The organism is Pseudalkalibacillus sp. NRS-1564 (assembly GCF_050467905.1).
GTDB classification, from domain to species: Bacteria; Bacillota; Bacilli; order Bacillales; family Guptibacillaceae; genus Guptibacillus; species Guptibacillus hwajinpoensis_B.
In genome coordinates, this window is record NZ_JBITPM010000049.1 from 1 (window position 1) to 54,672 (window position 54,672).

Genomic DNA, 54,672 nt, shown 5'->3' on the forward strand with positions numbered 1-54,672 from the left:
GGTCAGGCACGTGCCTGACCCCTTTCGATTTCCACTACATGAAAAAGCTCACCCGCTCGTTCACGTAACTGCTCCTCTACCTCTTTATAATAAGCGACAATAAAACAAGTAGACGGTCCTGAGGATTTATGAACGTCCAGATCTACCATCACCTGTTCATCCACCACTTCATCATCTGATAGAAGCTCATTTAACTCATACAGTATCCCTTTTGATCCGACAGGTAACACAGCTCGAACGCCTTCCTGTTCACTCACCCACTGAAACAGATCAAGTGGTGCTATCGCATTCGGCTCGTTCATCACTTCATCGCCAACGAGCGGTTTCCCGATTACGGCGAATCGGATACCGTCACTTAGCGATACTTCAGGAAGTTCGTTACGTTGCTTCCGTCCAATTACCACCACGCCAAGCGCTGATTGGAGGAGAGGCATATTCGTTTCGGAGCTTCCTGTGATTGTCAGCTCGTTCATGCCTAATTCTCTTTTTCCTCGCTCGATGCCGCTTACAAGCTCCTCCCACTTTGCGCCGCCGCAGAAGTTATGTAAAACGACAGAAAGTGGCGTTGCTCCGTGCGCGATATTTTCCATTACCGCTACGCGAAAAGCGAAGTAAGAAAGCACATCATATGGCACGTTCACGATATCATGCTCTTTCTCTCCAATGCCTCCGCTGTTATCACTTGTGATCACGAGGTATTCGTCATCGAGCGGAATCATCGTACCGTCTCTCATAAGCTCGCAAGTCCTTTTTTCTCAAAAATCGTTGCTAAGCGTGGGATGAGAGCCATCGCAAGTACGAGATTGATCGCTGACGCAACAACTAGCCCTGGCATAATCGCCATGTAAAAGCCCGTGCCGAGCATAAAAAGAAACGGTAGTGGAGCAACAACTCCATTTCCTATTAAAAAGAATCCAACAGCCGTTTTTCGTTTGCTTTTCTCATAAAGCGCACCGAAAAGCCAAACGAGCACCACCATTTCTACCGCGATCAGTAGATGCATGGGACCGAGCGGAAAGCCGACAATGAGCGCAGATAGTAGATGACCAAAACCTGCGATCAGCGAACCGCTCCTGCTTCCGAGGAGAACGGCAGCTACGAGCGCTGGAAACGCATCGAGCGCAACGCTTCCGATGACGGATGGAATTTTAATAAGCGCCCCAACAACGGATAGTGCAACGAACATAGCGAGAAGGCTGGCGCGTTTTCCCGACATGCCTACTCTCCTTTACGCTTGCCGCCACGGAATACTTTTGCGCTTCTTACGTACTCCACGTCTTTAACGTTCAAACGGAAATTGATCACGCGAGCAAGGGCGAAAAAGTAATCTGATAGGCGGTTTAAGTATTTCATAGGGACGGGTGGGATGTTTTCTTCTACTTTATTTAACGTAACGACGTGGCGCTCGGCGCGACGTGTGATTGTGCGAGCGATATGAATCGTTGCGGACGGCTTGCTTCCACCAGGTAAGATAAATTTCTCAAGCGCTGGCGCTTCTTCAATAAATTCATCGATGCGTCCTTCAAGGTACGTAATCGACTCTTCCATTAGCTTTATTTCTCGTTTTGGTGAGACGTTCGCAAGGTCGCCGCCACAGTCAAAGAGCTCATGCTGAATTTTCTCCAAATCCTCTAGAAGATCCGTAAATTGATCTGAGCCAAGCTCGCTTAATTCAACGATCGCCTGTCCAACGAAGCCATTCGCTTCATCCACTGTGCCGTAAGCTTCTACTCGTACATCGTCTTTATCGACTCTTCCCCCGATAATGCTCGTTTTTCCCTCGTCACCTGTTCGTGTATAAATTCTCATCCCTATTCCCCCTCGATTATTTTAGCTGCTGATTGAGTCCGTACCAGATCACATCAACACGGTCGGCTATGGCCGCTAAATCCTGGTACGCCCATCCTGTTAAATCACGCCATTCGCGCTCTTCTTTTTCCATTGGTACGATTCCTTTAGTAATATCCGCGCCTATGATCACGACCGTCCGCTCATGTTGCTCGCTTTCCCACGAGCGCCAGATGCCTAACAGCGACTGCCATATTGCCCGGCATTCTTCATGTCCCGAGTCAGCCGTAAGTCCTTTGATCCACTGTTCTACACCTTCAAGAACAACGACATCTCCGTAGAAGCGGCTTACATTAAGCGGGATTTTCATTTGGTCATAAGCGGATCTCCAGCAGTGATCCTCCGTTAATCCGTAGAACGTTTTCACCCATTTCGATTTGCCGTTATAGGCACCTCCTGTAACGAAGTGCATCGCCTATCCCTCCTTAAATCATCTCGTTTCCATTCAAGCTCGATTCCTGAACCATGGGGAACTTTCCATTCCCAAAACGAACGCTTTTCTGGGGCATACTTGGTTAGCAAATAGCGGATAACGCCTCCGTGTGTAATCACAATACCTCTCTGATTTGGTGATTCAATGACCTGTTCGATGACCGATTTGAACCCTTCTTCAATCCGCTGACCAAATTGAACGTAGTTCTCACCTCCGGGTGGAGAGATGGTAAATGGATCATCAATCCAGCTTCTGTATTGGGTATCATGTTCAAGGTCGGCATATGTTTTTCCTTCCCATTCCCCAAACAGGATTTCCCGCAACAGAGGCATGGGAATTCTTTTCCGATTTGGAAAGAGACGTTTCGCTGTTTGCATGCATCGCTGCAAGTCGCTCGTGAAAATAAGATCGTACTGATCAGCGTCGACTGTAGCAAGTTCTGCGGCTTCATTAAGCGGTGTATCTGTCCAGCCAATATAAGCCCCGCGCTTGTTATCATCCGTTATCCCATGACGAAATAATGTAATAGCCACACGCTCATCCATAAGATCACCTCCATCCCTTCAACGCTCGCGCCGAGCACATCTCCGGTTACGCCGTTAAACCAGCTAAGTATCTTTCTTCTCATCACGATCGTAAAAAGAACTGTCAATGCACTTAACAACAGCATGCCTAGAAAAACCTCCGGTGAGAGTAGCACCATCATTCCGATGAGCGCGATCCAATAAATCGGATAAATCCATAGGCTTGATCGCTGAATCGATTTCTGAAAAAAGTAAGCAAGCCCCTCTTGTTTCGAAGGCTTAATGCTTAGCAAGAAGTACCCCATCACACTTTTGCTTAAAAAGGGTATGGCCGCAATGAGGACATACGAGCTGAACGTCGCCATTTGAATGATTTCATAAAGAAAAAGAAACCTTGCCGAGAGAAGCACAATCACCGAAAGCACGCCGAAAGCCCCTGTCCGTGGATCCTTCATAATCTCAAGACGTTTCCCTAGATCGCGATACGAGAAAAACGCATCGCTCGCATCCATCCAGCCGTCAAGATGAAGACCGCCCGTTAGCGCCATCAGAAACACCCATGTAATGAACGCGATCGCTAGCGACGAAAAAGGCGTCCATTCGATGAGCCCGTAGAGAAGCGCTGCCGATAGTAAACCTTGAAGCAGTCCAAGAATCGGAAACGTTTGAACCGAGCGCGTTAACGGCTCCCGCTCCATTGAAAGTTCACGTCGCACAGGGATAACGGTGAAAAATTGCACATTAATAAGAAATCCTTGCCACAAACTCATTGGCGCTCACGCTGAAACATGATGCTTTTCATAAGCTCCCAGTTCAAGTGTGGCTTCAGCTGGTTAGCGAGATGATCGTACGTTTTCTCTTTCATACTAGTACGGTTGAGTTGCTTTTGTTGCGGTAATCCTTTCCGCGTTCGCAGACGATTCAGCCACTCGGTTCGCCATTCATCGTTATGAAAAAGATGATGCAAATACGTACCAATCACGCGACCTCCTTCACCATAGTAGCCTTCAGGCCGACCCTCGATCTGGAGAAAAGGTTTGGCTGTATGAGCAAAACGTGTTTCCCCTAGATGAATTTCATAGCCTTCAATTGGCATTGCTAGATTAGTAGCTGAATGCAGTGAACCGCTCACTCGTACAGTAGTTTTTTCTTTATGAAACGACGTTTGCGCGGGAATGAGCCCCATTCCTTCAACCGTTTTCCCAGGCTCCCCTGTATCTGCGCCATAAGGATCCATCAGCGTCTCCGTTAGCATTTGATAGCCGCCGCATATGCCAACAAGGCTTCCGCCACGTGCTATGTAGCTTTGTAACACGTCGTTAAAACCTCGATCCTTCAACCAATCCAAATCACGGATTGTACTTTTCGTTCCAGGAATAATGACTGCATCTGGCTCGCCAACTTCATCCGAGTGCTGCACCCAGCGAACCGTGACGTCCTCATCGTTAAACGGCTCTATATCGCTATAGTTCGAAACAAACGGTAGCTGAAGCACGACGATTTCAAGCGCGCCCTTTTTCTGTGTAAACCGATCGGTAAGCGAGAGAGAATCCTCCCCTTCCACATGATGCTCCACGTAAGGAAGGACGCCGATCATTGGTAGACCGGTTCGCTCTTCAAGCCATGTGATGCCATCTTCGAAGAGCGCTGGATCGCCACGAAATTTGTTAATAATGATACCTTTCACCCGCTTGCGCTCGTGAGCATCCAGGAGTTCAAGCGTGCCGACGATGCTTGCAAACACGCCGCCGCGATCGATGTCCGCCACAAGAATGACAGGAACATCGGCCATTTCAGCCACCTTCATGTTTACGAGCTCGCGATCTTTTAAATTGACTTCAACCGGGCTGCCCGCACCTTCCATCACAACCACACCATAGTTCTGCTGTAGGTGATCGAGCGCACGCGCAATGCTTTCTATGCCCATCTCGTAGTACGATTCTCGGTAATCTTTGCCCGAAAGCGTGCGGTAAGAGGTTCCGAACTGAATCACTTCCGCATGCTGATCGGATCTTGGTTTTAATAAGATTGGATTCATCCAGACGCTCGCTTCGGTTCTAGCGGCTTCTGCCTGCGCGCCCTGTGCCCGTCCGATCTCTTTTCCTTCCATTGTTACGTAAGAATTGTTCGACATGTTTTGTGATTTAAACGGAGCGACGGCATAGCCTTCGTTTGCGAGAAGACGGCAGAGGGCCGTCACGATCAAGCTTTTGCCAACGTCTGATGCCGTTCCTTGAATCATGACACCCTTCATGTGATTCCGTCTCCCTTCATAACCTGCGGCAGGCCCATTTCAATCAGATAAGCTTCGTCCGCTTGGCTAACAATCCACTGATGAATCTCACCAAGCAAACGTGCATAAACGGAGACAAGCTCCCCATCTAACGGTTCATGCCCAAGTTCATTACTAACAATGACGAGGGCTTCTGAGCTTTCGTTAAGTTTTTCGATATCACGCTGAATTTTCTGTTTCGTCTGTTCCTGAAAAATGGCGTTTGACCAGTCTCCGTTTTGAAACAATTCATTGGATAGAAGCGTTGTCACGCAATCAAGCAAAACAACCGCGTTCGCTTCCAGCTGTGAGGTGGCGCTTCCTACATCCTTTGGACATTCAACTGTTTGCCATGGAACAATGGCCTTTTCCCTGTCCTGCTGGTGACGGCTAATTCGCGCTTCCATCTCTACGTCACTTGCCTGACCGCAGGCGATATAGTGAAGCGTACTGTTTTCTGTCCGGACCGAAGCTGCTCGCTTTTCCGCAAAACGACTTTTCCCGCTCCTCACGCCACCGGTTATAAAGATTAGCTTCGCCATGATGCTAGCACCTCCATGAGTCGGTCGTTTTCATCGGAAGTTCGAATCGCAAATCTGAGCCAGCGCCCGTTTAGACCTGGAAAGTTCTCCGTATGCCTTGGGACGATGCCGTTTTTCATCAAGTAGTGCATGAGCGGCGCTTGATCGGTTCGTTCAGGATCTTTCAGCAAATAAAAATTCACGCTTGATCGTGAGTAAATATAGCGATGCTTTTCGAAAAAAGTCTGGAGCTTTTCACGTTCCTCCTCAATGAACTTTCGCGTTGCCGTCATATACGCCTGTTCTTCGATACAAATTTCACCAGACATAAGTGCCAAGGCGTTGACGCTCCAGTGTGGCTTGAGCTTTTTTATCGCGCTAATCGCTTCAGGATGCGCCATCATATAACCTAAACGCAAGCCTGGAATGGCGAACATTTTCGTTAACGAGCGCAGAATGATAAGGTTCTTATTTGTCATGAGCTCGACGGTATAGCTGGGCTCTTCATGTAAAAAGTCCGCGAAGGCCTCATCGATGATCAGGTAGCAATCTCGTATTTCTGCTTCAGCGATCAGTGTTCTGACTGCTTCAGGATCGTACGAAACACCGGTTGGGTTATTTGGCGTACAGAGAAAAATGGCGTCAAGGTGATTCATTTTTTCAATAAGTGGGTTTGGGTCGAGACGCCACCCCTCTTCAAGCGTATGGTAAGTAATTTCGCAGCCTGCACTACGGCACGCTTCTTCATACTCTGAAAAAGCAGGCTGCACAATACAAACTCGTTTATGAAAAAGAAAACGGCCGACGAGCGTGATTAGCTCAGCACCACCGTTACCTACGAGAACGCGACTTTCTTCTGTATTGTGCATTGCTGCAAGCTTTTTCGTTAGCGAGGACGCGTGGGGGTCAGGGTATGTTGTGATGAGGTTGAAAGCGTCAGGCCACTTTTCGATCAGCGCCTTTGGAGGACCGAATGGATTTAGGTTTGCGCTGAAATCGAGCGTCTCCTCAGGCTGTGCGATACTCAGCGATTCATATAAATAGTGCGGATTAGAGCCGTGTGATGGTAGCAAGGAAAAGCCCTCCGATCCATAAGATAAGTAGAAAAAGAATGCTCGTGCGATTCATGATCGCAATCGCTTTTGGAATATGTATGGCGCTTAGCTTGATGATGCTATCACCGATAAGCGCACGGTTTGAGACGATGCCTTTATATGTGTTCACCCCGCCAAGCTGCACGCCGAGAAGCGCTGCCGTTGCCGCTTCTCCCCAGCCGCTGTTTGGACTCGGGTGCTGTTTTGCATCGCGAAATAGAACGTGCCAGGCGCGGCTTCTTGCGGTATGCTCCGGCTTTATGGAAAGCATCATACAGCAGCCTGTGATGCGACTTGGAATCCAGTTCACAGCGTCATCAAGCTTCGCAGAGGCGTAGCCAAATGCTTCGTATTTTTCGTTTCGATAGCCAACCATTGAATCACACGTGTTAATCGCTCGGTAGGCCACCGCCCCAACGCTACCGCCGATAAGCGCCCAGAATAGCGGTGCCGTAATGCCGTCGCTAGTGTTCTCAGCGACGGTTTCAACAGTGCCTCGCACAATTTCACTTTCATGGAGTTGATCTGTGTCACGACCAACGATCCAGGAAAGCTTGCGTCGTGCTTCTGTCATATCGCCTTGCTGAAGCGGCTTATACACGTCCAGCGCCGCCTGCCGCAAACTTTTCTGCGAAATCGTAGTTGCGATGAGAATGCCTTCAAAGAAAATCCCCACAAGCGGGTGAAGGGTGTAAGCAAGAAAAACGGTAAACCCGGTTAGCGTGATCACAACGACAAGAACGGTTAGCGTCATGAGGGCACCTTTTTGTTTGCGGTTCGCACCATGGTTCCAGCATTTGTCGAGAAAGCTGATAAGTGAGCCGAACCACTTCACCGGATGCGGCCATTTTGGTGGATCGCCAATCAGCAAATCCAGAAAAAAAGCGAGGCTAATCGCAAGAAGGTGATGCATGATCATAGCGAGAGCCTCGTGCGGTACTTTTCAAGCGCCTCTGTTGTACAGGTGTAAACGCCGAGGCTAATCAATTTTCCGAGCGTTGTGATCGTGCCCGCGTATGCCTGATGCTGTCCACGCTGTGTCGCGGCGACCAGAATGCTGTCTGTAGAAGTACCTGTTGCTATGGTGCCTGTCACCGAGTCTTTTACTTGCTGGTCGTGCATGACCTTAACTTTTGCTTCCGTTGCGGTCATGATGCTTTGGATGAACGCTTCATCTGTGAGCGTTCCGTTCACGAAAATCCACGTGTTGATCGTTCCAGGGAGCGGCTCGTATACGTGCTCTGCGCTTTTCGAGGCATCAACGGCGTTTCCAACGCCTGCCGTTACAACGACAAATACCGAAACCCCTTCATCTTCTACTAAGCGGTAAGAGACATCCTCTAATCGAACGGCAGTCATCATGCCAACTGTTTCTGTCGGATCGATGCCGTGCTCCTCTAAAAACGTCGCCATTTCTTCTTTATGATCTGAACAGCTGTAGCTTTTAGGGACGTGGCGGTTGACGAACGTGCGATACCAGCCAGTTCTAGATCCTACGACCCCCGAAGACATCGTCCGAAGCGGAAATGGTGTCGTGAGAGTGATCATGTTTTCTGACCGCTCAAGGTAGCGCTCATCAATGGTAAGATCGCTTTGATCCTCTGCCTGTTTTTCTGGTAATAAGAGCATTTGTGGCTTAGGCACGGTCGGATGCGGATGCTTTTCAATTTTTGTGCGATAAACCGATTGAATGCGCTGTTCGTTTAGGACGTCATTTGGCTTGTTGTGCATGTTGATTTTCCCATTTTCAAGAAGAAGCAGGCGGTCACAGTACAGACCTGCCAGATTCAAGTCGTGAAAAATCGAAATCACCGTTAGCCCCTGTTCGCGCGTCCATTTTTTTAAGAGATCGAGCAGTTCTTTTTGATAAGAAAGGTCGAGGTGGTTCGTCGGCTCATCTAATAAGAGAATCTCGGGTTCCTGCGCAAGCGCCTGTGCGAGAAAGACGCGCTGACGCTCACCGCCTGAGAGTTCGTTCACGTAGTTATCCGCGAAGGCGGCGATTCCCGTTTGCTCCATTGTACGCTGCACGACTATCTCGTCATGCTCGCTCCACATTTGAAACCATCCCGTCTGATGGGCGTAGCGTCCGAGCGAAACGGTTTCTTTAACGGTATAAGGAAAAGCCTGATCCGCATGCTGTGGAAGAACCGCAAGCACGCGCGCCAGCTGTTTCGCTGAGTAGCTTGAGAGCGGCTTATCTTTGAGCATGATTGAGCCGGACTTTGCTTTTAGAATGCCGCTAACCATTTTAAAAATAGTCGTTTTGCCGCTTCCGTTTGGTCCAACGATCCCGAGAAGCTCACCTTGATTCACATCAAACGTGATGTCATCAAGCACGTCGTGACCGGGGTATCCTCCTGTAACAGAATGTACGCTTAGCATGCTTATCCTCTTCTTTCCTTACGTCTTCGTATTAAAATGATGGCAAATACCGGGGCACCGATAAGCGATGTGATGACGCCAATCGGCAGCTCAGTTGGTGAAATGATCGTTCTTGAAATTAAATCAGCGATGATTAGAAAAGCAGCTCCAAGTAAAATGGATAGTGGCAGTAAATGCCTGTGATCCGGGCCCCATAGAAGGCGCGTTAAATGCGGAATCACAAGGCCAACGAAACCAATCGTTCCTGAAACCGCAACAGCTGCCCCTGTTAAAATCGAGCCGCCGATTAGAATCCAAAGCTTTCGTTTCGCGACGTTTACGCCGATATGCTGAGCGCGTTCTTCACCAAACGACATCGCGTTCAGCTCCTTGCTGCTAAACAGCAGGATCCCTGAGCCGATGATGAAAAATGGAAGAATGATTCCGATGTATTCCCATCCGCGCATCGACACGCTTCCAAGAAGCCAGCCGATAATTTGACGAAGCTCCTCTCCTGTTAAGGCGATCATAAGTGACAGGAGTGAGCCAAGGAATGAGCTAAACACAATTCCTGTTAGGATGATCGTCTCCACGCGCATCGATCGCTCGATTTGTCGTGCGAAGAAAAGCACGAGGAAAATCGTGAGAATCGATGCAGCGATGCTCATAACTGGTAGGGTGAACATGCCGACAAACGGAATGGACAGGTTGAAAAACAGCACGAGTACCGCTCCAACTGATGCTCCGGATGAAACGCCGAGCACGTACGGATCCGCTAGTGGATTACGCAAAAGACCTTGAAAGGCGGCCCCTGCTATCGCAAGAGACGCCCCCACTAGACCTGCCAAAATGACGCGTGGCAAGCGAATATCCATCACAATCGTTGTAAACATTGGATCGGTTTTGCCTATGAATGGAAGGTGTAAAACTTCGCTTCCGATTAATTTTAGAATGGTAAGCACTGGAACTGAAACAGTACCGATTGAAATGCCAAGGAGCATGGCACCAATTAAGAGTGCTATCGCAATCGGATAGGCAATGAACCGTTTATTCAGCAAAAACATCCGGATAAACCGCTTTTGCAAGTTCCTCTACTCCTTCAGTAAGACGAGGGCCAGAGCGCGTAACGAGGTCAGAGTGTACGTCAACAACCTGCTCTTCTTTGACAGCCGTTACGTCCTGCCAGCCGTCGCGGCTTAACACTTGTTCAACTGGCTTCTCTGTATAGTAGCCGTACGTTGTGATGATCACGTCTGGATTCGCTTCGATAATCGCTTCCTGATCCACCTGGTTCCAGCCTTCCTGATCGTGCGTCACGTTCTTCGCGTGAATCATCGTTAGCATGTCATCCATAAACGTATTCTTCCCTGGAGAGTAGATTTCAGGCGCAGGGGCAACTTCGACGAAGACATTTTTCTGATCTTCTTCACTAATGCTTTCTGCTTTTGCTTGAATGTCTTCAAGATCTTGCTTCATTTCATCGATCGCTGTTTCCGCTTCTTCCGTTTCACCAGTTGCTTGTCCGATCATTTCGATGGAAGCGTACACTTCATCGAAGCTTTTCGCATCGTTCACAACGAGTACGGTGATTCCAGCATCACGAAGCTGCTGTAGACCTGCTTCTGAGTTATGTGCGCTTGAGCCGTGTGCAAGTACGAGATCAGGCTTTAGAGAAATGATTTTCTCCACGTTAAATTCCATGCCGCCGATTTTTTCGATATCAGCCGTTTCTTCCGGATAGTTGGCGAAGTCAGATACGCCAACGACTTCTTCCCCTGCTCCCAGGTCGAAAAGGATCTCAGTGTTACTCGGGATTAAGGAGACAATTTTTTCAGGATCTTTTTCGATCGTAACATCCTGGTCCAACGCATCCGTTATCGTTACTGGGAAAGCGCTATCTTCTGACTGTTCAGCTTGCTCTGTATTCGCATTTTCTTCATTTGTCGCGCTGTTCTCTTCACTCGCTCCGCAACCTGCGATGATTCCTGTAACGAGAAAAAGTAAAACGAGTAGTGAATAAAGCTTTTTCATGTGTGTTTCTCCTCCTGTTTTCTGATGTCTCTAAACTAAAAAATCCCCACGCACGAGGGCATGGAGATGGTCGAATGGAAGTAACGGTGTGCCAAAGGCAGCACCTGAATCCGTTCGCACATCCCTATCCTCGTAGGCTGTTCGCGCTAGACTCAGGCAGGTCTCCTGGCTCATGGTTATCGCATGCTGCTCCTTCCCATTCGCTGTTACGAACAGTGGATTCTGCAGCAGGCGACCATTTACAGTGGCGGGACCGCGCTGGAATTGCACCAGCTTCCCTATTAAGTCTTCATTGAAAAGACACCTGAATCGATCACTATGTAATTGGTAACAGGTTTATTATACATGATTGCGGGGGTGGGGGGAACAGTTGTGTTTTGAGGGGGTCAGACCCCTCTCTGACCCCTTCGCTTTCATTCACAACGATCCCCCTTATTCGTTAAGGCTCCGAAGAAATTCTCAGACTTACAAAAGCAAAAAAAGTGTCCCTCATTGAAGGACACTTTTGCTGCTTTTGTCTTTTGGTGGGGTCAGGCACGAGCCTGACCCCGCCCTCCGCTTCCACCGCTTACACATTCTCTTGCTTCAACGTATCAACGATATTATTCTTGTCTAATTTCTTAATAGAGTAGAACATTGCGGAACCTACGATGATGAAGATGGCAATGATCACAAAGAGAAGACTCATCCACGGCAATGTGAACCCATAGACAAACGTACTTCTAAATGACAAATACATCAAGAACATGATTGCGATGCTGATTGGAATCCCATAGAGGATTGCCTTCATGCCATAGAAGATACTTTCGTAGTTCATCATTTTACTAAATCCTTTCGGTGTCATCCCAACGGACTTAAGCATAGCGAATTCTCGCTTGCGAAGAGAAATGCTTGTCGAGATTGTATTGAAGATATTTGCGATTGAGATTAGGGAAATTAACGAAATAAATCCGTACGTGAAGACCGACATGAACAGAATCATCTGCTTGTCGCGCTGTCTATTTTGAAAAACATTATAAACATACAGATCGGATCGTTTCATCTCTTCAATCGCTTCTTGCGTAGCCATTGGATCTGAACTGTTCATATAGAGAGAGGTTCGCACGTCTTTTTGAACGTCTTTATCAATCATCCCCTTCATGGTTTCCTCAGAAACAATGACGTCGAGTCCACCGGCACCAGACCTACTCACTCCCATTGGCAGTTCATCCGTTAAAGCACCGATTTTAACTTTGTTTATTAATTTTACTTCCTCTGTTTCATAATTCATTGAAGATAGCTCGATGCTTTCCCCTATTTTGGCGTTGAGAGACTTTGTTTCCTTAATCTTGCTTGTCTCAGGATCCATATAAGAGACGTTTTCAATCAAGATACCGGCCGGTTTCTCCGGATCCTGAAGTTTCTCTGCATCCACGCCTACTTTTTTTGCATATTCGTTAAAGCTTTGTTCATCTAAGCCATGTAAAACCGCATTATACTGGTATTTCCCATCCCTTAGTAAGCTCTCATCCTGATATAAGTTTTCCTCTAATCCATCTGGGATAGCATCATCATCCACATAGGTGTTTAACACCAGTTCCTTGGTCATACTTGCTTTCGTAACATTCTTGAGCTTCGTAAACGGCTCCAGATCCCCTTTCTCAACGCTGTTTCCACTTATTTGAATATCAAAATTGAGGTTTTGCTGCGAGAGCTCAACCGATTTTTCTAAATTCGATGTAAAGTAGGAAACAGATAGAAACAGGATAATGCTAATCACAAGGGAAAAAACGGTCACCTGATACCTTCTTTTATTCCGCTTTAAATTCTTCAAGCCGATCTCAGCTTCGATCCCAAATAATTTTCGAATCAGTTTGGAAGTCTTCACTGTTTTGCCCGATAGCTTGATATCCTGCGTTTGTCGGATAGCATCAATGGCTGAGATCTTCGATGCTTTACGTGCTGGCATATAGGATGAAATAAAAATTGTGATGATTGAAATCCCACAGGCAACGAGAATACTTAGAGGCGTTACGACGACTTGGAGCTTTTCTGTACCCCCAAGCGCCCCTTCAATAAAGGAATTAATGAACATGAAAGTAGTCGCTATTCCAGCAAATCCAGCAAGAATTCCGATCGGGATACTGATCAGGCCAATAATCGCTCCTTCAAAAAAGACCGATGTTTGCTTCTGTCGTTTCGTCGCTCCAACGCTCGCCAGCATACCTAAATGTCTCGAACGTTCGGAAACACTAATCGCAAATGCATTGTAAATCAATGCAACGGAACCGATAATGATAACGCTCATAATAATTCCGGTTAACAGTAGCATTGTTGTTAACAGATTATCGTTATCGGTCACGCCATAGTAGCGAAGCAGTTCATCGTTAAACGAGACGTTTTCAATATTGTTTTGTTTCGCCAGCGCTTCTGCATGCTCATAAAGAGATCGTTTCACTTTGTCCAACACGACGACAGCATCAACGGTGTCCTTGCTATTCATAAGGCTTTGATCGACATAGCTAATCGCCGTATAACCGGGCGCCCACGCGGGTTCCCATGTGGGACGTTTGATTGTTCCTACAATCGTATACGTTCTCGTGTTCTCATTTTCTAATGATTCACTTGCACCTTCTACATCCGTTTGGAGGGGATCGTTTTGAGAAAAAGGACGTTCAACACCTTCCATCTGGCGTTCGCCAACGTTCAGTGTGAGTTGATCGCCAATTCCGTGTTTCACCTTTGCATTCCCCGCAACTTCTTCAGACAACACAATCTCATTGTCTTCCTGCGGCAAGCGTCCCTCGCTTATTTCGATTGGGAAGTTTTTGAATCCCTGCTCATTGTATTCTTTAATAAACAAATAAGGTTTGCTTTCATTTTTCGCTTCATCTAATTTGGCATAACCTACATCGTTTGCGAGAACCAGAGTCTTGGTTGATTCGTCGCTTTCGATCGCTTCAATTTGATCGGAATCGACGTTCTCATATTGAACGTGCCACTCTCCATCCGTCGCGATCGATTGTCGTTGCAAGAGATCCATGAACGAGACACCAAGCGTCGCGACAGCCATGACCATCGCTACGGAAATAATGACACCAATGATGGTAACCAGCGTCCGTCTTTTATTTTCCTTCAAATGCCTCACGGTCAGTTTATTTACGATGTTCATGGACGGATCACCTCGTCTTTGGCAATCCTCCCGTCTTCAATCGAAATGACACGATCCGCTTGTAAAGCAATCCGTTCATCATGCGTGATGACAATCAGCGTTTGGTTGTAATTTTTATTAAACATTTTCAGCAGCTCCATAATTTCACTGCTGTTTTGACTATCTAGATTTCCGGTCGGTTCATCGGCGAGCATAATGGAAGGATTACTAATGAGTGCCCTCCCAATTGACACACGCTGTTGCTGTCCTCCTGATAACTGGTTCGGCGAATGCCCAAGCCGATTTTGTAAGCCCAATGTGCCGACGATATTCTCAAGCTGCTTTTGGTCAACTTTATGTTCATCCAGTAGCATCGGAAGGGTAATGTTCTCTTCAACGGTTAAGATTGGAATCAAATTATAGAATTGATAAATCAACCCGATTTGCCTTCTTCTAAAAATGGCAAGCTGCGTTTCATCGAGTTGATAGATGTTGGTATTATCGACGAGAACGTTGCCGCTCGTCGGTCGATCCACGCCACCGAGTAGGTGAAGCAAGGTTGACTTCCCTGAACCAGATGGGCCGATAATGACGACAAATTCTCCTTTTTTAACTGAAAATGAGACGTCATCGAGTGCCTTCACGGCCGTTTCCCCTTTGCCATACACTTTAGACAGATTTTCTATTTGTAAAATATCCATTGCAGATTCCCCCATAAATTTAATGTACCTTCAGTTTATCTGCCTAAAATGACGTTAAAGTGACTCTTAGGTGACAGTTTAGTCACCTGGCCTTTCTAAACAACTTGCTTATAAAATTTTATGGTAAATTCTGTCCCCGTACCCTGTTTACTCGTTACTTCAATATCCCCATTCTGGCTGGTGATAATGCTGTACGCCATCGCAAGACCGATACCAACGCTATCGTCTCCCGCATTTTTTCCCCTATAAAATCGTTTAAAAATATAAGGCAGATCTTCTTTTGGAATGCCATTTCCATTGTCTGAAATGATGATTTCGGTATACAACGGATTCTCGGAATACGAGAGTGAAATCGTTCCACCCTCACCGGTATGCTCCACGCAGTTTTTTAATATGTTTAAAAGCGCCTCCGAAGTCCAATTAACATCTCCGACAAAAGTGGCAGCATCGTCACCCGTTATGCTTATGTTTTGTTGTTTAATATCGACTGGTATGAGAATGGATTCTACTGCTTTTTGGATTATCTGCCGAGGTGAAACGCTCTCTTTTTTAAAGGCAATCGTTCCAGCATCTATTTTCGATAATTTCAACAAAGAAGAGACTAGCCATTCGATCCTTTCTAATTGAATGCGAATGTTTGTCGTGAATTCAACGCGTTTCTCTTCATCTAAATTCGGATCACTCACTAAATCCACCATCACCAGCATCGAAGTTAACGGGGTTTTGAGCTGGTGGGAAATATCTGAAATCGCATTGGTTAATTTCACTTTGTCTTCTTGTAAAAGGGAACGATGCTCTGTAAGCATCATCGTAACTTTATAAATATCATTCTTTAAAATACTGAGCTCACCCTCATAGTTATTTCTTACATCCAACGTATAATCCCCACTACTAATCTGTCTCAAATAACCCGAAAGCCGCTCGATTTCGCGGTACCGCCATCTTGTAAAAAACACAAAACAACTAACGAGCGCGATCGAGGTGAGCAGTGTTATGAGTGCTGCTTGGTAAGAAAGCACGAACACAGCGAGCCCTGTTGAAACAAGAATGATTCCCCCAATAACGAGAAAAAGAAGGTGTATTTCACGATTACGCAACAACCTATTCACCCACCTTATAACCGAACCCGCGCACGGTTTTAATGATTTTGGGGCTTTGTGCGTTGTCCTCAAGCTTTTCTCGTAGACGTTTGATGTACACCGTTAACGTATTATCGTTGACGAAATCACCAGCCACATCCCAGATCCGTTCTAATAGCTGATTTCGCGTTAAAACTTGACCAACATGATTGGCGAAAATCAGAAAGAGTCTATACTCGAGTGCCGTTAGAAGAACTTCCTCCCCTTTTTTATAAACCTTGCCTTCTAGCGTATTGATTCGGATATCTTCAATCGTGATGATGCTAGTGGATTGTGGCTGTGGTTGCTTATTGTAACGACGCAAAACCGATTTAATTCTTGAAAGTAATTCACGAATGCGAAACGGCTTTGTGATGTAATCATCCGCGCCCATATCAAGCCCCATAACCACATTTACTTCATCATCAAATGCCGTGAGAAAAATAACTGGTTTATCACTCTGTTTCTTCACAAATTCACAAAGATCATACCCACTACCATCTGGTAAGGATAAATCAAATAAACATAAATCGATCTCATTCAACTGTTTCATAAGTACTTCCCTGGCCGATTCAGCATTATAGCAGACAATGGTCTCATATCCATCGTTTTGCAAGGAATATTCAAGCCCCATTGCAATCGTCTTATCATCTTCCACCATTAATAGTTTCATTTGGAGCACCCTCATTTTATGTTCTTTTTGGGGGTCTGGTTCGAGCCTGACCCCCTCCTTCCTCTATTCCCCTCAAACCCTTTAATAATAAGGATTTGAAGGAGCTACTTACATTCTCTTAAATGTCAAAAGTGTCCCTAGAGGAGGAACACTTTTCACTGTTTTGTCTTTTGGCGGGGTCAGGCTCAAGCCTGACCCCTCTCAACTATTCCCTCTTTTTCAAGTGTACAATATTTACATACGATCATATAGATCATGTCCCAAAGATTGTAAAGTTTGCCTATGTACTTATTGGTATGATGCCTTGCACGGCTGATATCATTCAGTAAAAGAAACTTGTCCGCTTTTTCACATGTGGTGGGTCAGAGTGGCATCACATCCTTACCCCCGCCAATTTCTTACTACCTTCTCTTCGTTAACATATACAAAAACCACACCGCATGGTTTTGCTCATCCGCTGCTGCTCTTTTGAACGTTTCTTTTATATACGGCTCCTGCGTTTGTTCAGCGATATCAAGATAGAAGTCGACTGTGTTTTGCTCATCGTTAAAGGCAAGTTCGACACCTAATCTATAATCAGTTGCACATTCCTCAACGATCTGGGGCTCATGCTGTCGGCCAGTTAGTTGCGTATAGATTTGTTGAAAGGCTCTGAAATGCTTCTTTTCATCCTGTCGAATTTCTTTAATGCGGTTCCTTTCCGTTTCATTTGGCGCTAGTCTCGCTAGCTTCTTATAGCATTGAATGGCGCTGTATTGACCGTTGATGGCAGTCGCTATATCATCTGCAAGTGTTCGGTAGAGATAAGACATGAGCTCGCTCCTTTTTTGGGGTGTTTGAATAAGATAGTGTATTTGAGAGGGGTCAGACACGTGCCTGACCCCTCTCAAATACAAAAAACCGTAGATTGTCCGCCACAGACGGACAATCTACGGTTTTTTAATTACTTTCATTCCTTCTTTTTATTCTGCCTTCGCTTCTTCTACCATTTTCTTTAGGTCATCAATTGTTTGTCCGTCGAATGCTTCGCCGTTCACAAAGAGAGCCGGTGTGCCAGTAACGTCGAGATCACGGGCTTTCGATAAGTCGTAGTCGATTGCCGCTTCTCCTTCGCCATCTTTAAAAGCTGCAAGAACCTGTTCAGCTTTTTCTTCATCAGTCACTTCTTTTAGCGTGTCGACAAGGTAATCTTCTGTGTAGATGTCCTGTTTTTCCGTGCCTTCTGTTTGCTTTTCATACATTAATGAATGAAACTCCCAGAACACGTCATTCCCAATCTCCTGGTACACCACTTCAGCAAATTCAGCTGATCGATCAGAATCAACATTAATAAATGGATAGTTGATAAACGAGAATTTGATTTCCCCTGTTTGAATTAACTCTTGATCAATTTGCGGGAAAAAGGACTGTTCGAATGCTTTACAGTAAGGACATTTGTAATCTCCAAATTCAATCACTTCTACCTGTGCATTTTCATCACCGAGAAATGGTTGCTCCATCGCTTTTTCCTCTGAACCATCAGAACTCGAGCCGCTTGAAACGACGATCACGATTACGATAACTGCAGCGACAGCGGCCACTAGCCAGTAGATCCAAGTATTCGATTTTTTCTGCGCATTAGCTTTTGTTTGCTTGTTCGGTTGCTTTTTCTTATTCTTATTTGCCATCATTCTTCCTCCTATGATTGTTTCGAAAAGAATTTGTAATCAGCGGAAATAGCTCCACCTCCGCTAATCAAAACAGCGACTGACATACCGAGAAGAGCAAGATCCAATTCATACCCTCCGATAAATCCTGTCGTTAGTTTAACCGTAAAGATCGCTCCTAGCATGACGATCATGAAAAGCAAAGAAACAATGCGTGTGCCTAGTCCTACGATCATAAGAAGACCTCCGACTAGTTCAATCGTTGCAACGACATACGCTAAACCACCCAAAATGCCAATACTCTCGAAAAATCCAACGGTATTTCCAATCCCTCCAGCAAATTTATCAAGACCGTGAATCGTAAAAATAAGACCGAGAACGAATCGTAGTACGACAAGGGCAACGTTTTGTGATAAATTCATAAATTAACTCCCTCCTAATTTTAACACTACGCGATGTAGTGTTTGTTTTCGAAAAAGAATTAGGGTGTCGCCACCATAAACATGATGGATAACCCTAACACAATATAAAGTGAGTAAAAGACTGTCCCAACAGGCAACGTTACATGCACTTCTTTTTCTGGCGCAAGAATATGTTGTATGCGATCGTTTACAGACGTTTCCGCAAAAGATACAGCAAAAGCATGACGCTGTCTGTGATCGCTTTTCAATAGTTTTAATAACGCGCTACTAAGATCAAGCATATTTGCTTCTTTCATCGCAAACCGATCCGCCGCAATTTCGCGTAGCGTGTGATAGTGATTCGATACCCATTTCAAAATCGGCACGTACCAAAGCGCGTGAACGAGAAGGGTGATGATAAATTTTTTCAATGGATCACGATGCTGCTGATGAAAAGTTTCGTGATAAATCACGGCGCGCAGCTCTTCTTTGCTCAACAGACTAACTAGTTCAGTCGACAGAACGATTTTGGGTCTAATCATTCCATATGTAAGCGCGATAGGCTCATCACTTCTAATTACCTCGAGTGCCTGGTTTCCTAAATCGAAATTCCGAATGACTTCCTGTGTGACAGTGTCTTCATGAAGAAGCGACAGCCGTTTCGAAAAGGTGACATATCGATAAATTTGCTTCACGATCATCATTACGATTAATGAAAATGTTGAGAGAATCAGAACTTCTAATAGCAAGTTCATAGATGATAAACCGATCGCACGAAGCATATTATGGCAGGCTTCTAGTACGCTTAACATAAGCGTCCAGTTCGAATATAAATGCAAACTGTATAGTGACATTTGAACAATCATCATGGCTACAAGAAAAAAAGACAGCATAAACAAAAATCGCGGCTGTTTGATTCTCATCTTACTTCTCCTTTAGCTGCTTGATTTTTTGCTCAAGCTTTTCAATCAAAACTGGATCCGCTTCATCGAGCGCATCAAGCATATGATTCACAGCAAGCGGACCAAATTCATCCATTAGATCCTGTGTTAATTCCTTTGATTGCGTTCGCAGAAATTCTTCTTTCGATAGAAGCGGCTTAAACATTGATGTGCGCTTTTCAACTCGTTTTACTAGAATTCCTTTATCCACGAGACGATTCATCACCGTCATAACCGTGTTAAAGTTCGTACTTTTCTCTTGATCAAGCTTCTGTTTCACATCTTTGATCGTCATTTCTGGACCTTCAAAGAGTATGTCCATAACCTTCGCTTCAAGAGAGCCGAAAAAGCGGTTTAACCCTGTTTCATTCGTTTTGAACTGATGAATTTTCATCGCTCCCACCTCACACTACACAGTGTAGTCTAAAAGGGTGGTAGGGTCAAGAAGCAAAAGAGAGGATATCTCCGACTGTGTAGGAGTGTCTTTCGTGCGGAGACAGTTGTACTTGAAGGGGGTCAGGCTCGCGCCTGACCCCCTTTTAAAAAACCTCCTCATCCATTTTTCTCATTAGCCCTCTCTTCTCCTCTCCTTCTTTCATAAGCTAGTAGCAACTCTATATGTGAACAAGCAAGAAGGGAGATTTATTTATGATAGAACCACATGGCGGTCAGCTAATAAACCGCATTCCATGTGAAGAGGATCGCCTGGCGCTTCTTCAGAAGGCCACAATGTTTCCGGTCGTCACCTTAACATCATGGAATTTATCTGATTTATATATGATCGCAATCGGTGCTTTTAGTCCGTTAACGGGCTTTATGAATCAAACAAATTATACGCACGTTTTAAATAAAATGAGGCTCGCAAATGGGACAATCTGGAGCTTGCCTATTACGCTTTCTGTATCTAAAGAAACGCGTGACAAGATTTTTTCTAGTCCTACTGTTTGCCTGAAGGGTGAAGACGGGGAGATCTATGGACTAATGGAAATAGAAGATATTTATGAAGCAGACAAAATAGAAGAAGCTCGACTCGTCTATGGAACGAACGACGCTGAGCATCCAGGCGTTCAAAAAACGTACGAGCAGGAAGCGTTTAACCTCGGTGGCCCAATCACGCTGCTTCAGCACCCAACAGCTCTTCAAGACCATTTTCAAACGCCAGCAGAATTAAGAGAATCTTTCCAACAGCGCGGCTGGAAAACAATAGTTGGCTTTCAAACGCGTAATCCGATTCATCGCGCACATGAATACCTTCAAAAGACGGCACTTGAAACCGTTGATGGCCTTCTCATCCACCCACTCGTTGGCGAAACGAAGAAAGATGACATTCCAGCGGATATTCGGATGAAAAGCTACAGCGCTCTTTTAGAAAACTATTATCCGTCTGATCGCGTCATTCTCTCCGTATTCCCAGCCGCGATGAGGTATGCTGGCCCGCGCGAGGCGATTTTTCATAGTCTCGTTCGGAAGAACTTTGGCTGCACACATTTTATTGTTGGCCGCGACCACGCAGGTGTTGGCGATTATTACGATACGTTCGCTGCGCAGAACATTTTTCACCAATTTGCAAAAGACGAAATCGGGATTGAGATTATGGCATTCGATCACGCGTTTTATTGTATCAAGTGTTCGAGCATGGCTACGGCCAAAACGTGCCCCCACGATAGCGAATTTCACATTCATCTAAGCGGCACAAAGGTTCGAGAGATGCTGAAAAATAGCCAAAGACCTCCGAAAGAGTTTTCTCGCCCTGAAGTGATTGAGATTCTATTAGATGAGGTGCAGCACGATCATGAAAACGAATGATGCCGCGCGCGCTGAATGATGGCATTCTATTTCGTTATGATCACGATGATCATCATGCTTTTCTGTCTTTTCTTTGAAAAAGGACGACCCGAAGTGATCCTAGCCTCGGTTCTCGTCTTATTTCTATTCACCGGCATTATTACGCCCGAGGAAGCAACGGCCGGATTCTCGAATGAAGGGATGCTCACGATTGCCCTTCTCTTCATCGTGGCTGGAAGCATTCAGCGGAGTGGCATTGTGGATCGCCTCTTTCAACGTCTCCTAAAAAGCTCGCATTCCCGAAAGAAGCGCCTGACTAAATTGCTATTCCCAATCTCCATCATTTCAGCATTTGTGAACAATACACCGATCGTGATCGCTTCTACCCCAATGGTGAAAAAATGGTGCGATGAAAACGGGATGTCTCCTTCCAAGTTTCTTATTCCGCTTTCCTACGCTACGATTCTTGGCGGCACCATTACGTTAATTGGTACTTCGACAAACCTTGTCGTTCATGGACTGCTAATCGAAAACGGCTATGCTGGTTTTTCTTTTTTTCAGCTTAGTGCGATTGGAATTCCGATCACGCTATTCGGTCTCGCGTATTTGATCTTCTTTAGTAACAAGCTGCTTCCAGATCGACGTTCTTCATCCTTCACTGAACCTGAATTGCTCAAAAAATACACCGGTGAAGTGCTTGTTACAGAACAATTCCCCTATATTAATCGCACTGTAAAAGAAGCGCAGCTAAGAAGCTTGAAAGGGTTATTTCTCGTCAGTATTATGCGTCACGAACGAGCGATCGCGCCTGTATCAGGCGAGACGATTCTGAAGGAAGGGGATCGCCTTGTTTTTAGTGGTGACATCTCAACGATCGCTGAGATCCAGCGGATGAAGGGACTACAGCTACAGGGAAGCTCCGGCTCTTATTTTCCAGAAAATCACCAGCTTATTGAAGGGATTGTGACACCTCATTCGTCACACCTTTTCAAAAAGATAAAGGACACCAATTTCAGACACCAGCATCAAGCAGCCGTGATCGCTGTTCATCGCCAAAATCAGCGCCTGAAATCGAAAATTGGTGATATTGTCTTAAAACCAGGTGACGTTCTCTTAATGATCGCGGGTGAGCAGTTTCATAAGAAAAAGGATTTCTACGACATTACACCAATCGATCATAAGCTCGTTACGCAACGTCAAATCAGATTAGGCTGGCTTTCGATCGGGTTGCTTGGTGTCATGATTATTCTCGTTACGATTGGCGTTCTCTCCATGCTAACTGCTATGGCCGTTACGACGCTGCTTCTCTTTTTAACAAAGGTTGTGACGCCAGGCGAAGCGCGTGATTTGATTCAATGGCACGTTCTCCTTATGATCGCTTGTTCGTTTGGTATTGGTACCGCGCTGCTGAATTCAGGTGTAGCCGCTTCGATGGGAAGTCTCCTTATCCAATTAACGGCGCCGCTCGGACTTCTTGCAACGTTGCTTAGCATTTATGTGTTAACGAACATCTTCACAGAAATGATGACAAATAGTGCTGCCGCTGTCTTTATGTTTCCCATTGCCATCGAGGTTGCCCATACGCTTGAGATTGACCTCCTCCCCATTGCGATGATTGTCGCAATTGCAGCCTCCGCAAGTTTTATGACGCCGATTGGCTATCAAACGAATTTGATCGTCTATGGCGCCGGCGGCTATCGCTTCCACGACTTTTTGAAAATTGGTTTCCCATTAACGCTGATCGTTATGGTAACCACGCTATTAATCGTTCGGTTTATTGTAATGATTTAATGAAAGGAGGACGAATAAATGGAAGAAAAACATCTCACCTGGCATGAAGGAAACGTGACAAAACAGGATCGTGAAAAAATGAAGTTGCACAAAGGCGCTGTCCTCTGGTTCACAGGACTTTCCGGGTCAGGAAAATCAACGATTTCGGTTGAGCTTGAGAACGCCTTACATGCAGCGGGCGTGCATACTTACAGGCTTGATGGTGATAACGTTCGACACGGATTGAATGCAGACCTTGGCTTTTCTGATGCGGATCGGATTGAAAATATGCGAAGAATTGGAGAAGTGTCTCGTCTCTTTGTTGATGCTGGCCTTATGACACTTGCTGCGTTCATCTCCCCTTTTCAGCAAGAGCGAGATAAGATTCGAGGACTTTTCAGAGACAAAGAATTTATTGAAATCTATGTGAAAGCCAGTGTGGAAACGTGTGAGAACCGTGACCCTAAAGGCCTTTACGCCAAAGCACGAAAAGGTGAGATCCGTCAGTTCACAGGAATTGACGCGCCTTATGAAGCTCCGGTTTCGCCAGAGCTTACAATCGATACGGAAACGGAAACGATTGAAGAAGCTGTTCAATTGATCAAATCATTTTTGGTAAAAAACGGGTACTTAAATGTGTAAACAGGCGGGCCCCTGTCCACTCCTCTTACCATTCTTCTTCATAGGATAGTAAAGCAAGTCCACCACGTTTGCTTATTAAAGGAGGTTTACACGTTTGACTGACACAAAGCTACCACGCTTTTTATTAAATTCGATTCCGAAAAGCGGGACGCATCTTTTAAAACAACTATTGCTCGGTGTACCAGATATGCAAAATGATCCGTTTATTGGTATGTACGGACATTATCATTACCAAACGGAAGAAAAATTGGTCACTGCAAGAGCGTTTCCTAACCACAGCTTCTTAAATGGACATTTCCATTATTCCAAAGAGTGGGAGACATTTTTTGAAGAATTAAAGTTAAAACAAATTTTTGTACTGAGAGATCCACGTGACGTGCTCATTTCATACGCACATTTTATTCCAAAGGTGCCAGCTCACCATCTCTATGAAACGTTCATGCAGGAAGGATTTACGCACAACGATCGGATTCAATTTCTAATCGAAGGCGGCGTTCCGATCACGCCTTTTGTTGCTGTGCAACCTCATTTTGCTGAGTGGTACCGAAGTTTTAGTGAGTGGATGGGGCGTCCAAACGTTCACTCTGTTCGATTTGAAGACCTGATGTCATCAGAAGAGAACAGAAGAAAAGCCACTGGGGAGATTATTGATTTTCTTTGGGGTGATACAGTGCATAGCTACAATCGTGAAGAACTGATCACGAAAATGACGGCAAACATCAAACCACAGGAATCCGTTACGTTCCGAAAAGGAAAAATCGGCAGCTGGCGTGAAGAATTGAACGGCGAGCTTGAAGCGCTATTTATAAAGCATGCAGGGCAGTTGTTAGATGAATTGGGGTATAGGAAATAAATTTAGTTTCCCCCTCTGGTTTTCCATTTATTAGAGACGAGTTATTTTTAGGGAAAATGAAACTTTCTATAAGCAAAATGTCTTTCTGCGAGAGACACTTTGTTGCTTTTGTTTGTGAAGGGGGTCAGGCTCTCGCCTGACCCCCTTCTCTTTTTTCGTTTAATAGGAATCCTCCAATCGGGGTAGCATACGAGTAACTAGACCTATGAAGGAGGAACGATCATGACCATGAAGCTCGTTACGATTGCTGCTTACTTGTATTTGCTCGCCTCTTCACTCCTCTTCTCAGGAGATATGTCGGGTACTAATGATGTCCTGATTGCCCCCGCCGGCTATACATTCGCGATTTGGTTATTAATTTATTTACTGTTGCTCATTTCACTCGTTAGACAATTCACAGCGAGTGAGTGTGATCAGGTCCTCTATGTGAAAGTTTCCTATCTTTTTGCATCTAGCATGCTGTTATCAGGAACAGCTCTCCTTGTAAGTAAATCGGTTGCGCTCTTGTTTATCGCGGGTTCATTAATTACTCTGTCTATCCTTTACGCTATTATTACGAAAAATTCTGAGCGCTCTTCCTTTTTTAGCGTTCCTTTCTCTTTCTATCTCGCTTGGACATCGATTGCAACGATTGTTGATGCGTTCGTCGTCGCGCAAGAAAATAACGTATCGCTGATTTTTGGTATGAATGAGTTAACCTGGACGATTATCATGCTCATTATCGGCGCAGGACTTGCGGTCTACTTCAGTCTTTACAACGACGATCTGATCTATCCGATCGTGTTTTTATGGGGCTACTTTGGCATATTTGTGAAAGATGATAAACCAGTGCAGCTGACGTACACGCTCAGTATTCTAATTATTGGACTTGGTGTGTTTGTGATTTGGAAAGTAGTGCGTGAGGTGCGTGGGCGTAGAGTGAGAGCGGAGGCGGTTTGATGGAGGGGTCACGTTAAAATGGGGGACAGGTGCGAACCTGGCCCCCTTCTCTCTTAGCTATGCTGCTTTTCTAAAATGGTTTTAACGAGCTGCTTATAACTCCCTTCCACTCTCGTTACCCCGCTAGTATGGTAAAAAGTGCTCGCTTCTTTTGCGTTATGGAATCCATCTTCATTGAATAGGTAAACCGGGGTGTCTCGACCTAACGCAATCCCAAGTTCAATATGAGTTCCCTTTCCTCCTGGAAGCAGAACAATAAGGAAATCAGCTGTTCTTACTGCCTCTAATTCTGCTTCTCCGATTGAAGCAAGTTCATCGAACGTAGCGGCTTTTTCATTTGTCGTCCAATCGTATGTATGCTTGAAGCCGTGACGTTTTAATTCTGCAGCTAGTATCTGCACGTGTTGTTTGTTTTGAAAACTAGATGCAATGTAAAAGTTCACTTTGTTTCCCTCCGTAATCATTCCGTTGTGAAACAGACATGCGTTTCATTTGTTTTCTCAACCGGCCACTAACTGTTTTTGGATTACATTTTTCAATTTCCGTTCTTTTCGTTCTTCATACATCGGTGATTTTTTAAGCTTTTTTATGTTCATTTTTCCAATTACATATCGTACAGAAGAATTTTCTTGAATTAACTTGTTATATTGTGGTTTCTCAATAAGCTCGACGAACCAGCTATATGCCATCAGTGCGGCAATATTCGCTTCGATCCGTTGCCCATCTGGAGGATCTCTCCAAAAAATAAGATCACCTGCTAATCCTAAAATCTCTAAGAACAATTCCAACTCCTCGCCCCCTCAAATAAGATCATTTTACATTTTTGACCAATCTTTATATAGATACGAATTTGGATGTCGTATTGTTTCAGAAGTTGCAGGAAGTAAATAAGCTGAAGTGTCCTCAATGTGGGGACTTTTCAGCTTATTTTGGTGGTTTTGTCTTTATTGGGGGTCTGACTCGCACCTGACCCCTTTTACTCTTCTCTCCACACCTTATCCGGCACAAGGCTCCCACCTGTTGCCCATACAAGATTCGTACCACGCATACTCTTTCCATCTACCGCTGTTACTTGTGGCCCGCTCATTCCTGCGAGAGCGGAAGGCTCAAGCTTAATTTGCTCGGTTTCATAAATCCAGCGGAGCATTTCTTTCATTCGCTCATCCGTGACGGTGTAAACACCATTAAGAATCGGTTGAACGACGCGTCCAACAAAGCCTGATGGTCTTCCTACAGCAAGACCGTCTGCCGCAGTGATGTTGTCGATCCCAAAGTCTTGAACGGACACTTGATCGTGTAAGCCTGTCATTAAGCCGATAAGCATTGACGGGGAATGCGTCGGTTCTGCAAAGTAACAGTGCACGTGTTCTCCGAATATCTGAGAAAGTCCAAACGCAATGCCGCCAGGGCCGCCGCCTACTCCGCATGGAAGATACACGTGAAGCGGGTTCTCAGCGTCCACCTTTATGCCGCGTTCATCGAACTGCTTTTTCAACCGAAGCGCTGCTACTGCATATCCGAGAAAAAGGTCTTTCGAATTTTCGTCATCAATAAAATAACAAGTCAGTTTCTTTTCGCACTGCTTCCGCCCTTCTTCTACAGCAGCACCATAGTCTGCTTGATGCTCCACAACTTGAACGCCTTTTTCGCGAAGAAGGTCTTTCTTCCATTGCTTTGCGTCACTCGACATATGGACCGTGACATTAAAGCCGAGTTTCGCTGACATGATTCCGATGCTTAAACCGAGGTTTCCCGTAGAGCCCACCGCAATCGAAAAGGCTGAGAAGAACTCAGTGAACTTTTTGTCAGCTAGAATGGAATAATCGTCATCTTTCGTTAAAATCGCATGTCCGATCGCCAGTTTTTCTGCATGTTTGAGCACTTCATATATGCCTCCACGCGCCTTAATGCTGCCGGCGATTGGGAGAATATCATCCCGTTTTAGAAGAAGATCCCCTGGAATGCTGATCTCTTCTTCTTTCTCAAGTTTTTCTTTCATCTTACTAATATCTGAAATAGGAGATTCAATGATGCCATTCGTTTCTGGGAATACTTTGCGGAAATAAGGAGCGAAGCGTTTCATACGAGCTTCAGCATCTTGAATGTCTATCATTGAAAGCTCAGTTGTATGAGGGATTTTACCTTTTTGTGGGTTTCTCCAATATACTTCTTTTAATTGAAGAAGGTCGTTTAATAATGGATGGTCACTTTTCCACTGTTTAAGTGTCTTTCCGGCTATTGTCATTGTTCCTTCACTCCTTTACTGTAGTCGGGGACAGAGAGGGGTAAGCTCACAGGTACCTCTCTAACCCCCACCCCAATTATATCTGGTAAACACTGTAAAAACAGGAGTTTTAGGTGATCTTATGAATAAAAAAACCAGCAAAAACGTCCGCGATAGGAGGACACTGTTGCTGGTTTTGTCTTTAAGCGGGGTCAGGCACGTACCTGACCCCTTTTAAAAAAATCAATGCGCACGCTTCGCCCCTAAATACCTCGGTGCCCAGTAGCTTGATGTCATGTCGCTAATGGTGACGCCTGTTGAAGAGCCCGCGTGGATGAATTTATTGTTTCCGATGTAGATGCCTCCGTGTGACGCACCTGGTTTGTATGTTGTGAAATACACAATGTCTCCTACGGATGGAGAGCTGACAGCTGTTGTAACGTTCCACATTTGTGCCATTGTTCTTGGCAATGAAACGCCCTGCTTGTTAAACACATAGACGAGGAATCCGCTGCAGTCAAAGCCCTGTGTTGGCGTGTTTCCACCCCACACATAAGGAACACCTATGTATACAGATGCATCTGCAATAAGGTCCATCACGCTGAAGTTGGAACTGCCGCTCCCGCTTCCGGTGTCCCCATTGCTATTCCCTTCATATCCTGTCGATTGCTTTAGCTTTTCCCATGTCGCTGGTCCTGCAACTCCATCAACCGTTAACTTGTTACGTGATTGGAAGTTTCGAACAGCTCGATCTGTTCCATTTCCAAAATCGCCATCAAGCGGACCGCTATATAAACCAATCGCTTGTAATTTAGATTGAAGCTCTTTCACAAGTGATCCTGTGGAACCTTTCTTTAACAAATCACCATAATCTTCTCCAGTTGAAGGGGATGACTCGACTTTATCTGTTAAGCCGTCAAGCGCATTCATTGTTTCCTTTGTTGCAGTGCCTGTCACCTGCAGTTTTTTTGCTTTTTGAAAGTCCTTGACCGCTTTTTCAGTGACAGGGCCAAAGTAGCCTGTCGCCTCAACGTGGAACGTTCCTGCTTTTTTTAGTTTATTTTGTAGATCCGTTACTGCACTCCCGGTTGAACCAACTTTAAGAACTGTTGACGTCTCTTGCTGACTTCTGGATTTCAAAGCATCGATCGTTTTATCATCCGCAATGCCTGTTGGCTGTAAACCTACGATACTTTGAAACTCTTTGACCGCTTTTTGCGTAATACTACCAAAGATCCCGTCTATGTTATAGGAATAGTAGCCACGATCATTCAATAGCTGCTGAAGATTTGTTACGGCACTTCCTCGAGAGCCGATGGTAAGGCCGCTCGCAGGTTTTGCTGCATCGTCGCTCTCTGACAGGGCCGATAAGGTTTTACTATCCGCTACGCCTGTTTGTGACAGTCCCTTTGCCTTTTGAAAGTCTTGTACTGCTTTCTTCGTGATTTGACCAAAAATGCCATCAACATTATATGTATAATAGCCTTTTGCTTTCAGCTTTGACTGAAGATCCGTTACTGCACTCCCCCGCATCCCGATGGAAATATCGGAAGAAGAGCTTGATGATTTTGAGCTTGATGAACTTGCGTTTGCAAGGGCACTGATCGTTGTAGAATCTGCTTTCCCTGTTACGGAAAGCCCCTTTTCTTTTTGGAAATCCTGTACAGCTTTCTGTGTAATTTGACCATAAATCCCATCCACGTTGTAGGAATAGTAGCCAGCCGCTTTCAGTTTGGACTGAAGATCCGTCACCTCTTGCCCACGGGAGCCAACTTGTAAAACCGATGAAGATGGCGCAGCTGAAGATTGGCTTTTTGATGTTCCTCCTAACTTTTGAAGGGTATCAGTTGTTGCTACCCCCGTAACCTTTAACCCGACAGCCTGTTGGAACTGGCTGACTGCATCCTTTGTAATTGGACCGTAGTATCCTGTTGACGTGTGGTAAGTAAAATACCCCTTTGCCTTCAATACATCCTGTAGCTCTTTGACGTCCTGATTATTCATACCTTGCTTAAGCTCTTGATCCCCAAACGCTGCTTCTGCACCATCAGGTTGAACAAACATTACTCCAGCGACAAACGCAGAACCAGTTATTGCTTTCTTGACCAATGAAGGTTGCATCCAGATCCTCCTCATTCCAATTAAATTGCTGCCACAAATATCGACACTCTGTCTTTACTATCGGCTATAATTCAACAAAGTTTAAGAGATATCCTGTTATTTATTACAAAAAATAAGAGATACAGGTCAAATTCCCTGTATCTCTTACTATTGGAAAGTATTTTTTGTCGCATTATTCCTGATATAAGCGCTGTTCAACTTTTCCGTTAATAGCTGACTGACCGCCTAACAAGTTGAAGTCGTTCATACCTTTCATCGCTTCTACCGTTTCTTTTGGAAGCTCATCAGACTTTACTAGCAAAAGGGGCGCGCTATCTTTCGCCGCTAGCACAGAGCCTGCAAGGGCGTCGGCAAAGCCGAATCCTGTCGCCAAATAAGCTGATTTAGCTTCTGGATAAAAGGTGGTTTTCACTTTAGCTGCCGTTTCAAACCGATTGGCACCTGAGATACGCTCTGGTGACGAAAGACCTTGATACACTTTTTTTGTAATTACACTTTCACCACCAATGACAATCGTATCATCAATGTTTTTCATTGCGAGTTTTGTTGCCGCAGGGATTGTCTCTTTATCCACTAACAAAATGGGATAGCCATTTTGCGCAGCATATGGTGCAATCGCAAGAGCATCTGGAAAATTAAGACCGTAGGCGATCACGGCTTTCTCAGGATCTCCTCCCATGCGCTTCGCAATTTTTGCGGAAGTATCATAGCGATTATCACCACTAATCCGCTCAACCTCTAGTCCGAGTGACTTGATCTTCTTTTCCGTTGCAGGTGAAATTGCGTTAACTCCACCCAGGATAATCGCTTTCTTCGCCTCGAGTCGGTTGATTTCATCTACCGTTTCTTTTGGAAGTTCGTTCGTTTTCGCAAGGAGAATAGGCGCTTTTAGTTGATAAGCAAGTGGCGCACCAGAGAGAGCATCTGGGAAATCTAAACCTCTCGCAATCACAACCGTTTCCGCCTTATCATACGTTTTCGCACTCACATTCGCTGCCGTATCAAAACGAGTCGCACCTTCAATTCGTATTACTGTGTTTGCTGACGTTTTCACGGCCAATTCTGGGCCATTCGTTGTAACATAGCCTTTCTTATCCACCGCTTCTACTCGAAAATCATATGCTTTATTCGTGGTAAGCCCCTGAACGGTAAGCTTTCTTGTCGTGGCTTCCACTTCTTTTAACACGCGATCATTTTTATAGACGATGTAAGATTCAACGCCAGAAGCATCTGTCGCCTCTGACCAATTTAATGTAAGTTTGTCATTTTTGATAGAGCTAGCCGTAAGCTCTGCGTTTTTAGCCCATACAGGTGGAAGCTGATCGTCTCCCTGTGGCACTTTCACTGAAACCGTCATCGTATCGCTATTCGGATCAACGACCGTAACTGAAACGCCTGAACTAGCCCCTGAATACACTTTGCTATTTGGTGATGTAGAGCTATTAAAGCGACTGTAGCCATTTCCGCTATAATAATGATCGTAGTATAATCGCTTATTTGGATCTTGATCTAACTCCGGGTAACCCAATCTACTTTCATTTGCTTCTTCCACATCCACCGCTTTATGTGATTCATTTCTATTGTTTTGACGATTTTTCAGCTGCTGCTCATCAATATGCCAGATGGCAATTCCAGGCGACGCCACCTGATCAGCTAATCCGATATCAAAGCCAGTAAACTGACGATTTTCAATTAAAAAGTACTCCGATTCATCGGTTGTTTTTAATTTCAATACGGAATAATCGTCAGTAGTGAAATTCCCTACTTCATATGAGCCATTATTTTGCACTTCAATAGGTCGCTCTATGCCAAGCACCATTTTGGACCATGGATCGAGATGAGTTGGATAAGCTCCTTCATACTCATTGTTATGGGTTGTCCAAGAACCGCTCCCCATTAAACTGTGAATGCCAACCCCATCTGAAGTGCCGTCCGTATCATAAAGATCCGGTAGCCCCAGATCGTGGCCCATTTCATGTGCAATAATTCCAACGGTTGCCATATGCCCGCCATGTTTCTCCCCAAACATCGTGTAGCCGCCGTTCCCTTGATAAGAGCCTACTTTCACTCCATCAAGACGAGGAGCATCGCTTTCATAAAGGCTCGACATATGACCCCAAACCACTTTCCCCGTATCTCCATAACTTGCTTCACCACCGGCTACAATGGTGACAATATGTAATTCCTCCGAAGAAATAGAACCGTCTTTATTTTGGTCAAATTGAGCATAGTTTACTTTATCATTCGATGCCTTTAGCGCATCCTTAATGATTTGTGAATATGTACTATCTGGATTTGTTGCCGTCTCAGGACGAGGGTGAGCATACGGTAGTGTTACCCTTACGATCCCATCATTTGTTCCGCTTGATTCGGCAGCCCCTTTAAATCCAAGCTTTCCTTTTGAAACTTCATCATAATAGTGATTAAGCGTACTCCCACTAGTGCCAAAGAATCGGTTACGCCAGTCTGCATCTGAATAAGTGATTTTTGCATCGCTATATTCAACTAATAAAACAAGCGTGTCCTCCTTCGCTCCTACACTCAATAAATCAAATGAATCATCCGCATTTGGAATCTCCTTTTGCTTTGTATTCATTCCTTCAGTCGGTTGGAGCTTCTTCACATCTTCAAGCTCTGCCGCGTCAGAAGGCTTTTTATTAATAGCAAATCTAGCTTGTGTAACTTCTAGATTTTCACCAACAATACGAGTGTAATACCAGTATTGGTCTTCCCCTATTTTAATCACAGATTCATCGTTCGCCGTCCACCAATGAAAATTTTCACTGCCGCTGAGTGACGCCTCAAATGTCTCTCCTGATGGCTGAACGAGCTCCTGCGTTTCTTGTAGCGCAGGCATCGCATTTGCCTTGCCTGCTCCCAAAATGATGAACAGACTACATAAAAGTAAACCGATTCCATAGATGCTCTTCTTCATCCTGCTCCCCCTATAGTTGACCAAAGTGTTTCAGTAGATTTTATACTCTACAAGTCTACCATTAGGGAGTGAAAAATTGCCATAATTCTGCAATTTTCGGTAACAAAAGGGACCATCTCGTAAGCTGATCCCTCAGAAATCATTATTCGACTATTCAACTCCTATAAGCTCTCTTTCAATGGAAGGACTAACCGCTTTCGGACCTCCTAGAATCGTAAAATGATAGATGCCTAACTTTTCTTTTGCTCCAATGACCGCATCCTGCATATTATATGGATCTACTAACAAAAAACTACTATCCCTTTTGGCAGCAAGAACACTTCCGGTTAGCGCATCTGCAAATTCAAGACCCGTTGAGACAAAAGCCTTATGCGATGGATTTAATTCCATTGCAATAATTGAAGCTGTTTCATAACGATTCTTACCACCGTATCGCTTTGCTTTTGGTAACTTTTCGAAAAGGCTTTCCGAAATAACAGCCGTACCGCCCACGGCAATGCTCTCAGGATATTGTTTGAGAATTTCGGCCGTATCTTCTGGGAGCTGATTCTGTTTTGCTAGCAAGATAGGATACGTATTTTCCGCTGCGTAAGAAGCAATTGCAAGAGCATCTGGAAATTTCATGCCGTTCGCAATAACAGCTTTATTTGATGGAGGAAGACTCACTGCAATCATTGCAGCTGTTTCATAGCGATTCGCTCCTGCTATTCGTTCAACTGGAATTTTCATTGTGCTTAATTCATCTTCCACATCTTTGGAAAGAGCCTGCTCTCCTCCAAGAAGAATCGCGAACTCTGGGTCGAGTCGTTCAATCTCATCCTTTACAATTTTATCAAGACCGTCAGAGTGTGTTAATAAAATAGGGGAATTTAAATCATAGGCAAGCGGAGCACCAGCTAACGCATCAGGAAAATCATCGCCTCTTGCTATCACAACTCCTTGCGCGCTTTGCTTCCAGCCTTCTTGAGAAATTTTCACTGCTGTCTCATATCGATTAGCTCCAGCGATCCTATTAACGTTTGTTGGCAAATTTAATTTCACTTGCTCCCAAAATTCATCGGCGATCGCCATGTAACCCGCTGCCGATGGATGAACGTTTTTAGGATTTGGCAAATAGGTTGCATAATCTGTTGAAATGGCATCATAGGTGGGAACGTAGTGGCTGAATGAGTCGGCCGCGATCTGCTTAACAATCCCATTCACCGTCTTTGTTAGTTCCACGAGCTGACGTTGATCGGTCTCAGGGAAAGCGTAGAAACCATTGTAGTATCCCATTAAATAAACATCCGCGGACGCATTAACGCTTCTTATAATTCCCATAATAGCAGCGTAATTTTCCGATAGCTCAGTGATAATCTTTTTGACTTCTTCTGGGTTCTTCAATCGTTCCGGTTCCGAACCGAGTACTTGAAGAAAATCGTTCGCACCGATCGTAATCGTTATCATATTTTTGGAGGCGATCTTAACTTGCATGTCACGATCCATCAAAGCGTTCAACAAATCTTTAGAAGTCGCTCCAGGCACCGCAAAAGGTTTTTCGTAGCTTCCTAATAAACCTACGCGATCTAGATCCTGAGCTATGTAGTCGCCATAACTTAAACCGAGAGTATTGTTCGACATGACGCCAGCCGCGAGTGAATCACCAAGGGCAGCATAATAGACATTATTTTTTTCTTCATCGAGACTGGCAGTGGCGAACGCTTGAGACGGCATAAGCATGGTTATCACGAGAATCAATAGCAACAGCGGACTGATTTTTCGCTTTCCCGACCTATTCAATCAGAACCCTCCCCAAAGATAATTCGTTATAACGAATCGTTACGTAATACAATTAGCTTTCCTTTCTTCAATACCTGCCTATTCATAAAATAAATATCAAAAAAGCGCAGGAGACGTTCCCCGCGCTTTCTTAATAAATGGATTACTTTTTGAGCTGATCTAAAATGTCGTTACTTACAGCATTTTCTCCACCAAGAACGTTGAAGTCATAAGCTTCCATGGCCTCGATCGCTTCTGCTGTTTCTTTCGGAAGCATATTCGGCTTCACTAATAGCATAGCAGCATTTTGTTTCGCTGCCAGAACAGATCCTGAAAGGGCATCAGCAAAGTTCATGCCAGTGGAAACGTAAACGCGTGCTGAAGGGTTAAGATTTGTAGCAATATCAGCTGCTGTACCGAAACGATTGTCCCCTTCATAGCGATCTTCAGCATGTAGCTTCGCATCGAGCTTACCGTTAACAGCTGTTTCGCCACCAACGATGATCGATCCATCAATGCCTTTAAGCGCATTGCTAGTTGCTGATGGAATTTCATCCGCTTCTGTTAATAGAATTGGATAACCTTTCTGTGCAGCGTATGGCGCAATTGCAAGAGCATCCGGGAAGTTCATGCCGTTTGCTACAATCGCTTTATTTGGAGATCCGCCAAGACGCGCTGCAATGTTTGCAGCTGTATCGAATCGGTTGTCCCCTGCAATACGCTCAACTTCAATTCCCATACCTTCAAGCTGGAATTTCACGTAATTGCTTACCGCACTTGTGCCACCAAGGATAATGACATCTTTCGCACCAAGACGTGCAATTTCTTCTTTCGCCATTTTATTCAGTGATCCGCTTTCTGTTAAAAGAATTGGCGCATCGTATTTATAAGCAAGTGGTGCTCCTGCTAGTGCATCCGGGAAGGAATCGCCACGTGCGAGAACAACCGTATCTGCAGTTTCCCAGCCTTCTTGCGAAATTTCCACAGATGTTTCATAGCGCGTTTCACCCTGGATACGTTCAGCATCTGCTTCAACGATACGTGCTTCGTCTTTCGCTTTAACTGTTCCAATTTCATCGAGATACTCTGTAAATACTTCAAAATCTACGAAGAAAAGTTCGTTCATACGACCGTCAGCGGCAGCTTCACCCATTGCATCGTATCCGTCGCCACCTTGAGCGATATATGCGTTAGTTGCAACAGTGTAAGTCGCTTCTAGATCAATATCTTCATAGCCGTTTTCAGTTTTCACATTTACATCTAGAATTCGTTCACTAGAAGGAAGATCTTTATCAAAGGAATATCGAAGTCCTGCTACTTGAGCAAAACGACCTTCCTGAGTTTCGACACCGCTTACCCCATGCTCCAATGAATCAATGATTTCTGCACCAGTCATATCAAGCGTGACGAGGTTGTTACCGAATGGCATCGTTGTGAGAACTTCTCCTAACGTAATTGGTCCCTCATCGATTGATTCACGGATTCCTCCGCCGTTCGTGATTGCGATTGTTGCATCAGTAAACTGCTGAGCTTTGTAAAGCATGCCGTCTGTAATTAAGTTTCCTAGATTCGTTTCACCTGTTCTAACGGATGCACGTTTTCCATTAAGATAAACGTCAGATTGACCGACTACTTCTTTCTCAATTTCCTCGAGTGGTTTCTTCAGTTCATCATAGAGAGCTTTTGCTTCTTCGTTAGGCTCGAACTTACTTTTACTTCCCAAATCAAGAAGTTCATTATCCCAATCAGTTAGCACGCCTTCTTCGTTAAACGTCACTTCAAGATCACCTAAGAAATTGCTATATTCATTTGCTTGTACAACTAGAGTTGGATCTTCAAATGTATCAACTACAACCGCTTCTTCAATTGTTGTGTGGCTATGACCACCAACAACAACGTCGATGCCTTCTACTGATTTAGCTAGTTCAACTTCAACCGCTTTTCCGAGGTGAGTAAGGGCTACGATTTTGTTTACGCCTTTATCCTCGAACATTTTAATCATCTTTTCAGCTTGCTCCTGATGATTTTGGAAGGAAATCGTTTCGCCAGGGCTTGATAGCTCATCTGTTGATTCAATCGTTAGACCGAACACCCCAACTTCTTCACCATTTACATCCAGAATAACCGCTGGATAGATGGTACCATCATCACCAGTCATCGCCATTTCATTTTTATATAGAGGGCTAAGATAAGGATCTTTGCTGTAATCAATATTTGAGCTTACGATCGGGAATTTCGTTTGCTTGACGAACTCAGAGAACGTCTTTGGACCTTCATCAAATTCGTGGTTACCCGGTACCATCGCATCGTATTTCATCATGTTCATAAATTGTACGTCTGCGAGACCTTTGTATTTATTGAAAAAAAGTGTACCAGAGAAAACATCACCAGCATCTAATAAAATTGTATTGGCGCGAGCTGCACGAATTTCTTCTACAGCTGTTACTCTTTTTGGAGCATTATCTAGATGCGCATGTGTATCATTTGTATGCATAATTGTAAGATCAAAATCGCCTGCCGCCTCTACAGGTGTGGACGGTGAAGCTGCTGCAATTCCCATTGCTAATGCCGCTGTTGATAGAACGCCGAAAAGAGGTTTTTTCATATTCATGTACGTAATCCCTTCCCTTTCGAAAACTCAAATTTTGTCGGAATGTCTCCGCGATTTTCATTATATACTAGCCTACTAGGTGAATGGTCCTTTTTGTCACAATAGTTAACATATTCAAAACATTACTTTATAACTAGTTTCATAGAAAAGGAGAAGGCGGAGAATTCCCGCCTTTTTCCTACTTTAGTTGTTCTTTAATTCATTCATTACGTCGTCGCTAATAGCATTCGTGCCACCAAGGATGTGGAAGTTGTGCATGTCATTTTCGTTAATGGCTTCAGCAATTTTCTCTGGAACCTTATCTTTCTTAACGAGCAGGATCGCTGCATCTTCTTTCGCAGCAAGAACTGAACCAGCAAGCGCATCAGCAAACTTCATTCCTGTTGCTACTATAGCTGTGTCTGCATCTGGTGTTAGAGCGGTTGCGATCGTTGCTGATGTTGCATAGCGGTCATCTCCGCTAATTCGAACGGCATTGGAAAGACTGTCTACAACCTTTTCACTGATTGCACTTTTTCCACCAACGACAATTTGCTCGTCTGTTGTGTTTAATATTTTCTTCGACACAGCAGGAAGCTTGTCGTTATCCGTTAGTACGATTGGATAGCCATTTTTGGCTGCATAAGATGCAACAGATAGGGCATCTGGGAAGTTAAAGGCATTTGCCAGGATCGATTTTTCAGGCGTCCCGTCAAGCTTCGCTGCAATGTTCACAGCTGTTTCGTAACGCGTTGCTCCTCCGATACGATCTACTTTTAAACCAAGGCCTTTTAGTTCATATTCTGTGTAAGACGAAATTGCGGATGTTCCACCAAGAACGATCGCTTTTTTCGCGCCAAGACGTTTAATTTCTTTCTTAGTAGCAGTGTTTAGCTTGTTTTGTTCCGTTAAAAGGATTGGTGCATCATATTTGTACGCAAGCGGTGCTCCTGCAAGGGCATCCGGGAACTTATCGCCTCTTGCGATCACTACTGTTTCAGCACTTTCCCATCCCTTTTTCGAAACTTCAACCGCAGTCTCATAACGTGTTTCTCCTGAAGTGCGGTCAACGCTGTTGTTCATTTGAATCTTCGCAAGCATTGGATCGTGATCACTTGCGCGGCCATCTGCTTCACTAAAATCAGAGTTAATGTTAATGCTATCAATCATCGTACGGTTTGCTAGATTGTTCGATACGAGAATATGATCGAGCACCTGCGCATTTCCTTGATAGTTGTAGGAGTAGCGTTGCTCTGTTGGAAGCTTTTTGACCATATTCGTTAGTACGTCGCCTTCAAGCGTTTGGATTGGCTTTGAGAATTCAAAGTCATTCAAGTCACCTAGAACAACAACCTTGCCATTATCCATGTTCGTCACGACGTCATTTACGAAATTGTTTAAGATGGACGCCTGTTTCACACGCTGTACTTCACTTCCTAAAACAACAGGGTGATCAGCGCCAAAGAGTGCGCCATCTCCGCCTTTTGAATTAAAATGGTTCGCTACAACAACCACTTTTTCACCATTAAATTCAAACTCAGCAGCAAGTGATTTACGGGAATCTTCAAACGCTTCATTTGTTGGATCAATGCGTCCAGGATTAAGCGTTAGTCCGTTTTCATCGACGCCAACTGAAGTTGTTGCATCACCAGATTTCTTCTCAGAGAAATTAACGCGATCAGGATTATAGATGAACCCAACGCGAATATTTCCACCAGGCTGTCCGCCATCTGTTTTATCCTCAGGTGCGATTTCAGTAAACTTGTATGTTGGGCCGCCTGCTTCTTCAATCGCTTGAATAATCGCTTCATAAGATTCGTTTGCACTTGTCGTGCCGTTATCTGTAGGACCATTGTTATCTTGTACTTCGACTAAACCAACGATGTCTGGTGTTTTCATGTTCTTTACAATCGATTCAGCAATTTTGCCTGTTTTCTCTTCCCCAACACCAGGATAGTAGTTTTCAATGTTATAAGAAGCAACAGTTAGATCGCCTTCTGATGACTCCATTTTCGTTACTTCACGTTCTGTATTACCATCAATCACGGATGGGAATGTGCCCGTTGGACGGATTTTGAAATTACTGTAATCGTAGCTCACGATTCCAGTGACGGAGCCATCGAGACGATCACCAGTCGTTACGTCAATATCAATACCTTCAACGTCAATTAAGAGACGTTCAGGGTTTGGATCTTCTGCTGAAAGCAGCAGTCCGTTTGCACGAGTAAGAAGTTGATCTTCACTTGTGTTTACGTATACAGGAAGCTCATCGTATTTCACAGGCCCTGTTACGTTTGCATCCGGAATCTCAATAAGCATTCCTTCAAGACTTTCATAAAAGTCCAGTCCATCTGTTTCAGGATCAAAAGATTTCATTTCGTCATCTTCTACGATTTCAGTTGGAGGCGTGCGGTCTGTTCCGATTACGATCGCTTCTGGCAAAGTGTTATCGGAAGAAGCAACTGTGATGGAAGAGGCAGTAATTTGAGTAGTGAGAAGGTCTTTCGCGTCACTATAACCACCTTCTTTATACTCTTTCACCTGACCGTCTACTTCTACTTTGTCGCCAACGTTTACGCCAGCGCCGCCGCTTTTATAAACATAGATTCCTTCTGAAGTGGCGTTGCTATCGTCGGGATTATCTTCTTGCATGTAGAAGGCGTTATTGCCGTCTTTTGCCGTAACGATCCCAGCGATTTTCGTAACAGCCATTCCTTCATAAGGAGAAGTGTGGTCTGAACCTTGAATATCGTGAATGCTAATGCCATCAGCAGACTTTAAAACAGTGTAATCAAAAGTGGCGACTTCACTTAATTTATTGTCTTTGGCTGCTACGGCTTTAATCGTTGTATCTTCAGTTAGTTCAATTGGCGCTGTGTATTCTGTGCTTTCAGCTGTCGGTTCGCTACCATCTGTTGTGTAATGAACCGTCGCACCTTCTTCTGCTGTCGCAAGCTTCACCATTGTGCCTTCAATAACAGATCCTGATGCAGGATTTGCCGTTACTGAGAAAGCTGTTTCGATAACGTCAGCTGCGCTTCGAGGTACGAGTTTGTATTCGTTAAAGTTGTAGTCAATAACACCTTTAAGAATTTCATAGGTTTTACCTACTTCAAGTAGAGACTTATTTGTTGGTTTAATGACAAATTCACCTGAAGCGTCTTCAGCAGTGAAATTACCATTGCCATCGACTGACTTAACAGTGACATCATTAAATTGAGTGAATGCAGCTTCATGCTGTTCACCGTTATCTTTGGAGAGATCAGTGGATATGAGTGACTGAGGGGACGGGATACCTTTGTCTTCCGTTGTGATGGCTACATTAGAGGCACTAGTTTGTACTTGCTGCATGCCATAATAATCTGACATGGCGCCTTCTACGGTTACTTCATCACCTGGTTGAGCCGTAATGCCTGCAGCACGCACAATAATGGCAGCAGTGTCATCCTGGATAAACAGGTTCGTTTGGCCGCCAGTTTCAAAGGATGCTGTGGCAATACCTTTTATTTTCACTTGTGTACCGTTTGCTACTTTTCTAGCATCAGTGATTGTTGAGAGTTCGATAGGTTCTGGATCTGGGTCCGGTTCTGGAGCTGTGCCGTCAGGAAATGTGTAGGCTGAAGGCTCTTTGAGTCCTGGAACACCGAAGTACGTTGCGAGGTTTCCAGTAATTTGGATCTTCTTACCTTTGTTTTCAGGATGAGCGATTAAATTAAGGTCATCTCTTAGAGATCCTTTTGGTAATTGTACCGGAATAATATTTTCTGCTTGTGTTTCATTGGCAGAATCTGCAATAGCAATATTTGTTTCTACGTTATTAGCATTTTCTAAGTTGTAAGATGGGCCGTTAGAAGTTGTTCCTACAATATACCCTTCTACTGTTGCAGAACCAGTATTATTTGCGATTGCTTCACTAACGGAAATTGTTCCTTCGGCAGAAGCAGAAAGCTGCGAAACTGGTAATGCGAAAAAGCTAAGAACCATTGAGAATATTAGCGCAAAGCTAATAAAACGACTGGTTGACCTTCGTTTCAAATTTCATCCCCCCGGATATGTAGTCGAATTTTGGTGATGATACCACCAATTGTCAGTATACAATAACTTTTGACCCAGATGTGTAAAAATAGCGTAAATTGTCTAAATTTAGATGGCGCTTTCATTTTGTAGTAGGGGTCAGGCGCGAGCCTGACCCCCTTCACATACAAAACCGCTGTTTTCGCTGCTTTTGTCCGCGCTCACGGGACAACAATTGTTACTTGAAAACTCTTTCTTCAATCTTTCACATTGTAAAGAAACGGTGAAATTAATATATAACGATAGATTTCATTTTTCCTTACTCTTTCATTTTCTGCTCACATACTAGTCTAAAGTACTAGTTTCCAATCACAAAGAAAAACCACCCTATCGATGGCTCGATTGGATGGTTAAGAGGCAGGTTTATCTTCTTCTTTCTTACATCTCTTCCCTGATGGGTTGGATCCATCATGCTCTAGTCGGGGAGATGATCTTGAAGATCCTTGAGGGATCATTACACGTTAGTCTAGCGGAGAGTATACTAGTTTGGTGACTCAAGAGTATGTGGGTTTTCTAATTCGTTTTCAATTGAATGAAAATCAATATAAGGACGTATACCTTGCTTCATTAGACAGTTTGTCCCCTGCCTAAATCGAGCATCATTGCTATTGAAAACAGAGACGTTTCTTGCTTGCTTCCGCGCAAAGTGAGCTGTCGTCATAGCACCACTTTTCACTTTAGCTTCCATAATCACGACATGACTTGACCATGCACTGATTAACGCATTTCGCTGAATAAATTGCTTTGGTGTAGGTACTGTGCCAGGTGGATACTGCGATATGACAGCGCCTTCAATTGATATTGCTTCGAAGAGCGAGCGGTGCTCTTTCGGGTAACAAGTATCAACTCCATTTGCAACAAAAGCAATCGGTTGCCCACAATTTGCGAGGCAGGCAGTGTGAGCAGCATGATCGATTCCTTTAGCGAGACCACTAATAACAGGGATGTTCAGGCTTGAGAGTTTGGTGGATAACTCTTTCGCAGCACGTCGCGCCTGATTAGAACAAGAACGGGAACCAACTATTGCGACAGAAGGTAAGCTTGGCTTGATATGACCTTTGTAATATAAGAGAACGGGCGATTCAGGAACATTTTTTGCATATACAGGGTAAAGCGGGTCATCTCGGGGTAATAGCCAGATCTCCTTTTGCTGAACAAGTTCGAGAATGCGCTTTGGTTTCTCAAGTGAACGGGTAGCCATTATTGCTTCGCGTGCAAGACGAGAGATTCCACGGACATTCTGAAGTTCAGAGAGAGAGGCATCATAGACTCGTTCAGGAGTTCCGAAAGCGGTCAACAGCTTTTTTTGTGTCACCGGACCCACATGCGGAATCGAACTTAGCCAGATCCAGCGCTCCATTCGTTCACTTCTCTTTCGTGATTAATTTTTATGACAGGATTTTTTCCCATCGTTACTCTGGAAGTTTGGAGAGCACATACACTTTGCTACCTTTTCGCTCTGGCCATTGTTTAACAAGATCTGGTGGTGTTGAGGATTCACTATTCTCGACATAACGCTGGTAAGCTTCCCGGGAAGGTTCCTGAAAAAGTGAGAGTATGTAATCCGGGAAAGCGTGTGGATTCTTGCGATCAGAAATGTACGCACGATAACTGCTCCACATATAGTCCGCTGGCTTTACTACCATACGAGCTTTAACTGGATTAAGGTGGATGTATTTACTCACGTCAATTTCATAATCAATCGAATCGAGAAGTTCAGCGAAATAGCGACCTTGAAAGACATGTCCTGTGTACTCATATTTGTCGTTGAAATATCTTGCATAGTTGGAGTTGATTACTTTCATGATTTCACCAGGGGGATGATCGAAGGTTTCGATGGAGAGATGCACATGGTTAGTCATGAGACAGTATGCGTGTAGGCGAAACGGAAAAACGAGACGAGCTTGTTCTAAAAGTAATAAGTACTTCAGACGATCAATACGCTCTTCAAAAAGTGGTCCTTTTCGATTCCCTCGACAGATAATATGGTACTTAGCACCAGGGAACCAATTGCGTTTCTTACGAGCCATTCGAATTGCTCCTTTAGTAAGGAAAATGGGGAATTTCTACCATATCGGGGTTAATAATTGTAGTATACCACCTTTCAAGAATTTGGGAATAGTTAATTTGTAAATTATTCAGAAATATTTTTTAATTCATTAGAAGGAAAATGGAGAGGGAGGTAATAGAGGTGAATGAGGGGGGCAAGTACGTACCTGACCCCCTCATTCACCCCATACCGTAAACCCTTATCCACTATAGGTTCAATGCAATTCAAGGTTCATTTGCAACGAAAAAAGTGTCCACCTGTGGCGGACACTTTTTGGTGTTTTGTCTTTTGATGGGGTCAGGCGCGAGCCTGACCCCATTAAGCATTGCCTACTTCAATCCCTCCACCACATCATCATTAACCGCATTGACTCCACCTAAAATGGTGTACGTATCTGCTTGTAGTTCTTCAATGGCTTCAGCTGTTTCAGACGGCAATTCATCTGGCTTTACTAGAAGCATCGCTGCACCTTGTTTGGCAGCTAGAACAGAACCTGTTAACGCATCAGCAAAGTCCATGCCTGTTGCGATGAACACTTGCTGAGATGGGTTAAGTTCAGTTGCAATTGACGCCGCTGTACCAAAGCGGTTTTCTCCAGCATAGCGCTTCGCATCCGGTAGCTTGCTGAACGCTTTTTCACTAACCACCGCTTCACCACCAGCGACGATCGCCTGGTCGACACTGCGAAGGGCTACTTCCGTTGCTTTTGGCACAACGTCCTGCTTTGTAAACAGAATTGGATAACCATTTTCTGCTGCGTAAGATGCGGCAGAAAGAGCATCAGGGAAGTTCATTCCACTTGCTACGACAGCTTTATCAGGATTGCCACCAAGACTCGCCTGGATATTAGCAGCTGTTTCGAAACGATCATCTCCATAGATTCGTTTCACTTTCAAATCGAGTCCTTCTAACTGATATGCGATAAATTTCGGTACGGCTGATGTCCCGCCAAGAATAATCGCTTTCTTCGCACCAAGGCGCTTAATTTCGTTTATGACCGATTTCTCAAGCCCCTTTTCACGCGTTAAAAGAATAGGTGCATCTAATTTATACGCGAGTGGTGCCCCTGCTAGCGCATCTGCAAAGTTATCTCCTCGTGCAATAACAACAGTATCCGCTTCGTCCCAGCCTTCTTTTGAGATCTCAACAGCTGTATCATAGCGATTATCTCCAAATATCCTCACTGGTTCCTTCGATTCCGCTTCACCAGCATCAGATGTTACTTTCCACGTATATTTCTTCGTATTCTTTCCAATCGCTCCACCATCGTTATTGAAAATTTTAGATTTATTTTCTTCAGATGGTTCAATTGTAATTGGTATTTCATTTTCACCATTTACTAGCTTTACTTCATGTGTGAACGTCATATCTTCATTCACTTTTACTTTCTCACCATTAATTGTTAGGTTTCCTTCTTTGATCGCATTTCCTTTAAAAGTTACCGTATCGCCTTCCACAACGGCACCATTTTCAGGAGAGTTTACGACAACGGGCATATCGATCCAACGGAAAATTTCATCTTGTACAACCATTTTATTACTGCCCTGGTTAGTTACCGTCACTTTAAGATCTGTACCTTCTGCTCCGTAACCATAGAAGCTGACGTCATCATCAAACTTATCATTACGCGTATGGTCGGCAAGTCCTTCCTGATCCCATGACTCCCCTTTTGCATATTTGTACGTTAAGACCGTTCCTTCTGGGAAAGATTTTTGTAGTTCCCAATCCGGTGATACCGCTCCATTACGAGACATTTCCCATGCACTTGTACTCCACCCATTTTGATCACCAGGCATCGTTACTTTTGCGCTAAGCGGTGTATCGTCAGGCGCATGCACTTTAAATGTTACGTCTACCATCACAATATCCGGAGTTACCGTTACTTTATTAGAAGCGGTTTGATTTCCAGCTTTGTCATACGCTACGATGCGATAGGTGTACGCTTTGCCGTTCTCAACAGCGAAGTCGGTGTACGTCACTGCTTCTGCATTATCTAGAAGTTCAACCGTTTGACTATCCCGCTCAACCGCTAATAAGTAAGGGTTGTCTGCTCCTTCAAGTGCCCAGTTTAATGTTACCTGTCCAGATTCCTTTAACGGCTCTTCAAGCTTCACAGCATCTGCAGGGGCCTTCGTATCATCCTGATTTTGAGAGAACGTGACTTCTTCTGTATTCGTTGTTTTCCACGTAGCTCCACGGTCAGTTGAAAAAGCAAGTCGGTAAGCGTATGTTCCTTTCTCAATTGGGCGGAATTCCGCTTTAAATCCATTAGCCTCTTCTTCCTGTCCTGTGTAAGTCGCTTTAGACTCTTGCCACTCACCGTCACGCTTTACTTGAAGTTTTCCAATTAATCCTTCTGCAAGACCTGATTCCGTTGCGCCAACTATTTTCACACTAGCTTCGATTGCGAAAGTGTTTGATAGATCCAGCACTTGATCATCAATGACTGAAACTGAAGAAATTTCGTACTTTCCTTCTTTCCACTCGATGTGCGGAATCGTTGGTTCCTTCGTTTCCACTTTTACCGATTCATTGCCATCCTCATCGATCGCCGTTACGGCAAAAAAGTAAGATTGGCCATTAGTTAATCCTTCAACGGTAAGTTCCTTGTCTTCCGTTACACTCACTTCTTCATACATCGCCCCTTGTAGCGTTGAGCGATACACTTTGTATTTCGCTGCATCTCCTGTCCAAGAAAGGGTTGCGCTTCCTTCTCCGGCAGAAACTTTCAAATTGCTAGCCGCTTTTGGTCGCTCAAAATTCTGACCTTCGTCAGCTATTAGCATGCGGCCAGTCATCGCAGGAATCGTTACCGAAACCTTGCCACCCTTCACCGTTACGCTGTCATCTTTCGCGAGTCCATCTGTAAATGATATGTTGTTTTTCACAACTTCCTTCACATTTAGCTCGATCGTTTGCGAATTAGTACCGCGGTTCACTGCAATGATTGCTGCACCGTCATCATTCGTACGAGCAAAAGCATAGACATCCCCGTCTGCATGCAGGGTTGTGAGCTTCCCGTATGCAAGAAGATCTGCATTTTCAGTACGAACAGCTCCTGCAGCTTGATAGTGCTTTACTAACTCTGCATTTTCATCTCCCCACGGATACGTGCGACGATCATCAGGGTCTTTAGAACCTGTTACACCTGCTTCATCACCGGAATAAATCGTTGGGGCACCTGGGTAACCCATTTGCAGAACCGCAGCTAGCTTTAAGCGCTGCACGCCAAGCTCGTGATCGTAATTCGGATCAAACTCAGCTCGTTCATACGTGTCAGTTCCGCCACCAAGTACATAGATTGCACGCGGCGTATCATGAGACCCCATTAAATTCATGAGCGCATGAAACGCCTCATCAGGGTAATCCTCCTGTACTGCCATCAACTTCTCATCTGTACTTGCTGCATTCCCATTTTTCAAGAAATCAAGAATAGCACCTTCGAAACGATAGTTCATCACGGAATCATATTGATCCCCAAGGAAGTATTTTGATGCGTCATCCCAGATCTCACCTAGAATCAGCGGCTCTTCCCCATCCTTCAGCGTTGCTCCAGCACCGGCCATTTCTTCAGATTTCAATTCATCACGGAACTCACGCCAGAATTCCATATCGACTTCATTTGCGACATCAAGGCGCCATCCGGAAGCCCCATTTGTTAACCATGATTTCGATGCAGAATCTTTGTCATACATAATGTAATCAGAGAATTTCTCATTGTTTAACTCACTATCATAATCAACTGCGTCTCCTTCAACGCTTTTGATTTCAGGAAGAGAATCATATCCCCACCACGCCTGATAGTCGTAGCGTTCCTTCCCATTCTCATCCTTCACTTTTTCATTTTTGATATTAAACCAGTTATGAAAGCCATATTCGTCATTAAACGTTTGGCCTTCTTTTTCAAGCTGTTTTCGTGCTTCTACTTTCGCATCTTTTTCACTCATGCCCTCGTTATTCATTAGGTCATAAATACGAGACCAATATTCATAAGCCCCAACGACATCGTACTTACCATAGCGATCAAAGTAGATGGAGTCATCCCCAACATGATTAAATACGCCATCCATAATCAGGTGCATGTCACGTTTTTCAAGTTCATCGGTAAATGCTTTAAATTCCTCAGGTGTTCCAAACATTGGATCAATCGTTTTCCAATCCGCTGCATCATATTTATGATTTGATGCTGCCTTCGCAATTGGATTTAAATAAAGGGTATTTACACCAAGGGATTGAATATAATCAAGCTTCTTTTGAATGCCTTCGATATCCCCACCAAAGAAATCGTTACTCCATATCTTATCTCCATCATAATCTGCACTGTCCGAAAGCCTTGGATTATCGGGAAGCTCTCCCCACTCCTGGTGCTCAATTGGTTCATGACCACGTGCGGTTTCCTTTGCATCATCGTTTTCTTCATTTCCATTATTAAATCGATCAGGGAAAATTTGATACACAACAGCTTCTTTCATCCAGTCTGGCGTTTCGTATCCTGGATCGAAGACCGTTAATTGATAAAGTTCAGCATTCGTATCAACTGCTTTTCCAGCCGCTCCTTGCTTCGTATCTTCTCCATACTCCGCTTTTGCTGAACCATCACGTACGATAAATTTATAGCCGTAAAGTCCTTTTTCTTCAGGCGTTACTTTCGCTTCCCAAAAATCTTTCCCATCATTTGTGGCTGCCTTCTCCATTGAGATCAGCTTGCTTGTACCCGTATTTTGATTCTTGATGTAGAGGTCGGCTTTCGCTACATCATCTTTCTTTGCTGCTAGACGTAGCGTCACCGTCTTTCCTTCTTTCACAGCACCAAACGGAGCACGATAAGCTTCTTCCCATGAGTTATGTAGAAGACTTGCCTTATTTACTGCACCATCTGACCCTTCAGCACTATAATCTGTGCTTACTTCTTTTGAATCGGCATTGAAAAAGAACGTGACGTCTGCCTTTTCAATGACGTTCAACTTTGCATTCTCTGCTGGATAATCGTCTCCCCATTTATCGCCAAGCACCACTTTATACTCATAATTCCCTTTTGGTACGCTTGTCGTAAAGGAATAGACATTATCAAATTGATCATCAGTCAGAAGCGCTGTTGACTGATCAGGGCTCCACTCTGCCCCTGCATCAATGGCAGGCTGGATCGAGCCAACAAGTCTAGGTGATTTTTCTTTTAGCGGTGTGTAAGTAGTTGAATCTGCAATCGCATGTGTTCCATCATGATAATAAAACGTTACTTTTGTTTTCTCATCCAGTGTTAATTTAAGATTGTTTCCACCATCACCATAGCTCTCTCCCCAAGATTGATTGATCGCTATTTTATATTCATAACTCCCTGCTGGAAGTTCACCAGAGAATTCATAAAACCCTCCTCCCATGGCTTCCATCTTTGTTTCCTCAGCTGTTGGATCCCATTCCTTTGAAGCACCGAGCTCGTCCTGCAAATCGCCAACAAGGGTGACAATTCGTTCGTCTTTCACCTCGCCAATCGTAAAGGTACTATTATCGCTACCATTTGGATTTAAAGGATCTTTCATCCATTCATCTCCCACGATAAATTTGTACTGATGAAGTCCATCGGATAGATCATCTATCGTTAACTCCCAGACGTCATCTACTTTCTCGAGTGGAAGTGCCCCTTCCTGCCAATTTGTAAAATCACCTGCAACAAGAATCGATTCTTCGCTCCCATCTCCTTCATAAATAAACGTAGCTGATGATCCGTCTATGACAGGACTAACTGCTGCCGCTTTCACTGCTCCAGGAATAGCTCCAGCAAGCAATTGAATCAACAGAACGACGACGAGTGACAGTGAAAATCTCCTTCGATTACCCCTTTTCATCCTTTTCCCCCTTGAAAATACGATTAGTGAAACCGTTTGCACAAAACCGTAAATTTTAGGAAACCGTTTGCAGTTATAAATAAAAAATAAGCTAACTGTTCCAAATCCAAGCAAACGCTTTCACGATCTATTTTGCCACAGGATTTGGAAGTAATCAACTTATTTTTAGAAAATTTCATTATTTTTCGTACAGCTCGATCGGTAGACCATCCGGATCATTGAAAAAAGTGAACCGCTTCATTGTGAGCTCATCCACTCTTACATCTTCAATAGAAGATACTCCTCTTTCTGTTAGATGATTAACGGCCTTATCAAGGTCTAATACTTCAAAAGCGATATGTCTTAGTCCCTTTGCTTCAGGATAGCTTGGTCTTTCTGGCGCATTCGGGAATGAAAATAATTCAATTCTTGTATGATCTCCGACGGCAAGATCAAGTTTGTATGAATTTCGTTCTTCTCTGTAAGTTTCCTCGATAACCTTAAGACCGAGTGTATCTACATAGAACTTCTTTGATTTTTCGTAATCTCCGCAAATAATTGCAACATGGTGCACTTTAGTAAACATCTGCTTCACCTCACTTTAAACGATAAGCTGACAAATGAGCGTCGTCAATAAGAAACCCGAGCAGCTAGTCATTATAGCAGCGATTCCGCCCCATCTACATACATCTCTGTCCCTGTTACATGACTGGATGCATCAGAAGCTAGAAAGTAAACGACGTCTGCCACCTGTTGTGGCGAACCTGGTTTTTGCTCAAGCGGATGACTTCCTTCAGGATATTCTACTGGAATTTCAATTTCTTCTACACTATCTTTTTTGTCTGTGTTTTGATCAATGTTCGTCTCGATTGCCCCAGGGCAAATGGCGTTTACGCGGATGTGATACTGTGCTAGTTCAAGAGCAGCCATTTTCATAAAGGCTACCTGTCCTGCTTTTGAAGTACTATAAGCAGACATGCCAAAGTTCGAAAAAGTCCGATTGCCATTTATGGAACTAGTAATAATGATACTCCCTCCATCTTCTTTCATATAAGGGATTGTATGTTTCACCATTAGAAAAGTACTTCTTAAATTTGTTTCAATCGTCTGATCCCACTCATCAACCTTCATTTCTTCAATCGGATTCAGTGTGCCATTAATTCCTGCATTGTTAAACAGAATATCAATGCGTCCCCATTTGTTAACAACTTGCTTCAAACCATATGTAACTCGTTCTTCATCGGCCACATCCACATCAAGGACAAACGCCTCTCCCCCGTTTTTTACGATCGACTCCTTCACTTGTTCTGCTCGACTTTCCTTCAAATCAAATAAGCAAACTCGAACGCCTTCTTTTGCAAAGCGTTTAGCTGCGGCTTCTCCAATTCCAGATCCACCACCTGTTATAACGGCTACCTTCTTCATATTTAGCACTCTCCTTTTTTTCTGACTATTCCCGCAATCCAACTTTTTAAGACCAATATTTATCAAGAAACGAAGATTGTTTGATCGAACAAAAAGTGTTCCGTTTATCCACTATCGATAAACGGAACACTTTTCTGCCTCTCTCATTCTATCTACCTAACCATCCTCCATCTACTGCCAATAGATGTCCATGTACATAATCAGACGCCGCGGAAGTTAAATACAAAATTGTCCCTTTAAAGTCTTCTGGATCGCCCCATCTCTCGGCTGGAATACGATCTAATATTTGGGAGTTTCGGGTAGCATCTTCTAATATTGCCGTATTCATATCCGTTGCAATATAACCTGGGACTATCGCATTCACATTCACGTTATGTTTTGCCCACTCGTTTGAGAGCGCCTTCGTTAACTGAGCCACCCCACCTTTAGCGGCCGCATAAGCTGGTACGGTAACCCCCCCTTGAAATGAAAGTAAAGAAGCCAGGTTCACAATTTTCCCATGTCCTTCAGGCACCATGTATCGACCAGCTTCCTGGCACAGAAGCCATACGGCTTTTAGATTAATATTAATCACATCGTCCCAGTCTGATTCTAAAAAGTCTACAGAAGGTGACCTTCTTTGAATTCCAGCATTATTGATCAAAATATCGATTCTACCGAAATGATTGATGACATTTGGAATTGCTTTCTTCACCTGATCTTGATCATCCAAATCGCAGGGAATAATCACACACTTTCTTCCTAGAGTTTCTATTTCATTCTTTATGTCTAATTGCTCTGGGTTTCTTTGAAGGAGAGCAATGTCTGCTCCCGCTTCCGCTAATGCTACTACCATTGATTTGCCTATCCCTCTTGTAGCTCCTGTAATAGCAGCTACCTTACCTTTTAGATTAAACAACTGTAAGCTCATTTCCATTCTCCTTTTTAGTTGACTATTCGATTTCTATTAACCACTACTCTATTAAGTTAGGTATAAAGGTAACAATTGTCGGGAAAAAGACAATAAGTAATAGCGCGACACATAGAACTCCTACAAAGGGAACTGCACTCTTCATAGCGTGGTCCAGTTTTACACCTGAAGATGAACATGCGACGAATAAACATACTCCTACTGGTGGAGTTAGCGTGCCAATCGCAATATTAATAACAATCATCACACCAAAAACAACAGGATCCATACCAGCGCTCATAGCGATCGGTAACATAATAGGGACAAACATAATCAATAAAGCAAGTCCCTCAATAAACATCCCACCGACTATGAAAATGACATTGATAACTAAAATAATAAAAATAGGGTTATCTGATATACTCAAAATAAGATTGCTTAAAATCTGCGGGAAATTATGACTTATGAGAATCCAACTGAACAAAGATGAAGCTGCAATGATAAGCAACACATTTCCAGAACTGATAATTGCTTCAACAAAAATCCCAGTCATATCTTTAAATTTTATGCTTTTATAGACGGCCAAACCCAGAATTAGCGTATAGACTACTGCGATAACACTAGACTCAGTAGGTGTGAAAATCCCGGTTAATATTCCTCCCACAATGATAATTGGTGCCATTAGAGGTAAGATTGCTTTTCTAAAACTCTTTATAAAATAAGAAATAGAAAATCTTTTCTTTTCAGAAGATCCATAGTTTTTTATCGAACAAATAAATCCGGACACTACCATAAGCAAAATACCAATTAGTAACCCTGGGATGATCCCGCCTAGAAAAAGTTTTCCAACTGAAATACTGGCTATTCCACCTAAGACAACCATTGGTATACTCGGGGGAATGATAATCCCGATCGAACCAGATGCCGCTTGTAGAGCAGCAGCAAACCTTGCAGGAAAGCCCATTTTCACCATACTTGGCGTCATAACACTGCTTAAAGCAGCCGTGTCAGCAGGTGCTGAGCCAGATATTCCACCCATCAGCATACCCGAGGAAACACTTACATAACTCATCCCACCTCTCGTCCATCCAATGATCGAGTCAGCAAAGTTTACAAGCTTTTGCGTTAATCCACTTTTATCCATAATGACACCTGTCAGCATAAAGAAAGGAATGGCTAATAACGTAAAACTATCCATTGAAATAAACATCTTTTGTGGAACGACCAATAACGGAATTGAACCTTCATACAATATTGTAAAAATGGATGCTACACCTAAAGAAATACCTACTGGAACACCGAAAATAAGGAGTAGAAAAAACGAAATAAATAAAAGCGCTATCATAAATTCTCCTTCCCTCTAACGTTTATGAGAATAATAAAGATAATCGCCAAAATGCCTGATAGGGGAATAATTGAATAAATATAACCGATTCCAATAGGCAATACCGAAGCAGTTCCTGAAAAGTTTTCAATCACAAACATAGTCCCTTGCCAGGTTAGCACACAGAAGAACGCCCCTGTGATGATGTGAATAACCACGTTCACTCCCTTAAAATACTTCTCAATCTTTTCAACAACAAATGTTATCGCGATATGTCTTTGTTTATAGATCCCCATCGTTATGCCTAAGAACATTAACCACACAAATATAAATCTTTCGAGCTCTTCCGCCCACACCATTCCGCTTGAAAAAACATATCGGAGAACGACCTGCATAAACACCAAAGTCACAAGGACTAACATTAAAATTAAAATAACTTTCCCCATAATGCTTTCTATTCGATTACCTACTGCGGCACTTTTATTCAAGCTTCTCCCCCCTGACTGTAATAATGAAATAACAGATGGGGCGCTTATGAATTCGCCCCTAGATTTGTTATTTTGTATCAATTATCTTTTGAATTAAATCTTCTCCAAATTCCTCACCGTACTCTTCGTATACAGACTGTACGGATTTCCTCCATGCATCTTTATCGGGGTCCTTCTCAATTTGTAACTCTCCAGTATCTTCAAGAAACTTGATCTCTTCCTTTTCCTTATCACGGATCAATTTTCTTTCATAATCTCCCGCTTCCTTGGCAGCCTCCAATAAAGATTCTTGAATATCGGCAGGGAGCTTATCGAATTTCTTAGGGTTCATAATGAGCAACATTGACGTATACGTGTGGCCATCAAGGACCATATAATCCTGTACTTCATACATCTTAGAACTTTTAATTGCAAATACTGGTCCTTCTTGTCCATCCACTACACCATGTTGGGAAGCCATGTATAATTCAGAAAATGGCATCGGCACAGGATTTGCCCCCAAAGCTTCTGTCGTTGAAATCAATACTGGCCATTCTGGCGTTCTAATCTTTAATCCTTTAAGGTCTTCAGGAGATTCAATAGGTCTAGCACTATTCAAAAAGTGTCTGAACCCCGATTCCCAATAACTCATGACTTTGAAGCCACCCTTTTCTTCAGCCTCTTCCGCAAGTAATTGTCCAACTTCTCCTTGCAAAACCTTATCTACGTGCTCTGCGTCTCTAAAAAGAAAGGGAAGATCGAATATAGAATATCGCGGATAATATTTTGTAACGCTACCTGAAGCAACTAGAGAAATATCCACTGTCCCCATCTTAGTGCCCTCTGCCAGCTCACCCTCATCTCCTAGCTGACTATCATGGTATACTTCTATCTCCACTTGACTATCTGTCTTTTCTGCAACTAATTCTGCAAATTTCTCAGCACCAGCATGAAATTGGGAGCTAGTAGGTTGATTGTGTCCTAACTTAAGCGTAATAGTTTCTCCATCCCCAGCTGATGTGCTGCTTTCACTCGCACCGCACCCCGTTAGACTGATCGTAAGAACGACTGTTAACAAGAAAATTGAAATACCCTTAAACTTTCTCCCCATCTTTTTCCCTCCAGGTAAATAGAATTGTATAAAACAGCAATGGTCAATTACTGTAGCTACCAAATTTCAAAAACCTTTCACTATGTAGATTAACCCTTATTGCGCAAACCTGTTAGCGCTTACAAAGTGTAGAAAATTTAATCATTGTTATACCCTTTACTTATGCAATAATAAAAGCCATTAATTATTATATATA

44 protein-coding genes and 1 riboswitch are annotated in these 54,672 nt (G+C 43.9%); of the genes, 5 read left to right on the top strand and 39 right to left on the bottom strand.

Annotated features, from left to right (window positions below; translation table 11 throughout):
- Positions 1 to 2: 2 nt before the first annotated feature.
- The 22 genes from ACIFPW_RS21020 to ACIFPW_RS21125 all read right to left on the bottom strand — a co-directional run bounded on the left by ACIFPW_RS21020 (position 3) and on the right by ACIFPW_RS21125 (position 20,091).
- Positions 3 to 734: an ATP-binding protein gene (locus ACIFPW_RS21020; protein ID WP_430247018.1), complete on the bottom strand. Its 732-nt coding sequence runs from the start codon at positions 732 to 734 to the stop codon at positions 3 to 5.
- A complete protein-coding gene (locus ACIFPW_RS21025) occupies positions 731 to 1,216 on the bottom strand; it encodes an ECF transporter S component (RefSeq protein WP_430247019.1) in 486 nt (161 codons plus the stop codon). The genes ACIFPW_RS21020 and ACIFPW_RS21025 overlap by 4 nt, the downstream gene beginning before the upstream one ends.
- A 2-nt stretch (positions 1,217 to 1,218) precedes the next feature.
- Positions 1,219 to 1,809 carry a cob(I)yrinic acid a,c-diamide adenosyltransferase gene (locus ACIFPW_RS21030; RefSeq protein ID WP_430247020.1) on the bottom strand — a complete coding sequence of 197 codons (591 nt, stop codon included), beginning with the start codon at positions 1,807 to 1,809 and terminating at the stop codon, positions 1,219 to 1,221.
- Between the two features lie 16 nt (positions 1,810 to 1,825).
- Complete coding sequence (locus tag ACIFPW_RS21035) at positions 1,826 to 2,260, bottom strand: bifunctional adenosylcobinamide kinase/adenosylcobinamide-phosphate guanylyltransferase (protein ID WP_194218468.1); 435 nt, start codon at positions 2,258 to 2,260, stop codon at positions 1,826 to 1,828.
- Positions 2,212 to 2,826: a histidine phosphatase family protein gene (locus ACIFPW_RS21040; RefSeq protein WP_430247021.1), complete on the bottom strand. Its 615-nt coding sequence runs from the start codon at positions 2,824 to 2,826 to the stop codon at positions 2,212 to 2,214. Before ACIFPW_RS21040 ends, ACIFPW_RS21035 begins: the two co-directional genes overlap by 49 nt.
- On the bottom strand, positions 2,784 to 3,575 hold the full coding sequence (gene cobS / locus ACIFPW_RS21045; RefSeq protein WP_430247022.1) for an adenosylcobinamide-GDP ribazoletransferase: 792 nt from the start codon (positions 3,573 to 3,575) through the stop codon (positions 2,784 to 2,786). The genes ACIFPW_RS21040 and cobS overlap by 43 nt, the downstream gene beginning before the upstream one ends.
- Positions 3,572 to 5,059 carry a cobyric acid synthase gene (locus tag ACIFPW_RS21050; RefSeq protein WP_430247023.1) on the bottom strand — a complete coding sequence of 496 codons (1,488 nt, stop codon included), beginning with the start codon at positions 5,057 to 5,059 and terminating at the stop codon, positions 3,572 to 3,574. The genes cobS and ACIFPW_RS21050 overlap by 4 nt, the downstream gene beginning before the upstream one ends.
- Positions 5,056 to 5,619: a bifunctional adenosylcobinamide kinase/adenosylcobinamide-phosphate guanylyltransferase gene (locus tag ACIFPW_RS21055; RefSeq protein ID WP_430247024.1), complete on the bottom strand. Its 564-nt coding sequence runs from the start codon at positions 5,617 to 5,619 to the stop codon at positions 5,056 to 5,058. Before ACIFPW_RS21055 ends, ACIFPW_RS21050 begins: the two co-directional genes overlap by 4 nt.
- Positions 5,607 to 6,671 carry a threonine-phosphate decarboxylase CobD gene (gene cobD / locus ACIFPW_RS21060; protein ID WP_430247025.1) on the bottom strand — a complete coding sequence of 355 codons (1,065 nt, stop codon included), beginning with the start codon at positions 6,669 to 6,671 and terminating at the stop codon, positions 5,607 to 5,609. Before cobD ends, ACIFPW_RS21055 begins: the two co-directional genes overlap by 13 nt.
- Positions 6,649 to 7,611 carry an adenosylcobinamide-phosphate synthase CbiB gene (gene cbiB / locus ACIFPW_RS21065; protein WP_430247026.1) on the bottom strand — a complete coding sequence of 321 codons (963 nt, stop codon included), beginning with the start codon at positions 7,609 to 7,611 and terminating at the stop codon, positions 6,649 to 6,651. The genes cobD and cbiB overlap by 23 nt, the downstream gene beginning before the upstream one ends.
- The gene (locus tag ACIFPW_RS21070; protein WP_430247027.1) at positions 7,608 to 9,077 is read right to left on the bottom strand and encodes an adenosylcobinamide amidohydrolase; all 1,470 of its coding nucleotides are present in this window, start codon (positions 9,075 to 9,077) and stop codon (positions 7,608 to 7,610) included. Before ACIFPW_RS21070 ends, cbiB begins: the two co-directional genes overlap by 4 nt.
- A gap of 2 nt (positions 9,078 to 9,079) precedes the next feature.
- On the bottom strand, positions 9,080 to 10,141 hold the full coding sequence (locus ACIFPW_RS21075; RefSeq protein WP_430247028.1) for a FecCD family ABC transporter permease: 1,062 nt from the start codon (positions 10,139 to 10,141) through the stop codon (positions 9,080 to 9,082).
- The gene (locus ACIFPW_RS21080) at positions 10,104 to 11,087 is read right to left on the bottom strand and encodes an ABC transporter substrate-binding protein (RefSeq protein WP_430247029.1); all 984 of its coding nucleotides are present in this window, start codon (positions 11,085 to 11,087) and stop codon (positions 10,104 to 10,106) included. The genes ACIFPW_RS21075 and ACIFPW_RS21080 overlap by 38 nt, the downstream gene beginning before the upstream one ends.
- A 138-nt stretch (positions 11,088 to 11,225) precedes the next feature.
- Positions 11,226 to 11,410, bottom strand: a riboswitch (cobalamin riboswitch).
- Positions 11,411 to 11,655: 245 nt separating this feature from the next.
- Positions 11,656 to 14,238, bottom strand: coding sequence for an ABC transporter permease (locus ACIFPW_RS21085; RefSeq protein ID WP_430247030.1), 2,583 nt, complete (start codon positions 14,236 to 14,238; stop codon positions 11,656 to 11,658).
- Positions 14,235 to 14,918: an ABC transporter ATP-binding protein gene (locus tag ACIFPW_RS21090; RefSeq protein ID WP_430247031.1), complete on the bottom strand. Its 684-nt coding sequence runs from the start codon at positions 14,916 to 14,918 to the stop codon at positions 14,235 to 14,237. The genes ACIFPW_RS21085 and ACIFPW_RS21090 overlap by 4 nt, the downstream gene beginning before the upstream one ends.
- 95 nt (positions 14,919 to 15,013) lie before the next feature.
- A complete protein-coding gene (locus ACIFPW_RS21095) occupies positions 15,014 to 16,018 on the bottom strand; it encodes a sensor histidine kinase (protein WP_430247032.1) in 1,005 nt (334 codons plus the stop codon).
- A gap of 1 nt (position 16,019) precedes the next feature.
- Positions 16,020 to 16,709, bottom strand: coding sequence for a response regulator transcription factor (locus tag ACIFPW_RS21100; RefSeq protein ID WP_430247033.1), 690 nt, complete (start codon positions 16,707 to 16,709; stop codon positions 16,020 to 16,022).
- A 401-nt stretch (positions 16,710 to 17,110) separates the two neighbouring features.
- Complete coding sequence (locus ACIFPW_RS21105) at positions 17,111 to 17,521, bottom strand: ferritin family protein (RefSeq protein ID WP_226615675.1); 411 nt, start codon at positions 17,519 to 17,521, stop codon at positions 17,111 to 17,113.
- Positions 17,522 to 17,671: 150 nt separating this feature from the next.
- Complete coding sequence (locus ACIFPW_RS21110) at positions 17,672 to 18,376, bottom strand: DsbA family protein (RefSeq protein ID WP_430247034.1); 705 nt, start codon at positions 18,374 to 18,376, stop codon at positions 17,672 to 17,674.
- An 11-nt stretch (positions 18,377 to 18,387) separates the two neighbouring features.
- Positions 18,388 to 18,777, bottom strand: a complete 390-nt coding sequence (locus tag ACIFPW_RS21115; protein ID WP_430247035.1) for a DoxX family protein — start codon at positions 18,775 to 18,777, stop codon at positions 18,388 to 18,390.
- A gap of 59 nt (positions 18,778 to 18,836) precedes the next feature.
- Complete coding sequence (locus ACIFPW_RS21120) at positions 18,837 to 19,679, bottom strand: M56 family metallopeptidase (RefSeq protein WP_430247036.1); 843 nt, start codon at positions 19,677 to 19,679, stop codon at positions 18,837 to 18,839.
- A gap of 1 nt (position 19,680) precedes the next feature.
- Positions 19,681 to 20,091: a BlaI/MecI/CopY family transcriptional regulator gene (locus ACIFPW_RS21125; RefSeq protein ID WP_371017801.1), complete on the bottom strand. Its 411-nt coding sequence runs from the start codon at positions 20,089 to 20,091 to the stop codon at positions 19,681 to 19,683.
- A 254-nt stretch (positions 20,092 to 20,345) separates the two neighbouring features.
- Here ACIFPW_RS21125 and sat point away from each other — a divergent pair, with 254 nt between their 5' ends.
- From sat to ACIFPW_RS21150, 5 genes are all read left to right on the top strand, one after another.
- On the top strand, positions 20,346 to 21,503 hold the full coding sequence (gene sat / locus ACIFPW_RS21130) for a sulfate adenylyltransferase (RefSeq protein ID WP_430247037.1): 1,158 nt from the start codon (positions 20,346 to 20,348) through the stop codon (positions 21,501 to 21,503).
- Between the two features lie 54 nt (positions 21,504 to 21,557).
- Positions 21,558 to 23,273, top strand: coding sequence for an SLC13 family permease (locus ACIFPW_RS21135; protein ID WP_430247058.1), 1,716 nt, complete (start codon positions 21,558 to 21,560; stop codon positions 23,271 to 23,273).
- Between the two features lie 18 nt (positions 23,274 to 23,291).
- On the top strand, positions 23,292 to 23,894 hold the full coding sequence (gene cysC / locus ACIFPW_RS21140; RefSeq protein ID WP_430247038.1) for an adenylyl-sulfate kinase: 603 nt from the start codon (positions 23,292 to 23,294) through the stop codon (positions 23,892 to 23,894).
- Between the two features lie 94 nt (positions 23,895 to 23,988).
- Positions 23,989 to 24,747: a sulfotransferase domain-containing protein gene (locus tag ACIFPW_RS21145; protein ID WP_430247039.1), complete on the top strand. Its 759-nt coding sequence runs from the start codon at positions 23,989 to 23,991 to the stop codon at positions 24,745 to 24,747.
- Between the two features lie 222 nt (positions 24,748 to 24,969).
- Complete coding sequence (locus ACIFPW_RS21150; RefSeq protein WP_430247040.1) at positions 24,970 to 25,686, top strand: hypothetical protein; 717 nt, start codon at positions 24,970 to 24,972, stop codon at positions 25,684 to 25,686.
- A gap of 53 nt (positions 25,687 to 25,739) precedes the next feature.
- Here the strand turns inward: ACIFPW_RS21150 and ACIFPW_RS21155 are convergent, their stop codons facing one another.
- The 17 genes from ACIFPW_RS21155 to ACIFPW_RS21235 all read right to left on the bottom strand — a co-directional run bounded on the left by ACIFPW_RS21155 (position 25,740) and on the right by ACIFPW_RS21235 (position 54,476).
- Positions 25,740 to 26,129 carry a nucleoside 2-deoxyribosyltransferase gene (locus ACIFPW_RS21155; protein ID WP_430247041.1) on the bottom strand — a complete coding sequence of 130 codons (390 nt, stop codon included), beginning with the start codon at positions 26,127 to 26,129 and terminating at the stop codon, positions 25,740 to 25,742.
- Between the two features lie 57 nt (positions 26,130 to 26,186).
- On the bottom strand, positions 26,187 to 26,474 hold the full coding sequence (locus tag ACIFPW_RS21160) for a hypothetical protein (RefSeq protein ID WP_430247042.1): 288 nt from the start codon (positions 26,472 to 26,474) through the stop codon (positions 26,187 to 26,189).
- 188 nt (positions 26,475 to 26,662) lie between these two features.
- Positions 26,663 to 27,931 (bottom strand): D-serine ammonia-lyase, encoded by a 1,269-nt coding sequence (locus tag ACIFPW_RS21165; protein ID WP_430247043.1) that lies wholly within the window; start codon positions 27,929 to 27,931, stop codon positions 26,663 to 26,665.
- A gap of 222 nt (positions 27,932 to 28,153) precedes the next feature.
- Positions 28,154 to 30,031, bottom strand: coding sequence for a peptidoglycan-binding protein (locus ACIFPW_RS21170; RefSeq protein WP_430247044.1), 1,878 nt, complete (start codon positions 30,029 to 30,031; stop codon positions 28,154 to 28,156).
- A gap of 172 nt (positions 30,032 to 30,203) precedes the next feature.
- Positions 30,204 to 32,966, bottom strand: a complete 2,763-nt coding sequence (locus ACIFPW_RS21175) for a cell wall-binding repeat-containing protein (RefSeq protein WP_430247045.1) — start codon at positions 32,964 to 32,966, stop codon at positions 30,204 to 30,206.
- A gap of 150 nt (positions 32,967 to 33,116) precedes the next feature.
- Entirely contained in the window at positions 33,117 to 34,745 is a 1,629-nt protein-coding gene (locus ACIFPW_RS21180; protein WP_430247046.1) for a cell wall-binding repeat-containing protein, read from the bottom strand.
- A gap of 142 nt (positions 34,746 to 34,887) precedes the next feature.
- Positions 34,888 to 37,335 carry a cell wall-binding repeat-containing protein gene (locus ACIFPW_RS21185; RefSeq protein WP_430247047.1) on the bottom strand — a complete coding sequence of 816 codons (2,448 nt, stop codon included), beginning with the start codon at positions 37,333 to 37,335 and terminating at the stop codon, positions 34,888 to 34,890.
- 183 nt (positions 37,336 to 37,518) lie between these two features.
- Positions 37,519 to 41,349 carry a cell wall-binding repeat-containing protein gene (locus ACIFPW_RS21190; protein ID WP_430247048.1) on the bottom strand — a complete coding sequence of 1,277 codons (3,831 nt, stop codon included), beginning with the start codon at positions 41,347 to 41,349 and terminating at the stop codon, positions 37,519 to 37,521.
- A 520-nt stretch (positions 41,350 to 41,869) separates the two neighbouring features.
- Positions 41,870 to 42,748, bottom strand: coding sequence for a DNA-processing protein DprA (locus tag ACIFPW_RS21195; protein WP_430247049.1), 879 nt, complete (start codon positions 42,746 to 42,748; stop codon positions 41,870 to 41,872).
- Between the two features lie 52 nt (positions 42,749 to 42,800).
- Positions 42,801 to 43,418 (bottom strand): transposase, encoded by a 618-nt coding sequence (locus ACIFPW_RS21200; protein ID WP_430247050.1) that lies wholly within the window; start codon positions 43,416 to 43,418, stop codon positions 42,801 to 42,803.
- A 349-nt stretch (positions 43,419 to 43,767) separates the two neighbouring features.
- The gene (locus ACIFPW_RS21205; protein ID WP_430247051.1) at positions 43,768 to 49,281 is read right to left on the bottom strand and encodes an alpha amylase N-terminal ig-like domain-containing protein; all 5,514 of its coding nucleotides are present in this window, start codon (positions 49,279 to 49,281) and stop codon (positions 43,768 to 43,770) included.
- Between the two features lie 178 nt (positions 49,282 to 49,459).
- A complete protein-coding gene (gene gloA2 / locus ACIFPW_RS21210) occupies positions 49,460 to 49,846 on the bottom strand; it encodes an SMU1112c/YaeR family gloxylase I-like metalloprotein (protein ID WP_430247052.1) in 387 nt (128 codons plus the stop codon).
- A 71-nt stretch (positions 49,847 to 49,917) separates the two neighbouring features.
- A complete protein-coding gene (locus tag ACIFPW_RS21215; protein ID WP_430247053.1) occupies positions 49,918 to 50,685 on the bottom strand; it encodes an SDR family oxidoreductase in 768 nt (255 codons plus the stop codon).
- A gap of 148 nt (positions 50,686 to 50,833) precedes the next feature.
- A complete protein-coding gene (locus ACIFPW_RS21220; RefSeq protein WP_430247054.1) occupies positions 50,834 to 51,595 on the bottom strand; it encodes an SDR family oxidoreductase in 762 nt (253 codons plus the stop codon).
- 43 nt (positions 51,596 to 51,638) lie between these two features.
- On the bottom strand, positions 51,639 to 52,919 hold the full coding sequence (locus tag ACIFPW_RS21225) for a TRAP transporter large permease (protein WP_430247055.1): 1,281 nt from the start codon (positions 52,917 to 52,919) through the stop codon (positions 51,639 to 51,641).
- Positions 52,916 to 53,386, bottom strand: a complete 471-nt coding sequence (locus tag ACIFPW_RS21230; protein WP_430247056.1) for a TRAP transporter small permease — start codon at positions 53,384 to 53,386, stop codon at positions 52,916 to 52,918. The genes ACIFPW_RS21225 and ACIFPW_RS21230 overlap by 4 nt, the downstream gene beginning before the upstream one ends.
- A gap of 67 nt (positions 53,387 to 53,453) precedes the next feature.
- Positions 53,454 to 54,476: a TRAP transporter substrate-binding protein gene (locus ACIFPW_RS21235; protein ID WP_430247057.1), complete on the bottom strand. Its 1,023-nt coding sequence runs from the start codon at positions 54,474 to 54,476 to the stop codon at positions 53,454 to 53,456.
- Positions 54,477 to 54,672 lie beyond the last annotated feature (196 nt).

Bases quoted from the DNA above. Each gene is read 5' to 3' on its own strand.
- ACIFPW_RS21085 (WP_430247030.1), bottom strand. From the start codon at position 14,238: ATGAACATCGTAAATAAACTGACCGTGAGGCATTTGAAGGAAAATAAA.
- ACIFPW_RS21215 (WP_430247053.1), bottom strand. From the start codon at position 50,685: ATGAAGAAGGTAGCCGTTATAACAGGTGGTGGATCTGGAATTGGAGAA.
- ACIFPW_RS21070 (WP_430247027.1), bottom strand. From the start codon at position 9,077: ATGCTAAGCGTACATTCTGTTACAGGAGGATACCCCGGTCACGACGTG.
- ACIFPW_RS21125 (WP_371017801.1), bottom strand. From the start codon at position 20,091: ATGAAAATTCATCAGTTCAAAACGAATGAAACAGGGTTAAACCGCTTT.
- ACIFPW_RS21100 (WP_430247033.1), bottom strand. From the start codon at position 16,709: ATGAAACTATTAATGGTGGAAGATGATAAGACGATTGCAATGGGGCTT.
- cysC (WP_430247038.1), top strand. From the start codon at position 23,292: ATGGAAGAAAAACATCTCACCTGGCATGAAGGAAACGTGACAAAACAG.
- cobS (WP_430247022.1), bottom strand. From the start codon at position 3,575: ATGAGTTTGTGGCAAGGATTTCTTATTAATGTGCAATTTTTCACCGTT.
- ACIFPW_RS21080 (WP_430247029.1), bottom strand. From the start codon at position 11,087: ATGAAAAAGCTTTATTCACTACTCGTTTTACTTTTTCTCGTTACAGGA.
- ACIFPW_RS21105 (WP_226615675.1), bottom strand. From the start codon at position 17,521: ATGTCTTATCTCTACCGAACACTTGCAGATGATATAGCGACTGCCATC.
- ACIFPW_RS21200 (WP_430247050.1), bottom strand. From the start codon at position 43,418: ATGGCTCGTAAGAAACGCAATTGGTTCCCTGGTGCTAAGTACCATATT.
- ACIFPW_RS21135 (WP_430247058.1), top strand. From the start codon at position 21,558: ATGCTTTTCTGTCTTTTCTTTGAAAAAGGACGACCCGAAGTGATCCTA.
- ACIFPW_RS21055 (WP_430247024.1), bottom strand. From the start codon at position 5,619: ATGGCGAAGCTAATCTTTATAACCGGTGGCGTGAGGAGCGGGAAAAGT.
- ACIFPW_RS21035 (WP_194218468.1), bottom strand. From the start codon at position 2,260: ATGCACTTCGTTACAGGAGGTGCCTATAACGGCAAATCGAAATGGGTG.
- ACIFPW_RS21165 (WP_430247043.1), bottom strand. From the start codon at position 27,931: ATGACAATAGCCGGAAAGACACTTAAACAGTGGAAAAGTGACCATCCA.
- ACIFPW_RS21050 (WP_430247023.1), bottom strand. From the start codon at position 5,059: ATGAAGGGTGTCATGATTCAAGGAACGGCATCAGACGTTGGCAAAAGC.
- ACIFPW_RS21120 (WP_430247036.1), bottom strand. From the start codon at position 19,679: ATGAGAATCAAACAGCCGCGATTTTTGTTTATGCTGTCTTTTTTTCTT.
- ACIFPW_RS21020 (WP_430247018.1), bottom strand. From the start codon at position 734: ATGAGAGACGGTACGATGATTCCGCTCGATGACGAATACCTCGTGATC.
- ACIFPW_RS21235 (WP_430247057.1), bottom strand. From the start codon at position 54,476: ATGGGGAGAAAGTTTAAGGGTATTTCAATTTTCTTGTTAACAGTCGTT.
- ACIFPW_RS21205 (WP_430247051.1), bottom strand. From the start codon at position 49,281: ATGAAAAGGGGTAATCGAAGGAGATTTTCACTGTCACTCGTCGTCGTT.
- ACIFPW_RS21170 (WP_430247044.1), bottom strand. From the start codon at position 30,031: ATGCAACCTTCATTGGTCAAGAAAGCAATAACTGGTTCTGCGTTTGTC.
- ACIFPW_RS21175 (WP_430247045.1), bottom strand. From the start codon at position 32,966: ATGAAGAAGAGCATCTATGGAATCGGTTTACTTTTATGTAGTCTGTTC.
- cbiB (WP_430247026.1), bottom strand. From the start codon at position 7,611: ATGATCATGCATCACCTTCTTGCGATTAGCCTCGCTTTTTTTCTGGAT.
- ACIFPW_RS21110 (WP_430247034.1), bottom strand. From the start codon at position 18,376: ATGGCAAATAAGAATAAGAAAAAGCAACCGAACAAGCAAACAAAAGCT.
- ACIFPW_RS21195 (WP_430247049.1), bottom strand. From the start codon at position 42,748: ATGGAGCGCTGGATCTGGCTAAGTTCGATTCCGCATGTGGGTCCGGTG.
- ACIFPW_RS21150 (WP_430247040.1), top strand. From the start codon at position 24,970: ATGACCATGAAGCTCGTTACGATTGCTGCTTACTTGTATTTGCTCGCC.
- ACIFPW_RS21225 (WP_430247055.1), bottom strand. From the start codon at position 52,919: ATGATAGCGCTTTTATTTATTTCGTTTTTTCTACTCCTTATTTTCGGT.
- ACIFPW_RS21185 (WP_430247047.1), bottom strand. From the start codon at position 37,335: ATGAATATGAAAAAACCTCTTTTCGGCGTTCTATCAACAGCGGCATTA.
- ACIFPW_RS21090 (WP_430247031.1), bottom strand. From the start codon at position 14,918: ATGGATATTTTACAAATAGAAAATCTGTCTAAAGTGTATGGCAAAGGG.
- ACIFPW_RS21040 (WP_430247021.1), bottom strand. From the start codon at position 2,826: ATGGATGAGCGTGTGGCTATTACATTATTTCGTCATGGGATAACGGAT.
- ACIFPW_RS21025 (WP_430247019.1), bottom strand. From the start codon at position 1,216: ATGTCGGGAAAACGCGCCAGCCTTCTCGCTATGTTCGTTGCACTATCC.
- gloA2 (WP_430247052.1), bottom strand. From the start codon at position 49,846: ATGTTTACTAAAGTGCACCATGTTGCAATTATTTGCGGAGATTACGAA.
- ACIFPW_RS21115 (WP_430247035.1), bottom strand. From the start codon at position 18,777: ATGAATTTATCACAAAACGTTGCCCTTGTCGTACTACGATTCGTTCTC.
- sat (WP_430247037.1), top strand. From the start codon at position 20,346: ATGATAGAACCACATGGCGGTCAGCTAATAAACCGCATTCCATGTGAA.
- ACIFPW_RS21220 (WP_430247054.1), bottom strand. From the start codon at position 51,595: ATGAGCTTACAGTTGTTTAATCTAAAAGGTAAGGTAGCTGCTATTACA.
- ACIFPW_RS21030 (WP_430247020.1), bottom strand. From the start codon at position 1,809: ATGAGAATTTATACACGAACAGGTGACGAGGGAAAAACGAGCATTATC.